47 protein-coding genes (1 of these 47 only partly in view) are annotated in these 53,537 nt (G+C 31.8%); 10 read left to right on the top strand and 37 right to left on the bottom strand.

All coding sequences use genetic code 11. The features are described 5' to 3' along the window. Window positions 1–596: 596 nt before the first annotated feature. The 12 genes from ABD816_RS16545 to ABD816_RS16490 form a co-directional block, all read right to left on the bottom strand. A complete protein-coding gene (locus ABD816_RS16545) occupies window positions 597–2,534 on the bottom strand; it encodes a right-handed parallel beta-helix repeat-containing protein (protein ID WP_344929269.1) in 1,938 nt (645 codons plus the stop codon). A gap of 160 nt (window positions 2,535–2,694) precedes the next feature. After that, complete coding sequence (gene miaA, locus ABD816_RS16540; RefSeq protein WP_344929267.1) at window positions 2,695–3,609, bottom strand: tRNA (adenosine(37)-N6)-dimethylallyltransferase MiaA; 915 nt, start codon at window positions 3,607–3,609, stop codon at window positions 2,695–2,697. Continuing rightward, entirely contained in the window at window positions 3,602–4,426 is an 825-nt protein-coding gene (locus ABD816_RS16535) for an ion transporter (RefSeq protein ID WP_344929265.1), read from the bottom strand. Before ABD816_RS16535 ends, miaA begins: the two co-directional genes overlap by 8 nt. A gap of 40 nt (window positions 4,427–4,466) precedes the next feature. Further along, on the bottom strand, window positions 4,467–6,437 hold the full coding sequence (locus tag ABD816_RS16530) for a DUF3857 domain-containing protein (protein ID WP_344929264.1): 1,971 nt from the start codon (window positions 6,435–6,437) through the stop codon (window positions 4,467–4,469). Further along, window positions 6,430–7,803, bottom strand: coding sequence for an exonuclease domain-containing protein (locus ABD816_RS16525; RefSeq protein ID WP_344929271.1), 1,374 nt, complete (start codon window positions 7,801–7,803; stop codon window positions 6,430–6,432). The genes ABD816_RS16530 and ABD816_RS16525 overlap by 8 nt, the downstream gene beginning before the upstream one ends. A gap of 45 nt (window positions 7,804–7,848) precedes the next feature. Continuing rightward, window positions 7,849–8,505, bottom strand: a complete 657-nt coding sequence (locus ABD816_RS16520; protein WP_344929262.1) for a YggS family pyridoxal phosphate-dependent enzyme — start codon at window positions 8,503–8,505, stop codon at window positions 7,849–7,851. A 65-nt stretch (window positions 8,506–8,570) separates the two neighbouring features. Continuing rightward, window positions 8,571–9,818, bottom strand: coding sequence for a DUF1015 domain-containing protein (locus ABD816_RS16515; RefSeq protein ID WP_344929261.1), 1,248 nt, complete (start codon window positions 9,816–9,818; stop codon window positions 8,571–8,573). A gap of 4 nt (window positions 9,819–9,822) precedes the next feature. After that, the gene (locus ABD816_RS16510; protein WP_344929260.1) at window positions 9,823–10,434 is read right to left on the bottom strand and encodes a hypothetical protein; all 612 of its coding nucleotides are present in this window, start codon (window positions 10,432–10,434) and stop codon (window positions 9,823–9,825) included. Beyond that, complete coding sequence (locus tag ABD816_RS16505; protein ID WP_344929259.1) at window positions 10,434–11,054, bottom strand: M23 family metallopeptidase; 621 nt, start codon at window positions 11,052–11,054, stop codon at window positions 10,434–10,436. Before ABD816_RS16505 ends, ABD816_RS16510 begins: the two co-directional genes overlap by 1 nt. A 3-nt stretch (window positions 11,055–11,057) precedes the next feature. Further along, on the bottom strand, window positions 11,058–11,771 hold the full coding sequence (locus tag ABD816_RS16500; RefSeq protein ID WP_344929256.1) for a DKNYY domain-containing protein: 714 nt from the start codon (window positions 11,769–11,771) through the stop codon (window positions 11,058–11,060). After that, a complete protein-coding gene (locus tag ABD816_RS16495; RefSeq protein ID WP_344929254.1) occupies window positions 11,764–12,651 on the bottom strand; it encodes a 3-hydroxyacyl-CoA dehydrogenase family protein in 888 nt (295 codons plus the stop codon). Before ABD816_RS16495 ends, ABD816_RS16500 begins: the two co-directional genes overlap by 8 nt. 153 nt (window positions 12,652–12,804) lie before the next feature. Further along, window positions 12,805–13,767 carry a Gfo/Idh/MocA family protein gene (locus ABD816_RS16490; RefSeq protein ID WP_344929252.1) on the bottom strand — a complete coding sequence of 321 codons (963 nt, stop codon included), beginning with the start codon at window positions 13,765–13,767 and terminating at the stop codon, window positions 12,805–12,807. A gap of 144 nt (window positions 13,768–13,911) precedes the next feature. Here ABD816_RS16490 and ABD816_RS16485 point away from each other — a divergent pair, with 144 nt between their 5' ends. After that, window positions 13,912–14,559 (top strand): protein-L-isoaspartate(D-aspartate) O-methyltransferase, encoded by a 648-nt coding sequence (locus ABD816_RS16485; RefSeq protein ID WP_344929250.1) that lies wholly within the window; start codon window positions 13,912–13,914, stop codon window positions 14,557–14,559. 62 nt (window positions 14,560–14,621) lie between these two features. Continuing rightward, on the top strand, window positions 14,622–15,194 hold the full coding sequence (locus ABD816_RS16480; protein ID WP_344929248.1) for a nucleotidyltransferase family protein: 573 nt from the start codon (window positions 14,622–14,624) through the stop codon (window positions 15,192–15,194). A 28-nt stretch (window positions 15,195–15,222) separates the two neighbouring features. Here ABD816_RS16480 and smpB read toward each other — a convergent pair whose 3' ends face one another. Further along, window positions 15,223–15,690 carry an SsrA-binding protein SmpB gene (gene smpB / locus ABD816_RS16475; RefSeq protein WP_344929246.1) on the bottom strand — a complete coding sequence of 156 codons (468 nt, stop codon included), beginning with the start codon at window positions 15,688–15,690 and terminating at the stop codon, window positions 15,223–15,225. Window positions 15,691–15,779: 89 nt separating this feature from the next. Further along, window positions 15,780–16,145, bottom strand: a complete 366-nt coding sequence (locus tag ABD816_RS16470; RefSeq protein ID WP_344929245.1) for a DUF3887 domain-containing protein — start codon at window positions 16,143–16,145, stop codon at window positions 15,780–15,782. A 193-nt stretch (window positions 16,146–16,338) separates the two neighbouring features. Here ABD816_RS16470 and ABD816_RS16465 point away from each other — a divergent pair, with 193 nt between their 5' ends. Continuing rightward, window positions 16,339–17,076 carry a DUF6503 family protein gene (locus ABD816_RS16465; RefSeq protein WP_344929243.1) on the top strand — a complete coding sequence of 246 codons (738 nt, stop codon included), beginning with the start codon at window positions 16,339–16,341 and terminating at the stop codon, window positions 17,074–17,076. Here the strand turns inward: ABD816_RS16465 and ABD816_RS16460 are convergent. The 6 genes from ABD816_RS16460 to clpB form a co-directional block, all read right to left on the bottom strand. Continuing rightward, on the bottom strand, window positions 17,067–17,576 hold the full coding sequence (locus tag ABD816_RS16460; protein ID WP_344929241.1) for a SixA phosphatase family protein: 510 nt from the start codon (window positions 17,574–17,576) through the stop codon (window positions 17,067–17,069). The two genes, ABD816_RS16465 and ABD816_RS16460, sit on opposite strands and share 10 nt — an antisense overlap. Next, window positions 17,576–18,718 (bottom strand): esterase-like activity of phytase family protein, encoded by a 1,143-nt coding sequence (locus tag ABD816_RS16455; protein ID WP_344929239.1) that lies wholly within the window; start codon window positions 18,716–18,718, stop codon window positions 17,576–17,578. Before ABD816_RS16455 ends, ABD816_RS16460 begins: the two co-directional genes overlap by 1 nt. Before the next feature lie 401 nt (window positions 18,719–19,119). Further along, the gene (locus ABD816_RS16450) at window positions 19,120–20,532 is read right to left on the bottom strand and encodes a glycosyl hydrolase family 8 (RefSeq protein ID WP_344929238.1); all 1,413 of its coding nucleotides are present in this window, start codon (window positions 20,530–20,532) and stop codon (window positions 19,120–19,122) included. Window positions 20,533–20,941: 409 nt separating this feature from the next. Continuing rightward, window positions 20,942–21,427 (bottom strand): acyl-CoA thioesterase, encoded by a 486-nt coding sequence (locus ABD816_RS16445; protein WP_344929237.1) that lies wholly within the window; start codon window positions 21,425–21,427, stop codon window positions 20,942–20,944. A 97-nt stretch (window positions 21,428–21,524) separates the two neighbouring features. Then, the gene (locus ABD816_RS16440; RefSeq protein ID WP_344929236.1) at window positions 21,525–22,121 is read right to left on the bottom strand and encodes a TetR/AcrR family transcriptional regulator; all 597 of its coding nucleotides are present in this window, start codon (window positions 22,119–22,121) and stop codon (window positions 21,525–21,527) included. Window positions 22,122–22,311: 190 nt separating this feature from the next. After that, window positions 22,312–24,912, bottom strand: coding sequence for an ATP-dependent chaperone ClpB (clpB, locus tag ABD816_RS16435; RefSeq protein ID WP_344929235.1), 2,601 nt, complete (start codon window positions 24,910–24,912; stop codon window positions 22,312–22,314). Window positions 24,913–25,116: 204 nt separating this feature from the next. Between clpB and ytxJ the strand changes: the two genes are divergently transcribed. After that, entirely contained in the window at window positions 25,117–25,512 is a 396-nt protein-coding gene (ytxJ, locus tag ABD816_RS16430) for a bacillithiol system redox-active protein YtxJ (RefSeq protein ID WP_344929234.1), read from the top strand. 37 nt (window positions 25,513–25,549) lie between these two features. On the opposite strand, the gene ABD816_RS16425 is transcribed toward ytxJ, so the two are convergent. Next, entirely contained in the window at window positions 25,550–26,737 is a 1,188-nt protein-coding gene (locus ABD816_RS16425; RefSeq protein WP_344929233.1) for a hypothetical protein, read from the bottom strand. A 105-nt stretch (window positions 26,738–26,842) separates the two neighbouring features. Continuing rightward, window positions 26,843–28,123: a fumarylacetoacetase gene (gene fahA, locus ABD816_RS16420; RefSeq protein WP_344929232.1), complete on the bottom strand. Its 1,281-nt coding sequence runs from the start codon at window positions 28,121–28,123 to the stop codon at window positions 26,843–26,845. A gap of 203 nt (window positions 28,124–28,326) precedes the next feature. Between fahA and glyA the strand changes: the two genes are divergently transcribed. Continuing rightward, window positions 28,327–29,601: a serine hydroxymethyltransferase gene (gene glyA / locus ABD816_RS16415; protein ID WP_344929231.1), complete on the top strand. Its 1,275-nt coding sequence runs from the start codon at window positions 28,327–28,329 to the stop codon at window positions 29,599–29,601. A 196-nt stretch (window positions 29,602–29,797) separates the two neighbouring features. Here the strand turns inward: glyA and lspA are convergent, their stop codons facing one another. Both lspA and ABD816_RS16405 read right to left on the bottom strand, forming a co-directional pair. Further along, complete coding sequence (gene lspA / locus ABD816_RS16410; protein ID WP_344929230.1) at window positions 29,798–30,304, bottom strand: signal peptidase II; 507 nt, start codon at window positions 30,302–30,304, stop codon at window positions 29,798–29,800. Between the two features lie 130 nt (window positions 30,305–30,434). Beyond that, window positions 30,435–30,995: a GNAT family N-acetyltransferase gene (locus tag ABD816_RS16405; protein WP_344929229.1), complete on the bottom strand. Its 561-nt coding sequence runs from the start codon at window positions 30,993–30,995 to the stop codon at window positions 30,435–30,437. Window positions 30,996–31,260: 265 nt separating this feature from the next. On the opposite strand from ABD816_RS16405, the gene ABD816_RS16400 reads away from it, so the two are divergent. Next, on the top strand, window positions 31,261–32,712 hold the full coding sequence (locus ABD816_RS16400; protein WP_344929228.1) for a hypothetical protein: 1,452 nt from the start codon (window positions 31,261–31,263) through the stop codon (window positions 32,710–32,712). 160 nt (window positions 32,713–32,872) lie between these two features. Here the strand turns inward: ABD816_RS16400 and ABD816_RS16395 are convergent, their stop codons facing one another. Then, on the bottom strand, window positions 32,873–34,432 hold the full coding sequence (locus ABD816_RS16395) for a hypothetical protein (RefSeq protein ID WP_344929226.1): 1,560 nt from the start codon (window positions 34,430–34,432) through the stop codon (window positions 32,873–32,875). An 840-nt stretch (window positions 34,433–35,272) separates the two neighbouring features. Here ABD816_RS16395 and lpdA point away from each other — a divergent pair. Both lpdA and ABD816_RS16385 read left to right on the top strand, forming a co-directional pair. Continuing rightward, window positions 35,273–36,679, top strand: coding sequence for a dihydrolipoyl dehydrogenase (gene lpdA / locus ABD816_RS16390; protein WP_344929225.1), 1,407 nt, complete (start codon window positions 35,273–35,275; stop codon window positions 36,677–36,679). A gap of 456 nt (window positions 36,680–37,135) precedes the next feature. After that, complete coding sequence (locus ABD816_RS16385) at window positions 37,136–38,350, top strand: bifunctional alpha/beta hydrolase/OsmC family protein (RefSeq protein ID WP_344929223.1); 1,215 nt, start codon at window positions 37,136–37,138, stop codon at window positions 38,348–38,350. A gap of 76 nt (window positions 38,351–38,426) precedes the next feature. On the opposite strand, the gene ABD816_RS16380 is transcribed toward ABD816_RS16385, so the two are convergent. Continuing rightward, window positions 38,427–38,825, bottom strand: coding sequence for a hypothetical protein (locus tag ABD816_RS16380; RefSeq protein WP_344929221.1), 399 nt, complete (start codon window positions 38,823–38,825; stop codon window positions 38,427–38,429). 317 nt (window positions 38,826–39,142) lie between these two features. Beyond that, entirely contained in the window at window positions 39,143–39,484 is a 342-nt protein-coding gene (locus ABD816_RS16375) for a hypothetical protein (protein WP_344929220.1), read from the bottom strand. Window positions 39,485–40,014: 530 nt separating this feature from the next. Here ABD816_RS16375 and ABD816_RS16370 point away from each other — a divergent pair. Together ABD816_RS16370 and ABD816_RS16365 are read left to right on the top strand one after the other, a co-directional pair. Then, complete coding sequence (locus ABD816_RS16370) at window positions 40,015–41,145, top strand: vWA domain-containing protein (RefSeq protein WP_344929219.1); 1,131 nt, start codon at window positions 40,015–40,017, stop codon at window positions 41,143–41,145. A gap of 40 nt (window positions 41,146–41,185) precedes the next feature. Further along, the gene (locus ABD816_RS16365; protein WP_344929218.1) at window positions 41,186–42,649 is read left to right on the top strand and encodes a magnesium chelatase; all 1,464 of its coding nucleotides are present in this window, start codon (window positions 41,186–41,188) and stop codon (window positions 42,647–42,649) included. 89 nt (window positions 42,650–42,738) lie between these two features. On the opposite strand, the gene ABD816_RS16360 is transcribed toward ABD816_RS16365, so the two are convergent. From ABD816_RS16360 to ABD816_RS16315, 10 genes are all read right to left on the bottom strand, one after another. Continuing rightward, window positions 42,739–43,575, bottom strand: coding sequence for a DUF1853 family protein (locus ABD816_RS16360; RefSeq protein ID WP_344929216.1), 837 nt, complete (start codon window positions 43,573–43,575; stop codon window positions 42,739–42,741). A 42-nt stretch (window positions 43,576–43,617) separates the two neighbouring features. After that, window positions 43,618–44,049 (bottom strand): response regulator, encoded by a 432-nt coding sequence (locus ABD816_RS16355; protein WP_344929214.1) that lies wholly within the window; start codon window positions 44,047–44,049, stop codon window positions 43,618–43,620. Then, window positions 44,042–45,685: an ATP-binding protein gene (locus tag ABD816_RS16350; RefSeq protein WP_344929213.1), complete on the bottom strand. Its 1,644-nt coding sequence runs from the start codon at window positions 45,683–45,685 to the stop codon at window positions 44,042–44,044. Before ABD816_RS16350 ends, ABD816_RS16355 begins: the two co-directional genes overlap by 8 nt. Beyond that, entirely contained in the window at window positions 45,682–47,781 is a 2,100-nt protein-coding gene (locus ABD816_RS16345; protein ID WP_344929212.1) for a response regulator, read from the bottom strand. Before ABD816_RS16345 ends, ABD816_RS16350 begins: the two co-directional genes overlap by 4 nt. 322 nt (window positions 47,782–48,103) lie before the next feature. Then, entirely contained in the window at window positions 48,104–50,746 is a 2,643-nt protein-coding gene (locus tag ABD816_RS16340) for a carboxypeptidase-like regulatory domain-containing protein (protein ID WP_344929209.1), read from the bottom strand. Window positions 50,747–50,942: 196 nt separating this feature from the next. After that, window positions 50,943–51,689: a GLPGLI family protein gene (locus ABD816_RS16335; RefSeq protein WP_344929208.1), complete on the bottom strand. Its 747-nt coding sequence runs from the start codon at window positions 51,687–51,689 to the stop codon at window positions 50,943–50,945. Between the two features lie 86 nt (window positions 51,690–51,775). Beyond that, window positions 51,776–51,967, bottom strand: coding sequence for a hypothetical protein (locus ABD816_RS16330; protein ID WP_344929207.1), 192 nt, complete (start codon window positions 51,965–51,967; stop codon window positions 51,776–51,778). A gap of 286 nt (window positions 51,968–52,253) precedes the next feature. Continuing rightward, window positions 52,254–52,715, bottom strand: a complete 462-nt coding sequence (locus ABD816_RS16325) for a DUF3291 domain-containing protein (protein WP_344929206.1) — start codon at window positions 52,713–52,715, stop codon at window positions 52,254–52,256. 56 nt (window positions 52,716–52,771) lie between these two features. Beyond that, window positions 52,772–53,347 (bottom strand): YdeI/OmpD-associated family protein, encoded by a 576-nt coding sequence (locus ABD816_RS16320; RefSeq protein ID WP_344929205.1) that lies wholly within the window; start codon window positions 53,345–53,347, stop codon window positions 52,772–52,774. A 74-nt stretch (window positions 53,348–53,421) separates the two neighbouring features. Further along, window positions 53,422–53,537 carry the end of a CIA30 family protein gene (locus tag ABD816_RS16315; RefSeq protein ID WP_344929204.1) on the bottom strand. Its footprint extends 409 nt past the window's final position, so the window shows 116 of its 525 coding nt (coding positions 410–525); the start codon falls outside the window, past its right edge — the gene reads right to left on this strand; its stop codon occupies window positions 53,422–53,424.

Raw genomic sequence — 53,537 nt, 5'->3', positions numbered from 1 at the left:
TCAAAAAATCCTCGGTAATGAAATCTTCTTTCTTCATAAGTGCATAAAATTTAAAGTTAATAAAAAATAAAATACGGAGGTCGCGACCTCCGTATTTTAAACTTTACACACTTGGTGAGATACTACCAGTCATTAATTTCTTGCCTATTTTTTTGTTTACACAATTTATGGAACACTACTAATTGTTAATTGTTGTTCCTATGTAAAAAGATTTATCATTCGTGCTTTCAAATAAGTTTCCAGATATATTTATATCACATGAACCGTCAATCCTGAATGAGCTAATTCTCCATCTATTTTACAGTTAGAGGAAAAGAGTTAAGTATCCCATTAAAAATTTGTCTACGATCAAATTCAAATGTTATACTTCATGTAACTTGTATAGCTTATCTTTATTAATCTATTAGACGGTTTTTGAAGACTATATTTTCTTTTTTTATATTTATCAATACCAATAGTAAATAAGATTGTATTACAGTTATTATTGGCTGATTGTGGATTTTCTGGATTAATATGAGCGTTATCTTCTTTAGTATAAGAGGTAAAAAGAGTGTTTAGATTAACAATGTTGAGGTTAATATTTTCATCTTAATCATTTATAATTCATTACAAACATTTCCTGTCATCTGAATATTTACGCCATCTATATTATTTTCAAAAATACACGACATTGTTGTTGTAAGCATATTATTTGTGATATCTATATCAGAACACCCACTATCAATTCTTATTGCATTTGCCGTAGTCGTAGTGATTACATTTTTCGTAATATTCGTGTTTTCTGCACTAGCTAATCTTATACCTCCTTCTTTTATTAAATTATTTGTAAATATAATACCTCTAGAGGCTAATGTTGATGTTCCAGGAGAGGTTACACTATTGTTATCAATTGTTATTGTATAATCTGAGTATTCTGCTTCTTTATTTATGCCAAAAAATTTAAAAGGCTCTCTATTTACATCTATAAAAATAGACTCTTCATCTGTTTGTCGTATTGTAACATTATCTATAAAAGTTGCTGCAGCACCTGAAAGATAACCTGCAGAATTTACCAAACTACTTTGAATAAAATTATCATAAAAGTCTGAGTCTTTAATCTCTTCTAAAGTAATTCCATTAATACATTCTAATATTTTGTTATCACCTACTGTAAGATCAACATTTGTAGCTAGTATACCAGTACCGTAATTTTCAATTGTATTACCAATTACTTCGTTATTATAATTTAATTCATATCTATCATATCTTCCTGCCCAAATTGCAACTCCTCCATTAAGATGAAAATCTGTAACACCTTTAATAATGTTGTTGTTAATTTTACTACCGATTGTGGTTGAATATGAAATAAAACTTTCTACGGTATTATTCTCGATAGTTACTCTATCTCCTGTATGAATTGTAAACGCACCAATTCTACTACCACTTTCTATATTGTTTTTTATATAGATATCTTCTGCAATTTCATATTCTAAACCATTAGCTCTATATGCCTCTACATCAATAGCAAAACCGGGAGCAACGCCTTGTGAACCATCTGTATGGATACTACAATCTATAAAGTTATTATCTTCTATGTATATATGATTTCCTGCAGTTACAGATATTTGATTTCTTCTATTTCTTCTGAATGTATTATTTATAATATATACTTCTGTACTAGCAATATGATGTGGATCAAATGAATGTCCATATCCATGAACATCTATTCCATCCCCCATTGCGTCAACAAATTCAGCTTCACTTATTCTTATATTGTTTGCACCACCTATACGCAACAAATGACCCCATTCTTGAGCTCCTTGAGAATAATCGTGTTCATCTCTTTCTCCTATAAAATTACCTCCAGTAATTGTGATATTTTCCACGCCGTCTCCAATAAACATTAAAGTAGGTTTCTGATTATCATTAGGATACATTCTGAAGTATACCATATCTGATAATAGTAAATTGTAATCACTTGGTATTACAATTCCTTCTCTGACAGATGAGTTATTATTATGATCAAACCCATCTACTTTAAAATAAGCATCTAAACTATTTATGACAAAATCTACTTCTCTTTCTATAACCAATGAATCTATAGATACCAATAATTCATTTATTTTAATTTTATTACTTTCAGCTACTTCACTTGTAATATTACCTTCTATTATATCCCACCTTGACGCTATTAATTCAAATTGATTTCCTATTAATTGTACATCGCCTTCTAGTGTCAATTTAGAATTTAATAATTCATCGTCAATTTTACCAGCAGAGGAAAAGTTAAGTGTTCCATTAACAATATCTCCGCCATCAAATATAAAGGTTACTCCAGATGGGATAGCTACATATTGTCCTTCTAAATCCAATAAACAGTTAATTACAATTGTGCTGTTTTCTAGAACATCAAAATCTGATATTAAACAAGGTTCAGTAGCCGTTATAATTACCGGTTCTTCTGGTTCAGGTTCTTTGTCTGTACTTTCATCGCTTTTACTACAGGCACTTAGAATCAAAAAGAATAATAATATGTAATTAATTGATTTTTTCATAGAGGTTTATGCTATCATAATGTAAAATATTACTAGTTTATGTCTTGAATCGATAAAATGTTACGTAATTAATAATAATAATTTATTCCCCTATTATTTTAAGTAGCATATAGAAAAGATAAGAGTCAAGTACTATCTTATAATAAACAAGCATAGACAACTACATATTTTTTGATACCTTTTTCTCTATATATCGCGTAATTTTTTCCAATGGGTCCTGATAATCAAACCATTGTATTTCCAGATCTTTTTTAAACCAGGTAAGTTGTCTCTTGGCAAAACGTCTGGTGTTTTTTTTAATTTCGGATATTGCAGTATTTAGATCCCATTTATTATTTAAATAAGCGAAAAGTTCCTTGTAACCGACCGTATTCAAGGCATTTAGGTTTTTATGAGGTGTCAAGCTCTTTACCTCATCTAATAATCCTTCATCCATCATAAGATCAACCCGCTGATTTATTCTATCATATATAATCTGTCGTTCTGCTTTGATTCCTATTTTTATAGTATTGAAAGGTCTTTTTTTAAGAGGTTTGTTGAGAAAAGATGAGTACATATGTCCACTGCTGATACACACTTCCAGTGCACGCATTACTCTGTGTGTATTCTGTAAATCTACTTTATTATAATATATAGGATCTAATATTTTTAGTTGTTGTTGTAAGGGTTCGATTCCTTCAGTTTGATATGTTTCCTTTAGTTGTAATCTCACCTTAGGATCAACAGTAGGAAAATTATCTAGCCCTCTGGTAACAGCATCAACATACAGACCAGAACCACCTACAAGAATTACGTAGTTGTGATCTATAAATAATTCTTCAATTTTCTGTAACGCATCTTTTTCGTAAGCACCCACAGTATATGTATCGATAATACTTTTGTTTTGTATAAATTGATGTGGCGCCATTGCTAATTCCTCTGGTGTTGGAACCGCAGTACCAATTCTCATTTCCTTGTAAAACTGCCGACTATCCGCAGAAACGATTTCACAATTAAAATGATTCGCTAATTGAATACTTAATGCTGTTTTTCCAATAGCAGTTGGGCCGGTGATGACAATAAGATTTTTAGTCATTAAATAGTGTATGTCCGCATTTATTACAAAACTTAGCTCCGTCCTGATGTTTGTTAGAATGACAATTTGTACAAACCTGAGAGTTTATATGAACAATGGCAGCTTTTTGGCTAGCAGCATACTCAGCACTTACAATACCTGTGGGTACGGCAATTATTCCATATCCCATGATCATAATAATAGCAGCAAGTAATTGACCTATAGGGGTTACTGGAGCTATATCTCCATAACCAACAGTAGTTAGTGTAACAATGCACCAGTATACGCTAATAGGGATACTTTTAAAACCGCTTTTTTCTCCTTCTATAATATACATCAAGGTTCCCGATATAATACAAACAACAACGACAGCAAATAGGAATACAAAGATTTTAGCTTTACTATCTTTTATAGCTTTAGCTAGGCGATTAGATTCGCCAACATATCGGGAAATCTTTAATATTCTGAAAATTCGTAATAATCTGAGCGCTCTAACGGTTAATAAAGCACTTGAACCTACTATAAATAAGGAAAGATATAATGGAATAGTTGATAAAAGATCAATAATACCATAAAAGCTAAAAATATAGTTTTTTGGTTTATTTATAGAAATGATTCTTGCTATATATTCTATAGTAAAAAATATAGTAATAACCCACTCTGCATAATATAAGTAGGTGTAGGTTTGCGCAGAAAGCCCCTTTACGCTTTCCATCATGACAAAAACAATACTTAAGATGATAAGAATAAGTAGAACGACATCAAATAATTTGCCAGCAGGTGTATCTGCTTCATATATAATTTCATGTAGCTTATGTTTCCAGGTTTTATTCGACATTTTTTATTTAAAATTTATGGTTGTCTAAAATACTAAAAATTTATGTTCCTTTTTTTACAGTTATGATTGTATTGTTCTCTAAATCAATTATAAGGTTAAAGAATTTTTTTAAATAGGTATAATATTCAGTAGAATAATATGGTGATCTAAAATGAATTATGTGATTAATTGATAGTTGATTATTAGTTCTGTTAAAATGTAATTTCAGAGATCCTGATTCATTAGGCAAAGAATATTTCACACTTTTTGGAATGTCTATAAATTCATATCCACTGGGTATTTCTAGATTAATAGTGTAGGTGTAAGAATCCGAATATCCAAAATCAATAGGGTAGGTTCTTTCATTTAACTTAAATGGGTTTTCATCAAAAAAGGGCTTAGTAAAAGGATTGATAAAAATTAATCCCTCAGTTTGATTCAAAGGATAATGAATAGTTCTTTTTTCTATAAAAGGTTTTTCTAACTGATTTTTGTTTTTAATAGTGATATTGGTGCGCTTAATTTCTTCATCTTGCTCTTTAATATTTTTGATATAGGAAGCCTCAGAACTTTCATTGATATAATTACGCTTTGCAAGCCCGTGATATCCACCATACACAAATTCTTGATCACCAAAAATGCTATCTGTTATCGTAAGTTTTAAATTTTCTTTGTAATAGTAAAAAGATCTCATGGTAGGCTTGATATCAATCCATGAACTTCCGTTTTTAAAATCCATGAGCCTTCCTTGTTGATTAAGGCATCTGTAAGGAACATCACCAAAAGGAAGCATTTTTTCTGTAGCATCTAATAAATATGTTTTTTCTCCCAGTCTTAATTGTACGATTAAATAATTAAAATCAGAAATTACGGGATGTAATTTAGTGAGATATCCATTTTTTCTGGTGGATAATAAAACGGGATGCACTTCATAACCTTGTTGCTGTAAAGTGTTATGAAGCAGAATATTAATTCCTGAAACATTTCCTGTTTTTGTCTCAATTACCTTCTTTATGCTTAAATCATTGAAAATAGTGAACTTTTTATTCCAAGCATATGTAGTATTGATGTAGTAATAAATGCTTTTAGCTTTCTCCAACGTATTAGGAGCCATGGTTATAGAATCGGGTAAAATTGCTTTGGTGATACCTGCTTTTTTTAGTTGTATACCGATGTTAGGATTTTCTTTAATCTTTCTATCAACACTTTTCCAGGTCTCTGTATATTTTTTATTACTTCCATCAAAACCTTTAAACTCTTTTAGTTCATATTGTACTCGGGAAAAATAGTTCTTTTTGGCGGTCATATATTGTTCTTCCCTGAAGGCAGGTATTTCCTTCATAGCGTAAATATTATGTGAGCAGCTGGCAGAACCTCCTCTTCCTCCTTCTAAGCAGTTTTTGATAATAGAAGATTCATTAGTACTTAACGTTAATGGGCCAATTAACTTAATATTGTATGTATAGTTCCCAGGTAGATCGGTAATATATTCACTATACAATTTTGGAATATCATCCTGAAAATCCCATCCATTAAAATTGAATACAAATGGTGATTCTAGTTGATATGAATAGCGTATTACGGATCCGGGTTTTATATTTGGAAAAGTGAACTTAACCAGCGTATAATTTTCATTGTACTCTTCTTCATAAATATCATTCTCTTTTACTTTTGTACTTACAATTTCTCCATTCTCCAGATTAAATGTGTGCGCAATTAGATTGTTTAGTTTTTCCTTATTGTTCTTATCTTTATAAAGCAGAATTTCGATTTTAGTCTTGGTATAGCCTTCCTTATCGAGTATTTTTATTTTTCTTTTATAATCTGTTAGTAGATTATAGTTTTTGCCATTTTCTATTCTGCTATATCCTTTTTCGAATATATGCAATGCTCCCGCAGTACTATCATTTTTATAAGTGGTATTAGCAAGGTCAGCCTTGCTAACAACCATGTTTTTATAGTTGTAACTCTCCTGAGCTGGTAATATTAATGAGAAAAAGAGAAAGTAATGTAGAAGTAGTTTTTTATTCATTTGGAGAAAGTGTAACAATTTTTAATCTTTTGTTTTTACGGGTATAACTCTGGATGATATGTTTAGCATCTCGGTTGTGGCTCATCGGGGTAATAATAGAGCGCAAAATCTCTATATTATTGACCTGGTGATTAAGGTTATAAAAACCAATTCCCGCAAACTTTCCGTTTTCAATTAATACAATACTTTTTTCGCCGACAGTTCTACCTCGGTCAATCACCAATATGTTTTTATTTTCTAAAGAATTGGCTTGTATCAATTCTTGTGCACGTATATTATATGTTGCTGAGGGTTCCTCTAGAACACAAGCTCCCTCACATTCCTTTATTGTATATTTAAAACAATTACTATCGCCCTTTTCTAATCCTACTAATTGTAAACACAGTTGATATTTTTCTGTCCATTGATGCATTAAGGATTTGGCTTGTTGGACGTTAGTAAAGGTTGTTATATTAGGCTTGCGTCCATCTGCTTTGTCAATTTTTAAATTTATATAACCGTGATCATCTGTAAATTGGTATAATGCGTGGTCAAATTTGATTTTGCGAAGTGCTCTGTTATATTTGGGTCGATTTAGTTTTACTTCTTCATTCTCTTTTAATAAAGCAACTAGTTCGCTTCCGGTAATTTCGTATGTTACAGTTATAACCTCGTCTTGTATTTTTTTTGATTTCTTATTATCATTTGTAAAATGCTGAGTCAGGCGTTTTTTGATGTTTTTACTTTTCCCGATATAAATAACCTTGCCATCTTCTCTATGCATATAATAAACTCCGGTTTCTGAGGGTACACTTTCTATTAATTTAAGGAGTTTATCATCCACTTTCTTTTTAGTGTCTTTACGTACAGTTGCTGAGATAATAGATTTTTCTAGATCTTTTGATAATAAAAGTTTAAAAAGTTTTACAGTTGCCTGCGCATCTCCTGAAGCTCTGTGCCTGTCTGATAAAGGGATGCCAAGGTTTCGGACCAGTTTCCCTAAGCTATATGATTTTTGATCAGGAATCAATTTTTGAGATAATTCGACTGTGCATAATGATTGTCTTTTATAGTCAAATCCAAGCCTACTGAATTCAGTTCGTAAGATTCTATAATCAAAATTAGCATTATGTGCCACAATAACACAATCCGTTGTAATCTCTACAATTCTTTTTGCTACCTCAAAAAATTTTGGTGCATTATGAAGCATGGCGTTATTAATACCCGTGAGGTTTACAACAAATGGTTGTATAGGTTTTTCTGGATTAACTAAGGTGATGAATTGATCGATAACTTCATGTCCATCGAATTTATATATTGCAATTTCTGTAATTCCTTCCTCATTATATTTTCCTCCTGTAGTTTCTATATCTAAAATTGCGTACATCATTCGTTACTGGTAATCTCCTGTATTATTCTATTTTTATTATGTTTAATTACGGGTTCCAAAAATAGAACTACCTATCCTGACCATAGTACTCCCACAATCTATAGCAAGTTGATAATCACCACTCATCCCTATTGACAATGTGTTTAGTTCTGAATATTTTGTTTTTAGGGTATCAAAAAGAGATTTTATCATATCGAATTCGTCTTTAATCTGCTTTTGATCATCAGTAAAAGTAGCCATTCCCATCAATCCTGTGATACGAATATTAGACATATGCTGTATTTCTTCTGCTTGTATTAATTGGATTGCCTCAGTTTCACTAAGTCCAAATTTGCTTTCTTCTGCCGCAATTTTTATTTGTAACAGGCAATTAACGACTCTATTGTTTTTGGCAGCTTGTTTGTTAATTTCTTTCAGAAGTTTCATACTATCTACAGCATGAATGGTGTCTACATAAGGAGCCATATATTTCACCTTATTTGTTTGTACGTGACCTATCATGTGCCAGATAATATCCTTGGGCATTTGATCCCATTTATCTGTCATTTCCTGAATTTTGTTTTCACCAAAAATTCGCTGCCCTGCCGTATATGCTTCCATCAGGTCAGATATAGGTTTTGTTTTAGATACAGCGACTAATGTTACTTCTTCTGGGATGGATTTTAGTATGTGTTGCAGTTTTTTTTCTATAGCACTCATAAGTTGTAAAGATACCTAATTTTCTAAACAGAAAGTTATAGTGTGTGTCTTCATTCTTTTCTTTTTTAAAAATCACCAAATTCATAAATTGTAATTCCACTTCTTAGTTTTGGTTCTATATAAGTGCTCTTGGGTGGCATTGTTAATCCTTGATCAGCAATATTTTTCATCTGATCTACAGTTGCTGGAAATAAGCCAAAACCGACTTTAAATTCACCTTGATCAATTTTACTTTTTACCAATACAATATCCTCTTTGCCATGAGAATATTCAATTCTACTATCATTTCTCAAATCTTTTATGCCTAATAAAGGATCTAAAATAATAGTATATAATATTTGAGCATCCAGTTCTTCTAAAGCATTCTTAAACTCATAATTTGTTTTTCTCAAATATAAAGAATAGAACTCACCATCCAGATACATACTAAAATGATGAGGTTTTGATGGTTTATATACTTCAATTCCACGATTTTCTATTCTAAACCATGGATCTAATTGAATTAAAAACTCTTCCTTTGAAAATCCGTTTAGATCTTTAATCAATCTGTTAAACTCATAAATTTTTAGATCGGATTCTGGAATCAGATAACTCATAAAAAAATTATAGTTTTCTGTTCCCTGATGCTGTGGATTACTAGAGGCTAAATCCTGTGCTAGTAAGAATGAAGAAGAGGTTCTGTGATGACCATCTGCAATGTAAATGGTTTCTATGGATTGAAAAGCTTGTTGTATTCGTGTAATCTGTTTTTGGTCAGTTACTTTCCATACGTAATGTGTTTCTCTGTTGGTTGTTGTAAATTCGTATTCTGCTCGCTCTTCAATAATAGTTCCTATAACATTTTTAATTGTATCATTATCAGGATAGGTAAGAAGTACAGGTTCTGCATTAAAACCTACTGTTTTTAGGTATTCTTTAAACGTGGTCTCGCGATTAGTTAGTGTATCTTCATGTTTTTTAATCACATTAGTAGCGTAATCATCCGCACTGGCAGCAGCGATAATACCACAAAACGATTCTTGCTCACGATTTATTATTTTATAGACGTAATAACAAGTGTCTTCATCTTTAATAAAAGTTTCTTCTTCTATAAACTCCAGATACCTGTTACGAACTAATTGGTAACGCTCTTCGCCAGAGATTTCTTTCTGATATTTATATCCGGGATTTACAATATGAAGAAAAGAATATGGATTATAATTCATTCTGGAATTTCTTTCCTCTTCTGTATAGCTTTGGTATGATCTGGATGCTACTAAAGAGACTTTATCTCTGATGGGGCGTACCGCTCTGAATGGTTTTATGATTGCCATACAATTAGTTATTAGTATTGTTATAGTAACGTATCAGGTCTCTGGTTAAAACTTCAAACAATGTATTTTTACCTTGCATTTTTTTTATTTCATTTTCTGATTTGATTACTTTGAAAGGTGTTTTTTCATTTCCATATTTATATAACGGTCCTTTGTATTCATAAGAATCAGCAAACATTTGCACAGCTTCTTTAAATATTTGGTAATTTTGTGATCTATAACTAAATATTCTTATCGGATTAACAATAGTGTCTTTCTCAATAATCAACTCTCCGGTACTTCCATTTATAATCTGATAAGAGCCATTACCACCTTCTTTGAGAAAAAGTAATAGTTTTTGATTCATTGCAAACGGTCGTTTTCTAAAGTCACAAGTCCATTCTTTAAACATCTCAACATTGATTGTTTTTCTACTTGTATTAGTTTTTAAAGCATCGGTAATCTCCAATTCATAGCTATCATCCCAAACACCTTGATTTTTTTGAATTTTCTTTATAAACCCTTCGACAATAAGATCAGCTCCACCGATTACTATTGAATAACTCAGTTCTCTTTTTTTAATATCTGAGGTTAGTAACGTTGATACAGATAATAAAATTATAATTAATTTAGTCATTAATTCTCTTTTATAAATTGAGTGGGATCTAAAAACCCGGTTGTATCTGTAGCATAACCACCACCGATATCCATAAAGATATTGCTTCTCAGTTCCAGATGCAAATGTGCCATATAGATGCCGTGCGCATTACCAATAGTACCTATTAATGTTCCTTTCTTTATGAAACCTCCCTTTTTAATTACTATAGTATCACAATGAGCATATAAAGATTCATAATATTTGCCATTATATCGATGTACAATCCGTATCACATTACCCCAGCCACCACCAATATCTTCAGCAAAGGATACATAGCCATTAGCAATCGAATAAATTGAATCTCCAAGATCAGTATTTCCTCCACCAACGCCGTTCCAATCATCTCCCAGATGTGCGTTTTTTCCAAATTTTAATGCATTATAATATCCTTTTCCGTTAGGTTTTCCCACAGGAAAATCAAAAGTATCTGCTATATATTCAGGGTTTTCTTTAAAAATAGTGTCATAAAATGTATATGGATCTTGTGTAGATAATGGAGTAGGAGTAGCTTCTACAATTTCTTGATGAGATCGTTCCAGTTTTTTTTCTTTTATACACAAAACAGAAAGAAATGAAGTTATCAATATAAATTTGTACATGTATTATTCATTTAATTTATTGATCATTAAGAGACTTTCTTTGTCAGAATCGGAAGATGGTGTATAGGTATCACCCCAAAAATAATACCCGTTCTTATCCTTTGCAAAACAACCAACTCCCTTTTTGGTTTTGAAGGTTTTATAATCTACATGATCCATAACCATCGCCCGTTCTCCATAGATATTGTATTTATCCTTTGCATAACAGTCACCTAGTACTCTGAATGTATTATGATCAGCATCCTCAACAATGCTAAAATTACCTCCACTAGCTGTAGTGTAATGTGTATAAATATTTTTTTTGTCTTTATAAAATGAACTGCCTAAATATCTAAATGAATTGGTATCAATAACTTCTTTTAAGTACATACCATCACAGCATAATTGAGTGATATATCGGGTAATAAAAATACCTTCCTCAGTTACTTCTCTTGTCTTAAAACCAATATCATCGAATTTGTTTTTCCACAACCCATCCCGTACCTCTTGCCATTCCGCTTTTTTATGAGCGCTATCAACAATTCTTTTTGTTTTCAGAATTCGTTCACGTCTGGTTAGGTTTTCTTGAGTAACTTTTTTTTGAGTATTAATTTGTGAAGTATTTGGTAATGAAGAATTATTCCTATCAGTTTTATATACTATCACATCCTTACATCCCCATAAAGAAATACAAATTAGTAAGAATTGCCCGACTTTTATAAGGTTTTTATTACTCAAATTGTTTTGCTACTTTTTCTGCTTTTCTGTTTTCTGAATAATCATAAAACCCTTCTCCGCTTTTTACACCTAATTTACCAGCGGTGACCATATTAACAAGTAAAGGACAAGGAGCATATTTTGGATTTTTGAAACCTTCATACATTACATTAAGAATAGAAAGACATACATCCAGACCAATAAAATCTGCTAATTGTAGTGGTCCCATGGGATGTGCCATCCCTAATTTCATAACTGTATCAATTTCTGATACGCCGGCTACTCCATTATATAAAGTTTCTATAGATTCATTGAGCATTGGCATCAGGATTCTATTGGCAACAAATCCAGGATAATCATTTACTTCTACAGGAGTTTTGTCTAAGGTTCTGGATAGCTCCATAATCGTATGAGTCACTTGATCAGAAGTGTTGTATCCTTTTATAATTTCTACCAGTTTCATGATCGGAACCGGATTCATAAAATGCATACCGATTACCATATGAGGTCTATCTGTAACAGCAGCGATCTGCGTGATAGAAATAGAAGAAGTATTAGTAGCAAGAATCGTGTCTTCCGGACATGCTGCATTTAATTCTTTAAAGATTTTTAATTTTAAGTCAACGTTTTCTGTAGCAGCTTCAATTACTAATCCAGCATATTCTACACCTTCTTTAATCGTGGTAAATGTGGTGATATTATTTAATGTCTCGTCTTTATCTGTTGCTGTGATTTTCTCTTTTGCCACCATTCTATCAAGATTTTTGGAAATAGTTGCTAACCCTTTATCCAATGCGTCTTGAGAAACATCAATTAACTGAACTTTAAAGCCTTTTTGAGCAAACGTATGTGCAATACCATTTCCCATAGTTCCTGCTCCAATTACTGCTATATTTTTCATTTTTTATAGTATTATTTGTGTGTTAACTTACTATTTATAATCTAAAAATTATGTTGACAATATATGTAGCTGATATGATACTTGTTTAGATAGTTATTAATTCATTACAGCCTTGGTCTGTTTGCGATCAGAAATATTTTTTTTAAAAATGCATTATTTAAAACAAGCAATTACTCTTAATGCTATTTCTAAAGCTTTTTTTCCCTGTGTTAATGAAACGATAGGAGTGGTATCATTTTGTATTGCTAGTGCAAATGTATCCAGTTCATCTAATATTGCATTATTAGAAGGAACATCAGGGTTATCAAAATAGATTTGTTTTTTTATACCTTCTGCATTTTGAAGAATCATAGCAAAATCATCTGGCTCTTTTGGAGCATCTTTCATTTTTACCACTTCACATTTTTTTTCAAAGAAATCTATAGAAATATATGCATCTTTCTGAAAGAAACGTGCTTTTCGCATATTTTTAAGTGAAATACGACTTGCTGTTAAATTGGCAACACATCCATTTTCAAATTCAATTCTGGCATTAGCGATATCCGGAGTTTCACTAATGACTGATACACCACTGGCACTAATATTTTTTACTTCAGAATGTACTACACTAAGAATGGCATCAATATCGTGGATCATTAAATCTAACACTACAGGTACATCAGTGCCACGCGGATTAAATTCGGCAAGGCGATGAGCTTCAATAAACATAGGATTGTCAATTTTACTTGCCACAGCAGTATATGCCGGGTTAAAACGCTCTACATGCCCCACCTGACCTTTTACATTGTGTTTCTTTGCCAATGCTATAAGTTCCTCAGCTTCAGCTACCGTATTGGTAATTGGTTTTTCAATAAATACATGTTTACCAGCTTCAATTGCTTGTTTTGCTACATCAAAATGAGCAAAAGTAGGAGTGACAATATCTACCACATCCACGGCATCAATTAATTCTTGTAAAGAATTAAACTGTTGATAACCAAATTCTTCTGTAATAGCTTTCGCATGTTTTTCATTCGGATCAAAAAATCCTATAAGTTGATAGTTTTCTGATTGTTCTAAAAGACGTAAATGAATTTTTCCCAGGTGTCCTGCGCCAAGTATACCGGCTTTGAGCATATTGTAATATTTTACACAAAAATAGTATTATTTATAAATTATGAATCTTAATTCTTTCTAAAATGTCAAATAATCAATCTAAAGGCATAATAGTTTGTCAATCTTTAAAATCTTTATGTAATTTTAGCGAGCTAAACGACACCAATGAAATCTAAAGATACGCTCAAACATGCCGGTAAAAGAAAACAACTGGTTGATATATTAATCAAAAAAGAAATAAAAGATAGTGAGGTTCTGGCCGCTATAAATAAAATCCCAAGGCATTTATTTATGGATTCTGGCTTTGATGATCACGCGTATCAGGATAAAGCCTTCCCTATAGGTGCTGATCAAACTATTTCTCAGCCTTTTACTGTCGCTTTTCAGACCGAGTTATTAGAAGTAAAACGAGGTGATAAAATATTAGAAATCGGAACAGGTTCTGGATATCAAACTGCTGTTCTGTGTGAGTTGGGCGCTAAAGTGTATAGTATAGAGAGACAGCAAGAGTTGTTTAAGAAAACAAAACTGTTTTTACCTAAATTAGGATATCGACCAAAGCACTTATCTTTTGGCGATGGTTATAAAGGATTAGTAGAGTATGCTCCCTATAAAGGAATTATTGTTACGGCTGGAGCACCGTATGTACCTAAACCATTATTAAGTCAGTTAGCTATTGGAGGGCGCCTGGTAATTCCGGTAGGTAATGATCCTCAGGTAATGACACTTTTTATTCGCAAAAGTGAAAAAGAATTTGAGAAACGTGAGTTTGGAGAGTTTCGTTTTGTACCACTGTTAGAGGATAAGAACTAAGTAAAGGTAGTCTTTAAGTCCATTTTTACCATAAGGAAAAAGATGGATTGTCAATTAAAAAAATGGATCAGAATTTAGATAGATACTTTAAAGAAATCATCTATAATGACGCATGGATGATTGCAGTTTTGAAACTTGTCAGGGATTTAAATCTAAACGATTGCTGGATTGGAGCAGGGTTTGTTAGAAATAAAATATGGGATCATTTACATGGAGAAAAGAGAACAAAACTTAATGATATTGACGTCATATATTATGATCATTCAAAATCATCTAAAGAATGCGATTTATTAATAGAAAATAAATTAAAGATAAAACAATCCATATTAAATTGGTCTGTAAAAAATCAGGCCAGGATGCATATCAAAAATAAACACAATCAATATACAGATTGTAATGAAGCAATTTCATTTTGGCCAGAAACAGCCACCTCTCTAGCCGTAAGACTCAACGCCAAAAATCAAATAAGATATATTGCACCCTATGGTTTAGAAGATTTATTTAATCTTACAGTAAATCCTACTCCTCACTTTGATTTGACTACTTATAATGAGAGGGTTAAGAAAAAAGGTTGGATACAAAAATGGAACAGATTAGAAATAAATACTACAAATAATATGGTGCTTAAAAAATAACTTATAGTAATTGAATGAGTTCTTAGATCTACTTATAATCTTTCTTAATGCGATCTAATGTACGTTTATTATCTCTATCCTTTATAGTTTCCCTTTTGTCATATAGCTTTTTACCACGTGCTAAAACAATATCCAGCTTAGCTAATCCTCTATCATTAACAAATAATCGGGTAGGGATAATGGTAAGTCCTGAATTTTTCACTTCTTTCTCTAATTTTTTTAATTCTTGTTTGTTAAGGAGTAACTTTCGTTCACTTTTAGGACTGTGATTAAAATATGTGGCATGAGAGTACTCCTCTATATTCATATTAATTACAAACAATTCCCTTCCATTATGGAATTCACAAAAGCTTTCTGCGATCCCGGCTTTCCCTTCTCTGATGGCTTTAATTTCTGTGCCAGCTAGTTTGATACCAGCAGTATATTTATCCAAAAATTCATATTCGAATTTGGCTTTTCTATTCAGTATATTGATTTTATTCTTATTCTTATTCATAATAGTATTTTATTGCGTCTATCCGCAACAATGACAAAAGTACAAAAGCTTTCTTTAAAGAAAGTACTGTTTGTAAATGATTGTTTTAACTATGGTTCTTGTAGTTGAATAGTTGTTATTTTTCCATCAGGTGCAAGTTGAATATCCATAAGTAAAGTGCCTTTTTCGAAGAGTATAGAATAGCTATATACATTTTCTACTTCTTCAATAAATATAAATTCCTTAAGGTTTCCAAATTGACCATAGCAGCCTTTAACGAATTGAGTAATTCCTTCTTTAGTCATTTCTTCTTGTGCCTGTGTGCTATATAATTCAAAAATAGCGTCGGTTTCTTGTGCATTAAAATGTTCTTGGAATTTTTGTAATGTAGATTCATATGCAGCAGTATTCTGCGCTACCAATGTAGATGTCATTAATACAGCAAAAAGTAAAAGAGTGTGATGTATCAGTTGCATTTTTATTAAATTTTAAGTTTGTTAAAATAGGTATCATTTTTAAGTTTTGAAAATAATTAACTTTATAACCTGATTTTTTAAACACGCGCTGTCAAAAAAATTATGAATTTTGATGTATGTTATGATTTTATATTTCGACAAAAGTTACCTAATTAACCTATATTAAAATATGAATTCAGTAAAGAAATTTCTAATGCTATTTTTCATACTAATAGCCGTATGGTTTATGATAAGCTTTGGTCAGTTTTCTGCTCAGGATATTATCCAGAAAACCATAGAGAATGCTGGAGGATCCAAATTTGAAGATGCTATCATTGACTTTACTTTTAGAGGAAAACAATATCGTAGTGAACGTAGTAATGGATTATATCGGTTAGAGCGACGTATAGAAAAAGGTGATGACTTACTGCATGATGTTCTTACTAATAATGGATTGTCAAGAACTGTCAATAATTGTCATCAGCAAGTGCCAGATTCACTCGTGGCTCGTATCAGTGATGGTATTAATTCTGTTCATTATTTTGCAAATTTACCTTATGGTTTAAATGCAGCGGCAGTCCGTAAGAAAATGGTAGGGGAGGTTACGATAAGAGGAAATTTATATTATAAAATGCATATAACTTTTGATGAGGAAGGCGGCGGTACAGATTTTGAAGACGAGTTTATGTATTGGATACACAAAGAAAACTATACCGTAGATTATTTTGCATATAAATATGCAGTTAATGGTGGCGGAATAAGGTTTAGAGAAGCGTATAATCCAAGAATTATAGAAGGCATTCGGTTTGTTGATTATAAAAATTACAAGACAGATGATATATCTACCTCATTAGCTACGCTAGATACCCTTTTTGAGAAAAATCGGTTGCAATTACTTTCTGTAATAGCGTTGGAAAATATATATGTGTATATGCTAGAAAATCAGTTGTAATTTTCGAGATGATCCGTAATTGTATCACCTTTGATAGTTATGGTGAATAGATTACTGTAGTCTTCTTCGTTAATATCTTTATACTTTTGTTTACCAATTATTTTATTGACTAAATCAGGTATTGTATTACTATGACCTACTATTACAGACGTCTTATTATTTGTTTTTAGTTTAAAATCATCTGTATATAAATCTCGGGGATCGTAGGTGATGATTTCTGTTTTTTTACTTTTTGCTATTGGAGTGGCTGTTTGTATTGTTCTTTTTGTATCGGTACTAAAGACAAAATCAATAGTAGTCTCTTTAAACATTTCTGCCAGGTTATTTGCTCTAAGTATTCCTGCTGCAGTCAGATCAGGATCAGAAGAATCGCTGATGTTTTTTTCCGCGTGTCTTACTAAAATATACTTGGTTATATTAGAATTCTTGCTTTTTTTCTGAGCACACCCATTAAAAACAATGAGGCAAAGGAGAAGATATAGTATACGATATGATTTCATTATTCTAAGATAAGCGTTTCAATTAATTCGAGCAAGATAAATTGATTGATTTGAATAGAAGGAGGATTAAAATTATTGTCAGATACCAGGATTAAGGATTGATTACCGTTTGATAACGTAGGTCCAAAAGTTATATCCTCTATATTATCAACAATACGATCAGTTAACTGGTCTCTTACAGATTCTAAATCAAACAATAGTTTTTTAGTAGCACTTACTGGTCTTTTATCATTTAGTGATAAAAAGTTCAAAGTATTGGTAGCTTTTTCTGTATTTGCCAGATAAATTCTTACAGTATTTCCTTGTGATCCATAACCTGCAGCATATCCACGTTCTATGCATAAGAATTGATGTTGCGAAAGTTGTATGATTCCTGTGACTCCATTCACGCCAAATTGATCTTTAGGGTCTTTAGCGATTTTATCAAGAGGGTACGTGAATTGATAGTCAGCTTTCTTAGATGCCATATCAAAATGTGTAATTCTGATTGGTGCACCCGTATTTGTAAAAGTAGGCATTGCACCATCTTGTTCTAACGTTCCCTCCATAGCAACCCAGTATCCTTGACCTTGTATGTCTTTTGCTAAACCTTCAAGCGCTTTATTATGTCTGGGTTGATTTTTTTGACCAGAAGCATCCGCAAGAAAATTGGATGGAAGTATCAGTTGATCAATATAATTGCCCTCTGAATCTGTTAAAAAAACAGAAGGATCCTGATTATTTTTAATAGATCCTTCACTGGAAAAAATCAATGTGTCTTTATCAAATGCTCTGATGGATTCGATATCAACTGCGCTAGAGGTAAAAAAATGATGTTTAGAGTCTTTTAATTTTACTACTGTGTCAAATGTTATTTTTAAAAAAGAATTATTTTCTATTAATATGGATGCCTTGTAAAACCTGGGGCTTTTGGGATCATCACAAGCAATATAATATTTGTTTTCTGCAGCGCGATATTCTATGCCAGATAACCCACCGATGGTAGAGCTTTTAAAAATAGAATCATCTTGTATAACATATTCATCTAGGTATTTGATTTCATACGTCTTTTTAGTTGAAGTTTTTTCTATGTTTTGGCAGGATACAATAAAACTGCTTAACATAAAGAATAAAATAAAGACATCTATTTTTTTTAGGGACATGACTATAAGTTAGATGCACAAAAATAAGTTTTTATGAAGTCTTTTTGAGAATTAGCATAAAAACTATTATTGTTCAAGAGGAGCAGTTACTTTGGTTAATAGAATACTCTTAGGTTTTATGCTGGATGTAGTGGATAGAACCAAGATATTTAGACTCAGAAATCAGAATGATGAGTGTTCGTTTTCTGATTTACGTAGCAAGGTGCTTTTTCTTATATCTCGTACCCTTGAGTTGAGGTAGTTTATTTTAATTTTTTATAGAAAGGAAATATTTGTTCTCTTGAGAGCCTTTATTGGTAGTTCAAGATCAACTAATGATTAAGGAAATTGAGTATAAAAAAACCTCTGGATAATTTTAATAAATAACCCAGAGGTAAATGTTAGTTTACGATAAGAATTGTTTAATAGGCTACAAATTTTCTTGATGCCACATTGTTTTCTGAGGTTACTTGCAGGATATAGCTTCCCGTATTTAGTGATTCAATATTAATTTCAGGGACGTCAGAATCTATTTTATTAATAAGTACAGTTTTTCCACTCATATCATAAATTACAGCGTTATCAATTTTTATAGAAGAATCAATGGTTAAGATATTGCGTGAGATATCTGTGTATATTTCTATTTTATTGCCATCCAATAAAAATTCATCAATAGAAAGTGCACTGCTACTTAATGGATTATAAAGATTCCCTGTCATTGTGTATAGATAAAGGTTTCTGAGTATCGCTGCAAAATAAGCAGTAGAGGTTTGACTTTTTAATGTTGTATATGCTTGATTTACCTTGTTTTGGTCTGATGAAGATTGTAAAGCAGTAGCAAAAGATCCGGTAAAGACAGGATCAGTATAATTGCCTATGACGGTTCCATCTTGTTTGTAACCAGCTTTAATTTGATCAATTCCACCTTTAGAATCTACAAAGTTTTCACATTTCTGCACATAATTTAAGGCTCTGGAATCACCATACCAAAGATAATCTGTTGCAATTCTCCAAGGAGTTCTACCCGCATCATAGTAAAAAGTTTTGCCAGCTTCGTGAGCCCAGGGAACTATTTCAGAATAAGACCCATCAGCTTTACACCAATCAGAAACTAAGCAATCTACCGCGTTGTTTACAGAAAGATTCGCATTAAGAATTTGATATGTTTTATCTACAACTGCATTCCAAAATGAACTGTCATTTGTGAATTCTCCAAAAACTTTAAAGTAACCAGGTGCAAAATAAGAAGGATTGGTGTTTTCTGAACCTCCCCACGCGTCTCCTGGTTTTAATACATATGTATTTGCTTCAACTTCATGTTGTTTCATAGCAGCAATTAAATTCCTAGCGTCCTGATGATAATCAAACGTACTGTTATTTCCAAAACGATTTCCTGCAATTATCAATGCAATAGCGGCATCTAATTCTGCATCTGTAGCACCATTTTGTCCAACAACCGTAGAACATCCTTCTATTTTCCAGTTCATCACCCCATTACCATTCATATGAGTTTTGTAATAAGTCCATAGACCATCTAATAATTCTTTATCATTAGCGTAAGCAGCTAGTAACATTCCGTATGCAATTCCTTCTGATACAGAGAATCCCGGTTGATCAAATTTTATTCTTGCTGCATTATTGCTGCAATTGGCATCAACAAAATTGTTTTTCCAGGAGATATAACTGTCTTTTATATCATTTGTACCAATATTCGTTGGTTTTAAGCCAAAAGGATAAGAAGCATTGTCATAATTAATAACAGCGTTTTGCGATTTAATGTGAGGAATGTAAATAATACTTAGAAAAAAGAAAATAAAAGTAATCTTGAAATTCATGATGGTTTTAATAAAAGTTGATTGAAAAAATTAATTGTTTTTCTTCAACGAGCTAGGATTACTTTTAGTGTGTAAAGATTGTTTTTTTATTTAGATGTATTGCGGTATGGAAAATATGTCTTATTTCTGAGAACTATAAAGCGAATAACTTTAACCCCCGTAGATATTATAGAAGTGACTGGAGTATAAAAAGAAAGTAAGCCTGAATATATATATGGTTTATAAATTACCCGAATATCCCTAATTGGCAAACAACGATACCCATAGATATTAAAGCAATCGCTAGAAAAGCAATAAAAAAATAGGTGCTGTTTTTATTATAAAAAGGTTTTAGATCTCTGGAGTACCTCATGTTGATTAAGTTTTAGAGATTATTGTGTATATATAGGACGCTATAAAAATAAAGATGTTACACTTTTTTAGGTTTCAATTCGGAAATTCTTTCATTAAAGGACTTAGCATCTAATGGATTAACAATGGATTTAAACAATTCCATGTATTGTTCAGTATGATTCCAGCGTTTTTGTTTTAACAAATTAAAATGCACAAAAGAGCTCCATAATACAGCTTTTAGTTCTGTTTTATTATGATTCCACATCCTGATTTCTACATTTAATTCATTTTCTGAGAAAGAAAATAATTGAGAGTCAATAAGTACATGTTCCATTAATAAAGCTGGTTTTAAATAGGCAATCTGATTCGTTCCGACTACCCAGCTAACACCTTGGGTTTGCGCCATTTTGAAAAGATCTAAACCATAATGCTCGATAATTTGATCTTCTCTAGCATTAATCATATAATTAAGATATTCTGCATTGTTAAGATGGTTAAAAGGATCACAATCCTGAAATCTAATAATAGCTTTGGTTTCTGGTGTTTTTAGTATTGTTTTCATAAGTTTTGTTTTTAAAGGTAAATAGTGCTCTTGTTTCAATTTAATAGCATTTTTACAATGCATTTTATACCAAATGGTATATTTTGAGTTAAAAAAATTAAATTTTTAATTCGGTACGAATCAAAACATCTATCTGATCCATAGTTTCTAATAAATAACTATTATCATTCATGGTATGTGTCATAAAAATGGCTCCAATGATCATAGTATATAGTCTTTTAGCATATAACATTGAATCAATATGTAGATGTATTTCTTCTGTCTGTTTTCCTGCATCAATAAGTTTACTAACGTTATTTTGTATTTTAGTAATGGTGTGTTGTACGTGTTGAAAAACTAGTGAGCTTTGATGTTTAGCATCTACTCCAGTATTCAGTATAGGGCAACCACCCATTTCTTTACTGTAATCATAGTAATTTCTATAAAAATCAGTAACGAGAAATAATTTTCTAATAGGAGAGTTACTTTGGGATTGATGATCTGTAATACGTTTTAACATACTCTTTACCGTACTGGTAAAAGTTGCAATAGCTAGTTCTTCTTTATTTTTGAAATTACCATAAATAGCACCTTTAGTTAATCCGGTAGCTTTGGTTATGTCACTAAGACTAGTTGCTGAATATCCGTTTTTATTAAAAATAGGAGCAACGGTCTGAATAATGAATTCTGTTGTTTGTTCGGCTTTTGTGAGCATTTTCAAAAACATTTATTTTCAAATATACTAAAAAATATACCAATTGGTATATTCTAAATAGAAATAAGTGTTTAAATGAATTATAGAGGTACTAAAAAAGCAGAAGATCTCTTTTTATTTAAATAAAAAGAAATCTTCTGTTTGTTTTAATTTATATTTATTTCAGTTCTAAAAGTTTTTTAGAATTGTATTAGGAAACGGCATCTGTTTGATTTCTAAATACCAAAGTGCCATCAAAAGAATCTAACAGGATGATACTATCAGTAGTAACCTTACCAGAAAGAATTTCTTTAGACAATTGATTTAGTACTTCTTTTTGTATCGTTCTTTTCACTGGGCGAGCACCAAATTCTGGTTGGAACCCTTTTTCTGCAAGTACTCCAATTGCTTCATCAGTAGCATCCAGTGTTATATTTTGCTGTTCGAGCATTCTGGATACTTGTTTAAGTTGCAATCTCACAACGTCCATTATATTAGTCTTTGTCAGTGGAGTAAACATAATGACGTCATCAATTCTGTTTAAAAATTCGGGCCTTACGGATTGTTTTAGTAATCCCATAACTTCGATTTTAGCACTTTCCATGGCGGTATCAACATCTTTTACTGCTTCAAATTTTTCCTGTATAATATGACCTCCCATATTACTGGTCATGATAATGATGGTGTTTCTAAAATCTGCGGTTCTTCCTTTGTTATCTGTTAATCGACCCTCGTCTAATACTTGTAACAGAATATTAAAGGTGTCTGGATGCGCTTTTTCGATCTCATCCAGTAATACTACAGAGTATGGTTTTCTTCGCACAGCTTCTGTTAACTGTCCGCCTTCTTCATAGCCTATATATCCGGGAGGTGCTCCTACCAATCGACTTACAGAATGTTTTTCTTGATATTCACTCATATCGATTCGAGTCATAGCACTTTCATCATCAAAAAGGTACTCTGCTAGTGCTTTTGCTAATTCAGTTTTACCTACGCCAGTAGTTCCTAAGAATAGAAAAGATCCTATTGGTTTCTTTTGGTCTTGTAATCCGGCACGACTTCTTCTTACGGCATCACTCACTGCCTGGATAGCTTCTTTTTGACCAACAACCCGTTTTTGCAATTCTTTTTCTAATAGCAATAACTTTTCACGATCACTTTGTAACATCTTAGTTACAGGGATACCGGTCCATTTTGCTACCACTTCAGCGATATCATCCGTGGTTACTTCTTCTTTGATTAAAGATGATTTACTTTGCTGCTGATCTAATTGTATTTGTAGCTCTTCTAATTTTTCCTGAGCATCTTTGATTTTTCCGTACCGCAATTCTGCCACTAATCCATAATTGCCATTTCGTTCAGCCCGTTCAGCTTCCAATTTGTATTCTTCAATATTGGTTTTTGTGTTTTGAATGGCATCTACAACTTCTTTTTCACTTTGCCATTTAGAAAAAATTTCATTTCGCTCTTCTTTAATGTTAGCAAGATTAGCATTTAATGCCTTTAGCTTTGTTTTGTCATTTTCACGTTTGATCGCTTCAATTTCAATTTCCAGTTGCATAATTTTGCGATCCAATACATCCAGGTTTTCTGGCTTTGAGTTAATTTCCATACGAAGTTTAGACGCTGCCTCATCCATCAGGTCTATTGCTTTATCTGGTAAAAAACGATTTGTAATATAGCGCTGAGATAATTCTACGGCGGCTATAATTGCTTCATCTTTGATTCTGACTTTGTGATGTGTTTCGTACTTTTCCTTGATTCCTCTCAGAATTGAAATCGCACTTTCTGTATCGGGTTCTTCTACATTAACTTTCTGAAAACGTCTTTCTAATGCTTTATCTTTTTCAAAATATTTTTGATATTCATCTAATGTGGTGGCTCCAATAGCTCTTAACTCACCGCGTGCCAAAGCTGGTTTTAAGATGTTTGCAGCATCCATTGCTCCCTGGCCACCTCCAGCTCCAACCAGTGTATGAATTTCATCAATAAAGAGTACGATATTGCCATCACTAGAGGTTACTTCTTTTATAACAGCTTTTAGTCGTTCTTCAAACTCACCCTTAAATTTAGCGCCAGCAATTAATGCACCCATATCCAAAGAATAAATTTGTTTGTCTTTTAGATTTTCGGGGATGTCACCAGCTATAATGCGATGAGCCAATCCTTCTGCAATAGCTGTTTTACCCACACCAGGTTCTCCCACAAGCATTGGGTTGTTTTTGGTACGACGAGAAAGAATTTGCAAAATTCTACGAATTTCTTCATCTCTCCCAATAACAGGGTCTAGTTTACCGCTCTCTGCTAATTGATTTAAGTTTTTAGCATATTTGTTTAAGGATTGATAGGTTTCCTCTGCACTTTGTGATGTAACACGTTCTCCATTTCTAATTTCATTGATCGCTTCTTTTAGATCTTTTTCTGAAACGCCTTGATCTTTTAGAATTTGAGCAATTTTGCTTTTAGATTTAAAAATAGCGATGACTACATGTTCAATAGATACATACTCATCGTTCATGTTTTTAGAAATAATATTGGCTTCATTCAAAGTCTTTGAAGCTTCTCTCGATAATTGCAACTCTCCACCCGTTACTTTAGGAAAACTATCTAAGGTGCTGTCCAATATCTGTTGTAGGAGAGTAAGGTTTACGTTTAATTTTTTTAATAAAAAAGGAAGCACATGTTCATCTACTTTAAAAATAGCTTTAAAAATATGTTCATTTTCTATCTGTTGATGGCCTAACTCTTGAGCAAGCTGCTGAGCATGCTGGATGGCTTCTTGTGATTTTATAGTGAAATTATTAAAATTCATAATTATTTATTTTGGTTTGATCCAAGAAGATCAAATTGTATTCCCATTAGAGTATAATGTCAAAATGTCTTGAAAATTTTGTTGCCAAGGTGACTTTTTGACACAATGTAAGCATTCTTATACTGTTACGACCAATACCTGATTACTTTTCATAATAAGAATCATTTTGATTAAGTTTGTATAGAATAAAATATAAGAAAAATAATGGGTTTATTTGATAAAATATTTGGATCAGGAGATAAAGAACCAAAAGAAGAAAAACAAGCGTTACCTTGGCAAGAGTTAAAAACTATCGAACAGCTCAATTCAATTGCAGAAGGTTCTAAGACAAAAACGCAAGCCATTTTTAAACACTCCACTCGTTGTGGTATCAGTAAAATGGTATTTCGTAATTTTGAAAGTAGTTTTGATCTATCGGAAAATCAAGTAGACTTATACTATTTGGATTTATTAAATTACAGAGATATTTCTTCAGAAATCTCAGCAAAATTTCAGGTGCTTCATGAATCTCCACAATTTATTGTAATTCGTAATGAAGTTGCGGTTCATCATGCATCACATAGCGAAATTACACCACAGGTATTGCATCAGTTTATATAATCGATAGCTTATTTGTGAGTTTACTTGGCTTGAACTCTTAATTAAATTGGTATGTTTTAATAATATTTCTTAATTTATTTTTTAGGTCTTCACCAGAATCATAGACCATCTGTTCGTTTGTAGGAAATCGAACCGCTTGTAATCCAAGAAATTGCCTTAAATCATCGTCTAAAGCACGTTTGTCACCATTATAATTAGCATAAACGTGCTGAAATACATATTCACTCGATAGCGGGAACGCGTCAAGAAGCTGTTTAGAGCTTATATTTTTATACTGTACATTACCAGAAATATTTACTCTTTTATATTGAGTGTATTCATAATATTCGCATCTTACTTTTTTCATGGTATCTACTTTTATCTTTTTACCATCTTCACCAAGAATGAATTCTCCTTCATTATTAGTAAGATATTCCCAACCGTCTTTTACTACTTTTTCTTTTTCTAATTGTCGTTCTCTTATTTTTTCGGGAGAAATATTTATTCTTCTTAAAGCTACTTCCATAGCATAATCATAGGTAATTGATCGCTGAGGTTTGCTGTGATAAACAGTCCATAAATCATCTAATCCATAGGTGTCAAAATTAAGTAAATCTGCTTCTAATCTTTTAGGGATAATTACATTCGTTTTATTTCTTATGGTCACTTTCACAAAATCAGTTCCTTTGTAATGTGCTTCCTCGATAAGGGTGTTTGTATCTTTATAATTAGGGGTGATTTTGTTTAAGTAGATTAAATCATCATAAGCATCGCGATACTCCACTTTTGTGGTAGCTTTAGAAATTAGTGTATTGGCATTTTGATACAGATATATTGATAGTTTTTTCTTAGTAGCTATAATTCTTTCATTGTAATTATCCATTACTATATCTACTTTTCTTTTTTGAGCGACGTGATAAAGTGGTAAAATAGGACTAATACGTTCTTGTCTGTTTTTTAATGTATTATAAGTGTTGTAAATACGTTCCAAATTAGCTGAATTCCCTTCTTTTTCTAAGAAATCAATTGCATTAAGGTCACGTTGCACGGCTTTTGCAAATGCCTCTTCTAACATTAGCATGTAAGGTTGTTTTCCTTTTTTATTCTTATTAGCGCTAAGTTTACTGAGTGCAATAGAAATAGCTTCATCATAGTCTCCGGTATTTAGTGCTTTTTCGGTTTTCTTTACACTATTACAAGAAAATATCAAAATTAGGGTCATTACCAGGAGTAGAAATCTATTCATAATTAATCGTGTTTGGGGTAGTATTAAACAACTTTGATGCCAGAAGATAATAAAAAAACCTCGGATAGCAGGTATCCGAGGTTTTTGAATAAATCGTACTGTTTTTTATTTCTTATATACGGGCAGTAATTTAGTTGATACCTCTCCAAATCCTATTCGTACTCCGTTTTTCTCACAATGACCTCTGATAATTACAGTATCATTATCGTCAATAAACTTTCTGCTTCCGCCTTCTTTTAATTGTACGGGTTTTTCTCCTCTCCAGCTTAACTCTAACATAGATCCATAAGAATCCGGAGTAGGCCCGGATATAGTACCACTGCCCATTAAATCCCCTGAATTTACAGGACAGCCATTTATCGTATGATGTGCTAATTGTTGAGACATATTCCAATACATATGTTTGAAATTGCTTTTAGAAACGACAGTTTCTTTTAAATTTTCAGGTTTAATAGCTACTTCCAGATTGATATCAAAACTTTTAGCACCTTTATATTGTAAATAGGGGAGTTGTTCTTTGATCGGCTTAGGGCTTGCGGTTCGATAGGGTTCTAGTGCATCAAGAGTCACAATCCAGGGGGAAATGGAAGAAGCAAAATTCTTAGCAAGAAAAGGTCCTAGAGGAACATATTCCCATTTTTGAATATCACGAGCACTCCAATCGTTAAATAATACCAATCCAAAAATATAATCTTCTGCTTCCGCAATTGGAATAGGCTCTCCTAATAAATTAGCATCGGTAGTTATAAATGCCATTTCTAATTCAAAATCAACTAATCGAGAAGGACCAAAAATAGGTTGATCTTCTCCATTTACCAGTTTTTGACCTTGTGGACGATGTACAGGGATATCTGATGGTATAATAGAACTACTACGACCGTGATAGGCTACAGGCATGTGTAACCAGTTAGGTAATAAAGCGTTATCAGGATCTCTGAACATTTGCCCTACATTAGTTGCGTGCTCAATACTACTGTAAAAATCAGTGTAATCACCAACACTTACAGGAAGTTGCATTTCAATTTCTTCTAGCGTAAACAGCACTATCTTTCTGTGTTCCTCATTATTTTTTAAACGATCATTTTCTTCATCAAAAATTTCTGCAATTCTATTCCTAACCAATCTCCAGGTCTTTTTTCCGTCAGAAATAAAATCGTTTAGAGAATCTTGTAAAAAAATGTCATCCGTTAATGGAATACCTTCAAAATATCCAAGTTGATGCAGTGCTCCCAGATCGATAGCGGTATCTCCAATACGGGTACCTATAGTAATAATGTCATCTCTGGTCAGAAAGACACCAAAAGGAATATTCTGAATAGGAAAATCCGTTTTGGCTCGAGTCTTGATCCAGGTTTTTCTGGTAGGATTGTTTGCTGTTATGGGCATTGTATTTTTTTTAGAATGTTGTTGGTTACTTATCTAATCAAATATATAATTTTAGAACGTTTTAAATATTTTATTTATGTGAAAGTTAATTAAAAATTACGATTTTTCTAATTGTGAAGAAAATGTTTATATTTATTAGTATTCCATGATCTTATGTTAAGGAATGTTTATATTTTTGCGCCACTATTTATAAACTATATAACATGCAACGCGACGAACAGATTTTTGACTTAATTCAGGACGAGAAAGAGCGCCAAATTAACGGATTAGAGCTTATTGCCTCTGAAAATTTTGTTAGTGAACAAGTGATGGAAGCAGCTGGTTCTGTTTTAACAAATAAATATGCCGAGGGATATCCTGGAAAGCGATATTATGGAGGATGCTCTGTAGTAGACGTAGTGGAGCAAATTGCTATTGATCGAGCTAAGGAATTATTTGGGGCCGAGTATGCCAATGTACAACCTCATTCTGGATCGCAAGCGAATACAGCAGTTTTTCATGCATGTATTAAACCTGGGGATAAGATTTTAGGATTTGATCTTTCTCACGGAGGACATTTAACTCATGGATCTCCGGTTAATTTTTCTGGTAGATTATACACTCCGGTTTTTTATGGAGTGGAGAAGGAGACGGGTAGATTAAACTATGATAAGATTCAGGAAATTGCAACTGCAGAAAAACCTAAGCTTATTATCGCAGGAGCGTCTGCATACTCCAGAGAGATAGATTATAAAAGATTTAGAGAGATAGCAGATAGTGTAGGTGCAATTTTGATGGCTGATATAGCACATCCTGCAGGATTGATTGCTAAAGGTGTGATTGCTGATCCGGTTCCTCATTGTCATGTAGTAACGACAACAACACATAAAACCCTAAGAGGACCACGTGGTGGTTTGATAATTATGGGTAAAGATTTTGAGAACCCATTTGGGATCACTCTAAAAAACGGAAAAAAACGTATGATGTCCTCTTTAATGGATAGTGCCGTTTTTCCGGGTAATCAAGGTGGACCTTTAGAACATATTATTGCAGCAAAAGCAATTGCATTTGGAGAAGCATTAACAGATGAGTTTTTACATTATATCATTCAGGTAAAGAAAAATGCAGCTACCATGGCAGAGGCTTTGGTAGAGAAAGGGTATCAAGTAATTTCTGAAGGTACTGATAATCACATGATGTTGATCGATCTTCGTAATAAAGGAGTTACAGGTAAACAAGCAGAAGAAGCATTAGGAGTTGCAGAAATCACAGTGAATAAGAATATGGTGCCGTTTGATGATAAGTCGCCATTTGTTACATCTGGTATTCGTATTGGAGTTGCTGCAGTTACTACTCGTGGATTAAAAGAAGATGATATGCTTGCGATAGTAGAACTGATTGATCGTGTTATCGTTAATTTTGAAAATGAAGAAGAATTACATAAGATAGCTAATGACGTAAATACAATGATGGCAGATAAGCCCTTATTTGTAGGATAAATAAACTACTATTCATTATACAAATTAATTTTATTATAAAAAACGCATTGCTTTTTAGTGATGCGTTTTTTTGTAAAAGTACCGTATGGATCAATTATTTGCTGATGTCAGTAGTTAGGGTGTCATTACTTACTTTCAACATGATCATGGTTTTTCTTCATAGAATACATAGTTATGATTTAGTAAGCGTATGAAATTAATGTTTAAAAAATGATCCTTTGCGATTTAAAAGTACAGAAGTCATAATAATAAAGGAGCCTATCATTACAGAAACATCTGCCATATTAAAAACTTCAGTTTTAATAAATCCCAAATCCATGATTAAAAAATCAGTTACAGATCTATAAATAATACGATCGTATATATTACCAATTCCACCACCCACAATAAAGGTAATACCGATAATTGTTTCCTTAGAATACTCTGTTTCTTTAATAATTTTAAACAATAGGAAAAACAAAACTAATAGAGGTAGAGCTTGTAATAGGATTATTTTTAAAGTATATGGAAGTTCTGAACCGATACTATACGCTGCTCCTGTATTTTCTACTTTGGTTAATATTAAGTTATCATTGAAAACTTCGATCCTCTGGTTTTTGTCAATGGTGTTGCGAACGATATTTTTAGAGATTTGGTCACAACTTATATTCATTAATACTATACATACAATGAGTATTATTCTAATTTTTCTGTTTATTTTCAAAATGATAGAATTGCGGTTAGTATTCTAATGACGATAAAACTTAACAAGAATTACAGGAGAAATAATAATAATGTACTATAATTGGGATATTGATATTCTAGTAATCGCTATTTTTTTTAGAAGATATGAACTAACGGTATTGCGTTGTATCTGGATTAGATATTTTATAAAACACACAAGATTCTAGAGCAGGATATGTGTTCAATTTAGGGTGTTTGAAATTCTTAATTTTATGCATTCCTATTTTTTTCATGATAAGTTCTGATTTTACATTGATTTCTGAAGCTACAGAATAAATAGTTTGTAAACCAATTTTATTAAAACCATAATCCAGACACGCTCTTGCTCCTTCTGTAGCAAAACCCCGATTCCAGATGCTTTTTTTTAACCTCCATCCAATGTCTACAAATGGTGACAGTTCTGTTATATAAGATTGACTGCAAAGCCCTATAAATCCTATGAATTTTTTGGTTTTTAGATGATCTACAGCGAAGTAGCAGAATTTTTTTGCTTCATAGTGTTTTTGCATTCTTAAGATGAATGCTTTTGATTCTTCTCTGGAAGGTTTAAAAGGAAAAAACTCCATGACATCATCGTCATTATTAATCTTAGAAAATTCATTAAGATCATCAATAGCCCAGTTTCTGAAACCGAGTCTTTGAGATGTAAAAAGATAAGAATTTACCACCATTATACTAAGTGTTTTTGAGTACGAAACTATAATAATCAGGCAATATAAAACAATTTAGGTTTTAAATACTAAGTCAAACTATATGATACAATTGAATTTAAAATAAAATACAGATTAGTATTTGTATGATTTTCAGGAGAGAAAATAGGGTATTTACCCTTGGTTTTTTTGGGGAAATAATATATAAATTTGGATATGTACCTAATTATTAATAATGATCATTGCGATGAGTGTTATTTATAATAAACCACTAACTAAGAAAAATATGAAAACTAAAACTACATCAGCTCTGCGAATTTTATTCGTAGTAATCATAGGGATAATGAGCTTTATATCCTGTCAAAAAGAAGGAAATAAAGATAGTAACATCAAACAGGAAGTGGCATATAATGAAGTTATAATGGATACAATTTGTTCTTGTACACCTAGCTGGTTTCCACATCAGGAAACACCTGCGCCTTTAGAAGGAAAAGGAAGTCCTTTTGACGTATCAACAACGACAAATTGTATTTTTCACCAGTGGTCTTGGCAGAAATTTTTATGGTTAACTAAACCTGATGATACGCTTCCATTATTCTTGAATCAAAGTAAAATTATACAGGTAAGTGATCTCATGGCTAAAATTCCTCAACAGGCAGGAGCGCATGTTGTGTTGACCGATACAGAACAAGCAGGGTCAGATAATGGTGTTTTAACAACTAACCCTTCTTATAATAAAGATGTAAATAAATCTTTTACTGTTTTTTATTCTATTCATACCAGTCTTACTATGATGACTGCAGCCGAGGATTTTATGGCACAATTTAAAGCAGGGACATTACCAGAAAATAATTTAGCGACCTTTCCTGTAGGGTCTTTGGAACTAAAAGTTTCGTGGGTAGAAGTAGCTGCTATTCCAGCGGATAAAATAGACAATTATTTTGTGACAGAAGCGGCTTTAAGTATTGATAATGGTGTAACTTATAAAAATACGAAGATGGCATTATTAGGGATGCACGTAGTGGGTGTCGTAGAAAATCATCCGGAATTTATTTGGGCAACTTTTGAGCATTCAGATATTGCTCCTGTATATAATTGGCAAACTAACTCTGCTGTTTCCACCACTGATAAATTATTATTTAGTAAGGGAACAACTACAGGTTTGGGAGGTATAACGTATGATAAAATTGCCAAGGCACCATTGATACCTCATAAAGTATATGACCTATTCCAATTTGGTGTTCCACGAGATGCTACTGGATTTATGACTACGAGTCAATCAGAACCGATCAATTTTGATAATATTAGTGATATTAATAATTGTGTAGCAACGAAGCTTACAGATGTCTGGAAAAATTATTTCTACGGAGGATCAATTTGGATAGATACTGATGGTATGACACCTATTGAACAAGCTAAGAAGATTGTAAGTCTTAAGGGAGCCATTGGGAAGGCGGCACCAGGATCTTCAGCACGTGGTTCTCTTAATAATGCTAACATTTCTATGGAGACTTTTACCCAAACGTTTCAGAAGGAGATTTCTAATATTGCTGTAGATAATCTGGCAAATTGTTTTTCTTGTCATAATGGAGTAAGTTATAAAAGTAACACTTCTCCTATATATCTTAGTCACATATTTGATGCTTATATCCAAGCTAGTCAAGGTAAAAAGAAGGAAGAGATTAATATGATGAAGGATCAACAACAAATAGAACAACTTCTTAAAGTTGTGAAATAATAATAAGATTCTATATAAAGAATCATACAGTTTTTAAATTATATATAAGGCTGTCAGAGATTAGACAGCCTTATACCAAAGAATGTGTTTGCGTAAATTGACTTTAGTTAGTTTGTTAGCAATTAACGTATTATTGTCTTAAGTTTATAAATGCTAGCGATTAATTATCCATCGTTTCAAAGAGTATGCTCTCATATGCCCCTATATCGGGTGCATTCATATCTCTGGGAGTCCCCAGAATATCCGTTCCTGAGGTAGGGGTGCTTGCTTTTCCATTCGCAAAGGATTCTTCTCCGATCTGTAAAAGATTGTTAGCCGAATCTTTAAAATCTATATTTTCATTTAAAAATACGTTTTCGAAAAGACTGGTGTCGCTAAAATCATATAAAGGGTTATCGTCTTCAATCTCATTTCTGGTATCATCAAAACGAATCAGACAATTCTCAAATTTATAATTAAATAGCTTGTTTGGATCTTGGATAAAACCTAACTCCAGATTATTGTTACCATAAATAATACAATTGGTAAAATTAGCCTCTAGTAAATCCAAAGGAAATGGAACATCATTTTCTAAAAAGATGACATTATCTATCAGTACAGAGGGTGTACTTCTATTGCTACTACCGCTCCAGTAATTAGCAAATGTGCAATGATTAAAGTTATAAGTACCTCCCAGTGAGCAGTTAAGAGATGATATTCCAGCATTATTGATAACAAGGTTTTCTCCTAATACATTGCCGGTACGAGCTAATAAGCCAAACAAAGCACTATTATAGATCTGAGTATTTGTAATGGTTAACGTAGGATCCGTACTCCCATCATTAGAGTCCATTAAAATCCCTAAAGTTCCATTTTTTATAGTTGCATGGTTTATTTGATGTCCGGTACTACCTGCGGTCAACCATATGAAACCCCATTGGCCAGTGACATCGCTAAAATTAGGTTCAAGGCGATCTCCTTCAAATATGACTTCATTTTCTAACAACTCAGGGTCCGTACTTACTTCACCATTGACTATTAAAGTAGCAGTATTAGAAGCTATAATCCCGGATCCTTCATGAAAATGTATTCTTGCACCAGCATCTATGGTTAAGGTTTTTCCAGGAGGAATCGCAGCGAATCCATAAATAATATAAGGCTTTTCATTGGTAAAATTCAACTCGTCATCGTCCAGAAAAAATCCTTCGATTCTTATTTCTTCTTGGTTTTCATCTTCTCCCAGTAGTAAGGATTCTACTTCTCCTGTCATATTATCTCGTGACGGAAATAAGAAAATGGCATCTTTCACTAAAGTTACTAAGTCTACATCCTGTACATTTCCCGTTGGGTCAAAAAGAATACGGTCAGTATATAAATACTCTGGTTCATTAGTTTGGTTGGTAATGTCAGTTGTAGTTTCTACAAAGACAAAAATACTATCCTTGGCTAATACCTGTATGTTTTCAAAAGACTTTCCGGGAATCCCGTCTACATTAAGTCGATAATTTGAGCTTTCTCCTTTTTCTAAAGTAATGGAGGGAATAGTAAGGTCATCATCCGTACGATTATATACTTTAAAACTATAGGTGCTGGAGCCAATATTAGTGAAAATGGTATCTAGAAATATAGTGTCAGAAGAGAACTGAAGATTACCAGTACTCGGATCTGATTCAAAATCATTGCGACAAGAACTCCATAAAATAATGATAGTGACTAAAAATAAATAGGATAAATAACGCATTCTATGTATATATAAATAACTTTAGATCATTTGACAGATCTGGTTGTATATGATTGATTTTTTAGGAATAATAAAGCCTTTTATAGTAAAAAGATACTGTACATAGTATTAGAATTTTTATTGTAATTAGCCTTGCATTCTTTCCATAGCTAAAAGTATAACTTTTTGGGCACTCGTATTATTGCTTTAGCCATAAATATTTTGCTAAATATTTCTTAGATAAAACAAATAGCTTTTTTCTAGTTGTGATGATTATTTTTAGAAACTAATTTTACTTTGGTATAAAGTAAAATTATAATTAATAGAATTCCTTGGGGGCTCTGCCTAGAGTGTAGTGTAGAATCAGAATAAAAGCATCTTGTTACCAGATTCTTGTAGCGGAGCTGTCTTGTTTTTGATACCTAGCGCTCTTAAGTTGAGGTAGTTTATGCTGAATGAATCTTTTTTACTTGTTTAAAACGAATAATGCTTTGATAGTTTTATAACAATATGTGTTTTCACTGAATTTTTATTCTTCTCTTTAAAACTTAAAGAAAAGTACATTGATTATTGAATAATTCTAAGTATAAGTTAGAATTATCAAATTTTTATTAAAAATTGAAAGTATAAATAACATCAGGTAAAACATTTGTACATTTGCCTAGGATTGTATAAAAAATAGTACGTGCATAATTAGACTATGTATTATTGAGTTAATCGATATATGTCTATTGAAGTTTCAAACAAATTACTAATAGATGAAACTTTAATCATTTTGTAAGAATGGTGTAGGTAATTCTTAGCTTTTTATATGGTCTGTTTTAATATAGATATAAATATACGCCAATATAAAACCGTTTTATGAGCACATATGATGTAGCCGTTATCGGCTCCGGACCTGGAGGATATGTCGCAGCAATTCGTTGCGCACAATTAGGAATGAAAACAGCAATAATTGAAAAATATGCTACCCTGGGAGGAACTTGCCTCAATGTAGGGTGTATCCCTAGTAAAGCATTACTGGATTCTTCTCATCATTATGAACATGCAGTAAAGCATTTTGCAGATCACGGCATCGAAATACCGGGAGATATCAAGTTTAATCTTGAGAAAATGATTGCAAGAAAGCAGGCTGTTGTGGATCAAACTTGTGATGGAGTAAGCTTTTTGATGAAAAAGAACAACATTGAAGTTTTTGAAGGATTAGGATCGTTTAAAGATGCTACTCATATCAATGTAGCTAAATCTGACGGTTCTGTAGAAACTATAGAAGCAAAAAATACGATCATCGCTACAGGTTCAAAACCATCTACTTTACCTTTTATCGAAATAGATAAAGAGCGTATTATCACTTCTACAGAAGCTTTAAAATTAAAAGAAATTCCAAAACATTTAGTAATCATAGGAGGAGGAGTTATAGGATTAGAGTTAGGACAGGTATACAGAAGATTAGGTGCGGATGTTTCTGTCGTAGAATATATGGATAGAATTATTCCAGGAATGGATAAATCACTCTCAAGAGAATTACAAAAGGTACTAAAAAAGCAGGGAATTAAATTTTATACTTCTCACAAAGTAACTGGAGTAAAAACTGGTAAAAAAGAAGTAGTTATTACTGCAGATGATAAAAAAGGAAATCCTGTAGAATTTACAGGAGACTATTGTTTAGTATCTGTGGGTCGTCGTCCATATACAGATGGATTACAAGCTGACTCTGCAGGAGTAAAACTTACAGATAGAGGACAGATAGAAGTAAATGAACATTTACAAACGTCAGCTTCTAATATTTATGCTATCGGCGATGTGGTAAAAGGAGCGATGCTGGCACATAAAGCAGAGGAAGAAGGAACTTTTGTAGCAGAAATATTAGCAGGACAAAAACCGCATATTGATTATAATTTAATCCCGGGAGTGGTATATACCTGGCCAGAAGTAGCAGCTGTTGGTAAAACTGAAGAAGAACTTAAAGAATCAGGAATAAAATATAAATCAGGACAATTTCCATTTAGAGCATTAGGTAGATCACGTGCAAGCGGAGATCTAGATGGTTTTGTTAAAATTCTGGCAGATGAAGTTACAGATGAGGTTTTAGGAGTGCATATGATCGGAGCACGCTGTGCAGATTTGATTGCAGAAGCCGTAACCGCTATGGAGTTTAGGGCCTCTGCTGAAGATATCTCAAGAATGTCTCATCCTCACCCTACATTTACAGAAGCAGTAAAAGAAGCTGCTTTAGCAGCGACAGATAATAGAGCACTCCATGTTTAGATAAAGAAATAATATTACATTTCGTCACAAGAACCCACCACTATATAAGGTGGGTTTTTGGTTTATTTAATATTTTAAATCAAGTAGGTGTATTTATTTTCGACTACGATGAATTTTTTATTGGTTAACCAGATTCAAACGAATTCTAGTTAGATGCTAACGAATTCTAGTTTTGAAGGCAGTAATGATTGTTGCGCCATTGATTATAAATGGTTTTACCATAGTTTTATAGTCCCTAACATCTAGTTTAACGACCTAAGTTTAGTAATTCAGGTAGCAATGGAATAGTAACATTGCTACCGAATACTAGTTCAGAACTGGAAAATTTGTAATTCCATTATACCATATTTTTTAACGTCCTTACTGTCTTATAGACGTATGGATTAACATACTTTTAACCTATAAAAGTGTTATAATTCTTAAAAAAAATCGACATTGAATATAAATAATTATTCAATGAGTCTTACAAAAGTTAATTTTATTAATGTTGATGGTCACACATTATCCGGGCGTTTAGAACTACCTGCTGATCAATACCCTCATAATTTTGTGCTTTTCGCACATTGTTTTACCTGTAATAAGAACCTCGGTGCTATTCGTAATATCAGTAGAGCATTGACGGCAAAGGGATTTGGAGTTTTGCGATTTGACTTTACTGGTCTTGGGGAAAGCGAAGGTGATTTTGCAGATACTAATTTTTCTGGTAATGTAGAAGATTTAATAGCAGCAGCGGATTTTTTGAAAGCAGAATATAAAGCTCCTTCTCTTTTAGTAGGGCATTCTTTGGGTGGTGCTGCAGTTATATTTGCCGCGACTAAAATAGATTCTGTCAAAGCTATAGCTACTATTGGTGCTCCTTCTAATCCGACTCACGTACAGCACTTATTAAAGAGTGGTATAGAAGAGATAAATACTACAGGTAAAGCCACGGTGAGTTTGAGTGGAAGAGATTTTACAATAAAAAAGCAGTTCCTGGAAGATCTACAGACTAAATCACTTCCAGAAGTAGTGAGAAAAATAGACACAGCACTTTTGATTATGCATGCTCCTCAGGACGCAACAGTAGGTATTAAAAATGCAGAAGAAATATATTTGGCAGCAAGACATCCTAAAAGTTTTGTTTCTATTGATGGAGCAGATCATCTTTTAATGAATAAAAAGGATTCTTTGTATGTAGGAGAAGTCATTGCAGGTTGGTCATCCAGATATGTAGATATGCCTGTCAGAGAACCTAAGTTGAAAAGTGATCATCAAGTAGTAGCAAATTTAGATGATACGGACGGATACACTACTCAAATGAAAGTAGGTAGTCACTTTATGATAGCTGATGAACCAGAGGAAGTAGGCGGTCACGATTTTGGACCATCGCCTTACGAGTTCGTAGCAGCTGGGTTGGCTTCCTGTACAGCTATGACCATAAAAATGTATGTAGCAAGAAAGAATTGGGATTTAAAAAATGTAGAAGTTCATACCAGTTATAGTAAATCTCATGCTAAAGATTGTGAAAATTGTGAAGATCCATTGGCTAAAATAGATACTTTTCATAGAGAGATTAAACTCGAAGGAGACTTAGATGATAAGCAAATAGAAAAAATATTGCAAATAGCGGATAAGTGTCCGGTTCACAAAACACTACATACAGAAACACAAGTAATTACTAAATTGGTGTGAATGAGATATAAAGAAAGTATTTATAACTAATACTTTCTTTATCTAATGTACTTCGTCTTGTTGTGAACTATCTCGATCATTCTGACCAATAGTTAAGAGTTACTTCAATCCATCCATCTTCCGTTTCGAACGCTGGACTTACCTCGGCAATAACGGAAGAAGCTCCATCAAAATATCCGTCGTACGCGTCAAAACGATAGGTACCGGTAGGTAGACTCTCAAATAAATCAACCTCACGTTGAGAAGTGTAGTAAATTTCATTTGTTTCAAGATTTCTAGCGGCATATCCTGGTAATGTAGACGCAGATATTTCTTGACCAGATCTTGGCTCTATAAGCTTGATGACAACATCAAACTTTAAGGTGGTTATTAAATCAGCGGTTACTTTTTGTTCTATTTCCGAATCAGTTTCTGTTTCACAGGAAAATGCTAGGCATATACAAGATAACAGAATCATTTTTTTTATGAATTTCATTTTTTAGGTTTTAAGATGATAAGATAAAAATAGGGAATATTACGATAAGATAGTTTACGAAATAGTTATATAAAAGTAATTTTTTTTATCAGTGCACAAACCCATGAAACTCATACATTATGAAATAGATTAAGTAAATTAATTTTATTATATAGAATTAAATGCTATGTGAGATAACAAATTGATTGTTTCAAAATCATTAAATTAGTAAGAATGAGTCCTAGTTGTTTTGAACTAAGATCTTGCGTTAATCATATACAGATATTTTGAAAAAAATATATAAATCTTACATTTTTTTTAAATTGTATTAAAAGTATTTAAGATCGTACACTATGTTTTGCAGATAATAGTTGGAAATCCTGATTTACTTTAATGATTAATATTTTGCCGGTTTTTACGTTAAACATTTTCCAACGAAAACCATAAGAGGTTTCAAATATAGAAGATCTTGCCATGTTCTTTAAATTGATATCTTCAATACCTTCAATCACCTTAGTCGCTAAAAGATCAATACCTCGCTTTTTTACTTCTTCTTGTGTGAGTTCGCGATCATTGCCATTTTGCGCTGCATTGTTAGATATGGACGTTTGATAATGCTCTATTCCAAAAGAAGGAAGAGTCAATGATAGAAATACTATGCAAAGTAAATATTGTTTCATAATTGAAGTGTTATGAACAATCATATACAATGCATCATTTTGCGTTCTTATATAATTATTCAGATAATTAAAATAATCGCCATACTACTTTTAATTTTACTAATAAAAATCTTAAAAAAAGGGTGATTATAAAGATAAGCTTTATAAAATATAATATATGCATTTTTTTTGTTAAAAATCATATGAATAACGCAGTAATGGATTATAGTGATCACAAACCTGTCTGTATAACCCCAAATTATTTTGTAGTGTAGGTTTATTTACGTAAAAGCGTATGATTATAAAATCATCCTTATTTGATTCTAAGGATGTTATGAGTAAAAAGACTGAACTATTGTTTTATTAATTTATTTAGTATGCTTTACTCAAAGTGTAAAGTGTAAAATTGAGTTGTAAAATTTTTGTTAATTATTTGATCAATACACGTATATATCTTCATTAGTTATATAAAATGTAGTAATTTTAGAATATGTATGTTTTCTTTCGTCATGAACGGACATGCGGTCAAATACAAGTAAAACTTTAGTAAGATGAAAAAGGAAAAAGAAATTATGAGAAAAGGGTTTACTTTTAAAAAATATGAAGCTCCTGAACAGTCACCTTTTGAGAAGCTATTTGATATTTTTCAAGAGATTATTACACATACATCTGGAGATTTAGACGAAGCTTTGGATTGGATGAAAGAGTTGGATAAGGAATATAAGTTGACTGATGACGAGTATACCATGGACGATTTTATTGAAGACCTAAAAAAGAAAGGTTATATCAAAGAAGAAATAAAGCCTGATGGCAAGGGGGGGATGGCTATAACTTCAAAGACTGAAAGATCTATAAGGCAAAGGGCTTTAGATCAAATTTTTGGAAACCTAAAGCGTAGTGGTTCCGGAAATCATAGAACTAAATTTGTAGGACGAGGAGATGAACATGCTGGTGAATTCAGAAATTACCAATATGGAGATTCACTAGATCGTATTTCTATAACAGAAAGTTTAAAAAATGCTCAAATAAATCACGGAGTTGGTAATTTTAACCTTACGGAGGATGACCTAATTGTAGAGCAAACGCAGTTTAAGGCACAGATGAGTACAGTATTAATGATTGATATTAGTCATAGTATGATATTGTATGGAGAAGATAGAATTACACCTGCAAAAAAAGTTGCCATGGCATTAGCAGAATTAATCACAACCAGATATCCTAAAGACACTATAGACATACTGGTCTTTGGTAATGACGCCTGGCCTATAGCGATTAAAGATCTGCCATATCTACAAGTAGGTCCTTACCATACTAACACAGTAGCTGGATTGGAATTAGCAATGGATATGTTAAGAAGAAAGCGAAATACAAATAAGCAAATCTTTATGATAACAGATGGTAAACCAAGTTGTCTTAGATTACCGGATGGACAATATTATAAAAACAGTAATGGTTTAGATCGAAACATCGTGAATAAATGTTATGTAAAAGCACAACAAGCACGTAAATTACATATACCTATCACCACCTTTATGATCGCACAAGACCCATACCTTATGCAGTTTGTTAGTGAATTTACAAAGGCAAATCAAGGGAAAGCGTTTTATACAGGATTGAAGGGATTGGGTGAAATGATTTTTGAAGATTATGAAACTAATAGAAAAAAAAGAATAAGAGGCTAAATAAATAGAATTGAAAAAGAAAAATAATTGATATATACATATGAATAAAGAAAAAATAAGCACTTTTGGTGAATTAAAAGCCTCTGGATATGAAAGAAAAAGTATAAAAGATGAATTACGGCACAACCTAAGAACTAAGATTGGTAATAAAGAAGCTACTTTTACTGGAATTCATGGGTATGAGGATACAGTTATTCCCGAACTAGAAAGAGCGATTTTATCGCGGCATAATATAAACTTATTAGGATTAAGAGGACAGGCAAAAACACGTCTGGCAAGACAAATGATTAATTTGTTAGATGAGTGGATCCCTGTAGTTGCAGGTTCTGAGATTAATGATGACCCTTTTGATCCTATTTCGAGATATGCAATTACCACACTCAAAGAAAAAGGTGATGAAACACCTATTACTTGGATGCATAGAAAAGATCGTTTTGCTGAGAAACTGGCAACACCAGATGTTACCGTAGCTGATATTATTGGCGATGTAGATCCTATTAAAGCTGCAAACTTAAAATTGAGTTATGCGGATGATCGGGTTATTCACTTTGGGATGATACCAAGAGCTAATCGATGTATTTTTGTTATTAACGAATTGCCTGATCTTCAGGCACGTATACAGGTTGCTTTATTTAATATTTTACAAGAAGGAGATATTCAGATTAGAGGTTTTAAATTACGGTTACCCCTAGATATGCAGTTTGTATTTACAGCTAATCCAGAAGATTATACTAATAGAGGGAGTATTGTTACTCCTTTAAAAGATAGAATAGGTTCACAGATTCTTACTCATTATCCGGAAACTATTGATATTGCGAAAATGATTACGCAACAGGAAGCCCGCCTAGATACCAGACAAAAAGAGTTAGTATATGTGCCAGAGTTAGCCAAGGAATTATTAGAACAAATAAGTTTTGAAGCTAGAGATAGTGAATTTATTGATAGCAAAAGTGGAGTTAGTGCAAGAATGAGCATTACCGCTTATGAAAACTTATTAAGTACCGCAGAGTACAGGACATTAAAGTTTGATCAGGAAAAAACATTGCTCCGATTGAGTGATTTTATGGGCATAGTACCGGCAATTACAGGAAAAGTAGAATTAGTCTATGAAGGAGAGCAAGAAGGAGCGGCTTTTGTTGCTCAGTCTCTTATATCTGGTGCGATCAAAACATTGTTTTCAGAATATTTCCCTAAAATAGAAAAGTTGGAAAAAGAAAGTGAAAAAAGCCCTTATCAGGAATTGATAGATTGGTTTTTTGAACAGAGTGGTTTTGAGCTTTTAGAAGATATAGTGGATTCTGAGTATACAGAAAAGTTAGACAGTATACCTCCATTAAACGATCTTATCAAAACGTATCATAAAGAACTTAATGCAAACGAAACTTATTTTATGAAGGAATTCTTATTATGGGGATTGGTAGAGCATCAAAAGTTAAGCAAATATAGAATGTCTGAAGGATTTCGTTTTAATGATTTATATGGTAGCTATATTAGCGGTCTCTAGTATGAGGTCGTTTTGTTACACTTAATTTAGATCATTATCTCACTTATGTAGAAGGAAATAGGTAGCTTTATACTATTCAGAATATAGTATTACCACCAAACAATAAAAAATTTAGAAAAAAGAGTCTCACTGCTTTTCATCCAAAGCAGTGTTGCTTTTTTTTGTAACATGTTATTTTTAATTTTTTCTGTAATGATGAAGAATGAGTACCAGATATCATTACTTTCTGGATCTACCATCCAGTCTTGTTTGTTTGGAATAAAAAAGAGTGCATTTTCATAATCTTCTGGAATAAATTCTTGCCAGTGGATCCAGAAACCTACAATACACTTATTATTGATAAAAGGAAGCATCTTTCCTTTGTAACTTTGTGGAACAAACAAATTACCTAAAAAGCATATCTGTTGTAATATATTTTTAGTATCAATTTTTATTTTCTGTAAGACAGCCTCAGTTTCTGGGCGATGGAGTAGTGGTAATTGTTTTTTGTTTAGTTTTTCTATCTTATCAATGAAACGGTCTTTTCTATTTGGACCCACCCATTTTTGAAGTTCTATGGCAGAAGCATCTGGATCATAGAGGTAAAATTTGTAAACTAGTTCCACGTGTATGAGAAGTTGTTGTGTATGATCCTCTATGATAAAATCAATTTCACCTATTGTAATTTTATCTTTAAATATTTGTTTGTTTTTTAATAGAATTTTATAGTGATGTACAGAGTTAATATAGTATTCAAAAAAGTGTTCTATTCGTTTTCCTAATACTTCATTATCAGGTATATTAATTTGAATAATTTTAGGGATTGGTTTTGCGTTAGCATCAATTTCAAAATCAAATAAAAAATTAGAAAATGGAGCTTTATCAATCCATAAGGAATGTGTTTTAAGAAAGCCTATATATTGTTTTCTTAAATTGGAAGTATTCATTAATAAAGATGAGAAATTTTTATGAACAAGACAGCGATAAAGTTATTTAGAAACAGAACAAAGATACTTTTTTAGAATTGGCTTTAATATTGTTCGATCTACTGGTTTTGCTATAAAATCATCACATCCTGCAGCTAACGCTTTTTCAATATCTTCTTGTGTAGAATAAGCAGTCTGAGCAACTATAGGCATGTAGGGAGCTATCTGTTTAATACGCCTTGTAGCATCATAACCATCCATTACAGGCATTTTAATATCCATAAGGATCAAATCAATATCTTTATTTTTTTGACAGATATCTACCGCTTCTTTACCGTTTTTTGCACGATAGATCTCAAAATTAAAATCTTTCATTTTAGTAAGAACGATTTTAAGAAGTAAAAAATTGACCTCTCCATCCTCCGTTATAAGGACACCATATTTGTTAAGTGTCAAAACGTCTTTTCTTACAGTATGTTGAGTAGTTTTATGCATCTTCTATTGGTGTATAAGGAATGGTTAAAGTAAATTGTGATCCTTTGTTTTCTTTACTAAAAAATGAAATTTTACCATTAATTAATTCGGAATTCATTTTTGATATTGAGAGCCCTAGCCCTAGCCCTCCAAAATTTTTAGATATTTCTTTTTCTGATTGAGAAAAGCTTTCAAAAATAATGTGTTGATCATCTTTCTTTATTCCAATTCCAGTATCTTTTATGGAAATAATAATTTTTTCATCTTCAATGTACGAATAAATTATAATATTACCATAATTTGTGAATTTAATCGCATTATCAATAAGATTATTAAGAATGCTTTTAATTTTTACTTTATCAACTAAAATGAGGCTTTGTTGAGAATTAATATCATTTTCGTGATGAATAGTTAGCTTTTTTTTCTGTGCTTTTGAGGTGTAAAAAAGTATTAATTCCTTTAATAGATTATTTAAGTTAGTTTTCTCAATACGAACTTTAATGTGTTTAGATTCTAATCCTGATATTTCCAGAATATTTTGTACAGAAGTTATAAGCTCATTACTACTATTTACAATAATTTGGGTGAATTCTTTCTGTTCTTCTACCGTGATGTCATCAGTCTTCAATAAATCAGAAAAACCAATAATCCCATTCATGGGAGTTCTTATCTCGTGCGATATATTTTGTATAAAATTGGTTTTCATACGACTACTTTTTTCAGCTTTTTCTTTTGCAATTTGTAATTCGATTGTTTTTTGATTGATTTTATACTTTAGAAAAAAATGAATAGCACTTACGCTTAGTAGAATGCATAGGATTGCTAATGATAAAAATTTCCAGAACTTAGATTTTTTGTAAAAAGGCTTCACAACATTAAAATTCCAATTATCAAAAATATTTGATTCTTCTTCTTCAGATATTGAATTAACAGATTTATGAATAATACTATTCAGAATTTTATTGTCCTTATCTACAGCAATACTTGGTTCGTAATTGTAATGTGTCTTTGATACAATTTTTATATCATTAAAATTGTTCATAGTAATTATATAATTTACTACAGCTTTGGGTCCTATAAAACCATCAACTTCACCAGATTGAAGATTTACTAAGCAAGTGATATCGTCAGGATAATTTTTAATATTTATATTGGGGTAATTTTCTCTCAGATAATCGTCAATAGCATATCCTTTTGGAACCGCAATCGTTTTGTTTTTAGTAAAATCATTTAATTTTGTATTAGTATTATTTTCCTTTTTTACCACTAATACGAATGAAGATTCAAAAAAGTTAGCATAAAAATTCATGTACTTTCTTTTATAATTGGTTTCCTGCATTTCTAAAACGATATCTACCTTTTTCCCCTTTGAATCTTTCAATAGTGCATTCCAATCACTGTAATATTTTTTTTCAAATGTATAGTTGACTTTCTTTTCTATGAGGTGAAGGTATTCAATAAGGATTCCATCAATATTATCACTTTCATTTATAAATTGATAAGGTGGGTAATAAGGAAATACGGCTACAGTAATATGATCTTTGTCTTTTAACCATTTTTTTTCAGAACTATTTAAAACCCTAGCTTCCTCTCCACAACTTGAAACGCTTAAGGTTAGAGAAAGTAAGATCAAATAAAGTAGTGTTTTATGGATCATCTATTCATCGTATTTTTGATTCTTTCCTTTCTTTTGAACTTTAAAAAATATTTTCGCATTAAAAGTTTTAATCGTTTTTGATCTATTGGTTTAGAAATAAAATCATCACATCCAGCTGAGAAAGCCTTTTGTATATCTTCTTCAGCAGAAAACGCTGTTTGAGCAATAATCGGGAGGCTTGGTCTTAGTTTTTTAATGTGTTTGGTAGCCTCATATCCATCCATTATTGGCATCTTAATATCCATAAGTACAAGATCAATAGTATTATGATTACGGCAAATAGAAATGGCCTCTTTACCATTTGCTGCTCTATAAATTATGAAATCAAAACCCTCCATTTTAGTTAAAAGAGTTTTTAGGAAAAAATAGTTAACATTATTGTCTTCTACTATTAGTATTACTTGTTTTTCTATTGTATCAGCGACACACCTTTTTTGGTCATTATCATTTGCATCCCTCTTAGAATTTATCGTTTGATGATATGGAATCTCTACAGAAAATGTAGTTCCTTCATTTTTTTTACTGGTAAATGTTATGAAACCCTCTAGGTAATCTATGTTTCTCTTAGCGATGGTAAGCCCAAAACCAAATCCTTTAAGATGTTTATTTGAATTATTTTTTATTTTTGTCAGACTTTTTCGAATTGTATTCTGAGATACTTGATTCATACCAATACCAGTATCTTTTATAAGAAAGATTAATTTTTTATTTTGTAATGCACAGCTAACGGTCACATGACCTTGATTAGTAAATTGAATTGCGTTATCAATCAGATTTGTGAGAATCTTAAGGAGCTTATACTTATCAATAAAAAGGAGATTTTGATATTCTGACACATGATTTTTAATAGTAAAACTGATGTGTTTTTCTTCAGCTTTTATTTTGTAGATACTATGAAGATCTTGTAAAAAAGTATTAAGCCAAAACTCTGATGGTTTAAGTGTTATTCTTTTTGTTTGTAATAGTGAAATTTCAAGAATGTTATCTATAATAGAAATTAAAAGTTTACTATTTCCGATAATCAGGTCAGCTATTCTTTTTCTTTCTTTTATAGAAAGCTCTTTATGATCCAATAATTTAGAAAGTCCAATAACACTGTTCATAGGAGTTCTAATCTCATAAGGAATATTGTTAATGAAATTTGTTTTTAACCTATTACTTTCATCAGCAATTTCTTTTGCAATCAATAAATCTTCTGTCCGCTGTTTTATTTTATACTTTAAATAATAGTTTAGCGATGCGATTAATAATACTATAAATAATAAAAGAACAGAGAATGTAATCCAGAACTTTGGTGTGCGATAATACGGGGTAATTGTATTATAATACCAATTGTTAAGAATAGTTTCTTTTTCCTCTTTGGTGATTTTATGAAAAGTTTTGTCAATAATATTGTTAAGTATAGGATTGTTTTTTCTTACAGCTAATCCTGGCTTATAGGTATAGTGGGTTTTTCCTTTCACAACTAAGTTGTCAAGTCTTTGGTTTCTTATCATAAAATTAACGACCGCTCTAGGTCCGATATAAGCATCATAAGTACCGTCTGCTACTTTTTTTAGACATGTAATATCATCATCTTCGGTAGTAATATTTAATGCAGGATATTGATTTTCTAAATTTTCAGTAATTGCATAATTTTTTGGTAATACTAATCTCTTGTGATGCAATGAATTTATTGTAATTCCAAAAGAGGCTTCTTTTTTTGTTACAATTACCTGATCTGATTCAAATAATGGAGGATAGAATGTCAAAAAACTTTTCTTATTATCACTTTCCTGAATCTCCAGTATAATATCTACTTCGTTTCTTTTAACATCTTCTAGTAGCTGCGTCCAGTCTGTATAATATTTCTTTTGGAACGTATAGTTTGTTTTTTCTTCTATGAGGTCTAAATATTCTATAAATATTCCATCAATATTTTTGCTGTTATTTATAAATTGATAAGGGATATAATATGGAAATACAGCAACTGTAATGCTATCATTCTGTTGTAACCATTCTTTTTCTTCCTTTGTTAAATCAGTGGATTTAGAACAAGAGAATGCTCCGAGTACAAGTAATAATAAAAGAAAAAGAGCAGGTATTTTTATTTGCATATGGTTGCAGGCTTTAACAGAAGAATTAAAGATAATGTAATATTATTAGTATGGAAACTATCTGTTTACCAAATTTTAGGGAGATATTAGTTTTTTATAATTTGTTAGTCATAGTTTAATAGAAATGTTGGTCATTTAAATTGAAAAGTTTAGGGTCATTTAAATCATTTATTAATTTAAATGGTTATCAATTTTAACTATAAAAATACGGACTCAAATGCTTATTTATGAAGTAATGGGATGGGTTAATTTCTTTTTTAAAGTGGAATAATCAACTGCTCAGTTTGATAATATAGTTTCTATATAAGTATAAATAGGTATTCTACATTCTATAATATATACCTATGATTGCATATCCTTCTAATGTGTTACTGATCCTTCTTTCAGTATAGTTGGATGTATTTACATTGTCAGTAATTTCTGCGCTATTCATATTTAGTATATTGCTTCCTTCTAATATTACTTTCCAGGTTTTGGATAAAAGATAGGTGATGCTTGGTTTGAGATCAAAAAAATTAGTGTTAGTAACATCCGTAGTAAAAGTAGCATATTCTGCTCCAAAACTCCAAAGTAATTTTTTTGCAAAAAGACTTCCGGTTAAGTAGAGGTAAGGTTTTATAATTGTTGAGTTGGTTTTAATAGTATTTAAGGTAGCATTGTATTGAGTAATTTCATAATCAATTCCTATACTATAATTGATTCCTTTTCTATATCCGGAATACATTCCTGCTTTTTGTTGAAATTGTAGTGTCTTTTCCAGATTTTCTTGTAAACTTATTTGGTTTTTACTTTCGCTAAAAAAACCAGTTGTATTTATAAATATGTTTGATTTGAGTTTTTTGATACGCCGATTGATATTTGCTCCTATTATGATTTGATGTTTATTGGTAGCGATGATATTGGATGTATTGAGGGTATTGTTGGTGTCTACCGAAGAGTTTAGAGATAAAAATTCTGGAGCATAGTTATAATTACCAAAAGCAATAAAATTAGAACCTGTTGTCGAATTAAATTTAGAAAAAGATACTCTAAACGAATGCGAAGCGAAAATAGCATTTTGTTTAATATCACTAGGTGCTTGTAATGTAAAATAATCTTGAATAACAGAGGCGTTATTGAATACAGGACTGTCAGGTATATCAATATCATAAGAATATTCAAAATCAAATCTTTTAGAAGTACTTAGGTCATAATCGATATAAAATTTTGGAGCTATAAAATACGTATCCATATCTAGTTCAAACCGTTTAAAAAATAAATATTTATATGCGATATCTACTGTATATTCTAGCTTTTGGGTAATTTTTCCTTTATATAAAGCTCCAATATAACTATTAGTACGGTCCGTATAAACACTAGTAGAGAATGAATTGCGCTGGCCTACGATACTGGTAAAATTATCTTTATTAAAAAATATCCCTTGATAGCATCGTAATTTTGAATTTTTAAATTTTGTATCGGTTTGCAGTTCATAACCAAAACGCTGAGTATTTCTATTTTTAAATTGGAAAAGAGCAGTATCATTATCAAAATCTAATCCTAAAAAAGGCTCATTAGAGAATATATCTAAGTTATCGTTGTTTTTTTGTATTGTGGCCAATGCAGACCACTTGAATAAAGTCTTATAGCCAATCCTGCTTACTATAGAAAGTTGTTGATCTAATAGGTAGCCTTGATTACTAGTGTTTTGTAAATAATTGGTATTCTTGTCCTGATTTATTAGTGCGATCTTAATATCCTCGTTAGTTTTCCTGGGGCTATAATTGATTTTATAGTTGATAAAAATTTGATCATCCGGTTGATATCCTAAATTAGCGATGGTAGTATTAATAAAAAAATTACTTTGAATGTTACGATTTTCGTCTAAAAACAGGTCTTCATTTTCAAAAAAGGTTCGTTTTATGAAGAATTGTTGTTTTTGATTAGTATTACTAGCTAAGTTTAATAATGAAAATTTAAATGTATCAGAAGGTTTATAGATAAAACTAATGGCGGCAAATAGATTTTCTCTAGAGGATATATCTGTAGTAGGATCAAAAAATCTGGGGGCATCTTCATCTGGCAGTTCATTTTCATTCATACTACTGAAATCTTCTGCTTCGATAGTACTAGTTAATTCCTGATACTCATATGAGGTTATGGATTGTTTTCCTAAATTGTTCCAGTCAGCAATCATTCCAATTTTTAGTTGTCCTCCTAATTGATATACATTAGCATGCGCTAATGCCTTATCTTTATGTCCTCCTTGCATTTTGATATCTCCGGTGATGCGATTTTTGAACTCATCTTTTATACTAATGTCCAATGCGCGCATCTGTTTATTGTCAAACCCTTTGATATTCCCAAAATCTTTAAATTTATCGAGATATCGTATACCCTCAATCATTTCAGAAGTAATACTCTCTGCTGTAGATCGATGTTGTTTTTTAAACAGTTCCTCTCCATCGATCAGTAGTTTTTTAATAACTTTACCATTTACAGTAATTTGCCCACTACCTGTTATTCTAACACCTGGTAGCTTTTTAATAATTTCTGCAAGGTTATTTTCTCTTCCGTCTGTTAGTTTTTTTAAATTATAGGTGATAGTATCATTTTGTATTTTCATCACTTTAGGTTCTATTGCCAAAACAACCTCATCCAGACTTTGTGCATTTTCTAATACTGTAAATGATTTTGTTATAACATAATCTTCTTTGTCTATAGTAATCGGTTCCTGCAAGGGTACAAAGCTGATATGAGTAACTTTTATTATAAACGAACCTGGATGGGTGAATTGAATACTATATTCTCCTTTTTGATTAGTGATGGCATATGCTATGATTTTATTGGTGCTATTTAGTAATTGTAGAGTCGCAAAGGAAACAGGATTTGTTTCTGATGATAGAATTTTACCTTTAATCTCATATTGAGCATGGCTGTAAGAAGCTATGAATAGCAGAATAAAAAGATTAAAAATTTTAAGCATACACATTATTCGTAAAAGCAAAGAAAGTATAAGATGTTTAGAATATTATAACTATTAAATAGTTAAGTAAAAATTACTGTGTGTAAAAAAGTATATAAACGTTATGAAATCATCTAATTTTTAAGAATTTCTAAAATCTCATCATTTGATTGATTAACAAATAGATGTAAACATGGCTTAGTAATCTATTGTAGAATTATTCCGAACGGCGAATTGTTACTGTAGAACCATCAGGTCTTGTTATAGTTCTAGGTTTTAATACCTCTTCTTGTAAAACCTTAAACTCCTCTGGTGTCATTATATCGCCTTTGTCAGGTATGGGAATTTCTATTATCTTATCTAATTTCTTAACGCTTGTACCTATTAGAAGTACTCGATTACTTATTTGTAATTGCAAAATAAGCCCAGGTAATCCCCAGTAATTATAGGGGCCATCATTGATCCCGATTTGATCTGTATACCAAGCTATAATTTTATCACCGTTATCAAGTGTAGTAGTCGCCAGGTGGCAATTATAACCAGAGATAGAAGAAGTTGTATTAGTGATCTGCCAATCAAATGATAATAATTTAGACTTTACTCTAATATCCTGTCCATAGATTGCAGGAATCCAATTAGGAAGGCTTTTTATTAACGTATTATCTTTTTGGTTTTTATAATGGATAGTTTGTGATACTTGGGGCGTATATTCTTCTTTAGAGGCATTTTTATTAATATACCCTACTAAATTTGATCCGCAAATAGAAATGCCATCGGTATATACTAGCGTTAGTTCATTTTTTTGTTCTTTATGGATATCACTTTTTGGGTTTGTTAACCTTTTTATCACATCATCAAGATTACCATCATATCGAGAAGCATACCGTTGATAGGTGATCTCATAAGATTGTGCAAAAATTAAAAAAGGAAATAAAAATAGAGTAAATTTAAAAATAGTATTCATTGATTTCAATAATGTAATCAATCTACTAAAAAAGCTTTTAGTAGATTGATTGATGATGATGTTTAGTTACCTAGGCTAATTAAATATTACCAACACGTTTCTATTTCAATATGTACGGTACCATCATGACTATCGTAGACATCTATCCTACAGGTGTACATGTCGTCATAATTGTTTATAGCAGTAGCTGTTGTAAGATTGTTAATGGATGATTTTTCTGTGTTAGCGAAAGCAAATGTTCCAAAGGCAAATAGCCCCAATGCAATAAATTTTTTCATTTTGAAATGATTTTATGATTAGGGAACAAGAGTACAGTAAAAATATATTATATAAAATAGTGTATATAATAAATATAATTGTATATATTACGGTATTCCGTAACGATTTTGTTGTTTAGCCGTATGTTATTTTTGGTTTATTTCAAATTTACTGATAAATAGTTGTTTTTTAGTTTATTGTAAAGCTGAGTTTTGTATTACTAATTATTTTCTTGATATGTTCTTTTGTAATACTAGAGCTACGTTAAAAAGTACACAATAGATTATAGTTGCTGCGTTACTTAATTTATACTTTTTTATACTGTAGAGAATCTTCAGCGGTAAATTTACTTTTAAAAGTGAAGGCATATGGAGTCTCTCCATGTTCTTGCAAATAATACAGACGTTCTTTTGCTTCTTCCGGAGTAGGATGATGCCCACTTTCTATATACCAAAAGGCCATATGCATGCGTGGAAGTTTATGGAACCATTCTTTTTTTCTTTGTAAGATTTCTCTATGTGCGGTTTTATAGACGAAGTCATAGAGCGTTTCTGTATTTTCCCAAACAGACATATTAATGATTAAAAAAACGTTGTCAAACACTGTAATTGCAGTTGCGTTATCATCTTCTCCAGTAAGTCTCCACATAAATCCATTACTCTCTTCAGCAAGTTGATTAATTCGATCCAGATTGTTTACAAAATCTTTCATAATTGGATCGTCTATCGGAGCAAGCATTTCTGCTATGTTTATCTGTGCTAATTGCATAATTTATTTTTTTATTTAAGAGTAATATAGAAAATAATTAGTTTCACAAATACTATTTACCGATTACTTCTGGATTTTATATTGTTTTGGCAAAGGGTAATAATTTCTTTAATCCGTTTATCACGGGTCTCTTGTCTTTTACCTTGATATAGCCAGTATAAATAGCTTTTACGATATCCAGCACTAAAGTTTATATAATTTTTATAAGCGACAGGGTTTTTATCAAACGCATCTTGAAGATCTACCGGTATTATTCCGTTTTCTACATTATCTATTGCATTCCAAGAACCATTGTTTTTAGCAATTTCTATTGCTTGCAAACCGCTTGGTTGCATTAATCCGGTTGTTGTAAGTTCTATAATATGATTTTTATTCACTTTACTCCATACACTCTTGGATTTACGCGGACAAAAGTATTGTCTTCTGCGTTTCTCATCTATTTTTTTTACTGTAGAGTCTATCCATCCATAACAGAGAGCAACCCGCACAGCTTCTTCCCAGCGCATACTAGGTTGATCACTTTTTACTTTATAGAAAATTAAGTAAACGCCGTTAGAAATCTTGTGATTTTCATGAAGCCATAAGCGCCATTCAGTATCATTTTTGAAATATAATTCTGGTTTATCTGTCATCGATACAAGTTCAGAGAAGAAGTAGAAAGATAGTAATTTTAAATAGGTAAGTCAATCTTTTATTAATCAATACATTATTGTAATTCAATACTATCAATTTCTAATCTGAAGTTTTGTGCTTTTTTATTGGCAATTAAAAAAGCAATTTCTTCCATTTGCTCTCCTGCAAAGTTAGGTAAATTAATTTTTT

It is taken from the genome of Aquimarina addita (assembly GCF_039539305.1).
GTDB lineage: Bacteria > Bacteroidota > Bacteroidia > Flavobacteriales > Flavobacteriaceae > Aquimarina > Aquimarina addita.
Note: the sequence above shows the minus strand (reverse complement) of the source record. Positions and strands in the feature narration are given on the sequence as shown.

Bases quoted from the DNA above. Each gene is read 5' to 3' on its own strand.
- ABD816_RS16545 (WP_344929269.1), bottom strand. From the start codon at position 2,534: ATGAAAAAATCAATTAATTACATATTATTATTCTTTTTGATTCTAAGT.
- miaA (WP_344929267.1), bottom strand. From the start codon at position 3,609: ATGACTAAAAATCTTATTGTCATCACCGGCCCAACTGCTATTGGAAAA.
- ABD816_RS16535 (WP_344929265.1), bottom strand. From the start codon at position 4,426: ATGTCGAATAAAACCTGGAAACATAAGCTACATGAAATTATATATGAA.
- ABD816_RS16530 (WP_344929264.1), bottom strand. From the start codon at position 6,437: ATGAATAAAAAACTACTTCTACATTACTTTCTCTTTTTCTCATTAATA.
- ABD816_RS16525 (WP_344929271.1), bottom strand. From the start codon at position 7,803: ATGTACGCAATTTTAGATATAGAAACTACAGGAGGAAAATATAATGAG.
- ABD816_RS16520 (WP_344929262.1), bottom strand. From the start codon at position 8,505: ATGAGTGCTATAGAAAAAAAACTGCAACACATACTAAAATCCATCCCA.
- ABD816_RS16515 (WP_344929261.1), bottom strand. From the start codon at position 9,818: ATGGCAATCATAAAACCATTCAGAGCGGTACGCCCCATCAGAGATAAA.
- ABD816_RS16510 (WP_344929260.1), bottom strand. From the start codon at position 10,434: ATGACTAAATTAATTATAATTTTATTATCTGTATCAACGTTACTAACC.
- ABD816_RS16505 (WP_344929259.1), bottom strand. From the start codon at position 11,054: ATGTACAAATTTATATTGATAACTTCATTTCTTTCTGTTTTGTGTATA.
- ABD816_RS16495 (WP_344929254.1), bottom strand. From the start codon at position 12,651: ATGAAAAATATAGCAGTAATTGGAGCAGGAACTATGGGAAATGGTATT.
- ABD816_RS16490 (WP_344929252.1), bottom strand. From the start codon at position 13,767: ATGCTCAAAGCCGGTATACTTGGCGCAGGACACCTGGGAAAAATTCAT.
- ABD816_RS16485 (WP_344929250.1), top strand. From the start codon at position 13,912: ATGAAATCTAAAGATACGCTCAAACATGCCGGTAAAAGAAAACAACTG.
- ABD816_RS16480 (WP_344929248.1), top strand. From the start codon at position 14,622: ATGGATCAGAATTTAGATAGATACTTTAAAGAAATCATCTATAATGAC.
- smpB (WP_344929246.1), bottom strand. From the start codon at position 15,690: ATGAATAAGAATAAGAATAAAATCAATATACTGAATAGAAAAGCCAAA.
- ABD816_RS16470 (WP_344929245.1), bottom strand. From the start codon at position 16,145: ATGCAACTGATACATCACACTCTTTTACTTTTTGCTGTATTAATGACA.
- ABD816_RS16465 (WP_344929243.1), top strand. From the start codon at position 16,339: ATGCTATTTTTCATACTAATAGCCGTATGGTTTATGATAAGCTTTGGT.
- ABD816_RS16460 (WP_344929241.1), bottom strand. From the start codon at position 17,576: ATGAAATCATATCGTATACTATATCTTCTCCTTTGCCTCATTGTTTTT.
- ABD816_RS16455 (WP_344929239.1), bottom strand. From the start codon at position 18,718: ATGTCCCTAAAAAAAATAGATGTCTTTATTTTATTCTTTATGTTAAGC.
- ABD816_RS16450 (WP_344929238.1), bottom strand. From the start codon at position 20,532: ATGAATTTCAAGATTACTTTTATTTTCTTTTTTCTAAGTATTATTTAC.
- ABD816_RS16445 (WP_344929237.1), bottom strand. From the start codon at position 21,427: ATGAAAACAATACTAAAAACACCAGAAACCAAAGCTATTATTAGATTT.
- ABD816_RS16440 (WP_344929236.1), bottom strand. From the start codon at position 22,121: ATGCTCACAAAAGCCGAACAAACAACAGAATTCATTATTCAGACCGTT.
- clpB (WP_344929235.1), bottom strand. From the start codon at position 24,912: ATGAATTTTAATAATTTCACTATAAAATCACAAGAAGCCATCCAGCAT.
- ytxJ (WP_344929234.1), top strand. From the start codon at position 25,117: ATGGGTTTATTTGATAAAATATTTGGATCAGGAGATAAAGAACCAAAA.
- ABD816_RS16425 (WP_344929233.1), bottom strand. From the start codon at position 26,737: ATGAATAGATTTCTACTCCTGGTAATGACCCTAATTTTGATATTTTCT.
- fahA (WP_344929232.1), bottom strand. From the start codon at position 28,123: ATGCCCATAACAGCAAACAATCCTACCAGAAAAACCTGGATCAAGACT.
- glyA (WP_344929231.1), top strand. From the start codon at position 28,327: ATGCAACGCGACGAACAGATTTTTGACTTAATTCAGGACGAGAAAGAG.
- ABD816_RS16405 (WP_344929229.1), bottom strand. From the start codon at position 30,995: ATGGTGGTAAATTCTTATCTTTTTACATCTCAAAGACTCGGTTTCAGA.
- ABD816_RS16400 (WP_344929228.1), top strand. From the start codon at position 31,261: ATGAAAACTAAAACTACATCAGCTCTGCGAATTTTATTCGTAGTAATC.
- ABD816_RS16395 (WP_344929226.1), bottom strand. From the start codon at position 34,432: ATGCGTTATTTATCCTATTTATTTTTAGTCACTATCATTATTTTATGG.
- lpdA (WP_344929225.1), top strand. From the start codon at position 35,273: ATGAGCACATATGATGTAGCCGTTATCGGCTCCGGACCTGGAGGATAT.
- ABD816_RS16385 (WP_344929223.1), top strand. From the start codon at position 37,136: ATGAGTCTTACAAAAGTTAATTTTATTAATGTTGATGGTCACACATTA.
- ABD816_RS16380 (WP_344929221.1), bottom strand. From the start codon at position 38,825: ATGAAATTCATAAAAAAAATGATTCTGTTATCTTGTATATGCCTAGCA.
- ABD816_RS16375 (WP_344929220.1), bottom strand. From the start codon at position 39,484: ATGAAACAATATTTACTTTGCATAGTATTTCTATCATTGACTCTTCCT.
- ABD816_RS16370 (WP_344929219.1), top strand. From the start codon at position 40,015: ATGAAAAAGGAAAAAGAAATTATGAGAAAAGGGTTTACTTTTAAAAAA.
- ABD816_RS16365 (WP_344929218.1), top strand. From the start codon at position 41,186: ATGAATAAAGAAAAAATAAGCACTTTTGGTGAATTAAAAGCCTCTGGA.
- ABD816_RS16360 (WP_344929216.1), bottom strand. From the start codon at position 43,575: ATGAATACTTCCAATTTAAGAAAACAATATATAGGCTTTCTTAAAACA.
- ABD816_RS16355 (WP_344929214.1), bottom strand. From the start codon at position 44,049: ATGCATAAAACTACTCAACATACTGTAAGAAAAGACGTTTTGACACTT.
- ABD816_RS16350 (WP_344929213.1), bottom strand. From the start codon at position 45,685: ATGATCCATAAAACACTACTTTATTTGATCTTACTTTCTCTAACCTTA.
- ABD816_RS16345 (WP_344929212.1), bottom strand. From the start codon at position 47,781: ATGCAAATAAAAATACCTGCTCTTTTTCTTTTATTATTACTTGTACTC.
- ABD816_RS16340 (WP_344929209.1), bottom strand. From the start codon at position 50,746: ATGCTTAAAATTTTTAATCTTTTTATTCTGCTATTCATAGCTTCTTAC.
- ABD816_RS16335 (WP_344929208.1), bottom strand. From the start codon at position 51,689: ATGAATACTATTTTTAAATTTACTCTATTTTTATTTCCTTTTTTAATT.
- ABD816_RS16330 (WP_344929207.1), bottom strand. From the start codon at position 51,967: ATGAAAAAATTTATTGCATTGGGGCTATTTGCCTTTGGAACATTTGCT.
- ABD816_RS16325 (WP_344929206.1), bottom strand. From the start codon at position 52,715: ATGCAATTAGCACAGATAAACATAGCAGAAATGCTTGCTCCGATAGAC.
- ABD816_RS16320 (WP_344929205.1), bottom strand. From the start codon at position 53,347: ATGACAGATAAACCAGAATTATATTTCAAAAATGATACTGAATGGCGC.